51 protein-coding genes (1 of these 51 running past the window's edge) are annotated in these 57,671 nt (G+C 64.2%); 15 read left to right on the top strand and 36 right to left on the bottom strand.

Translation table 11 applies throughout. The features are described 5' to 3' along the window. Nucleotides 1-305, top strand: partial view of an alpha/beta hydrolase family protein gene (locus G4223_RS03225; protein WP_163674928.1) — the final stretch only. The gene continues 586 nt to the left of window position 1, outside the view; only the last 305 of its 891 coding nucleotides appear in the window; its start codon lies off the left edge, out of view; it ends in the stop codon at nt 303-305. Here the strand turns inward: G4223_RS03225 and G4223_RS03220 are convergent. The 5 genes from G4223_RS03220 to G4223_RS03200 all read right to left on the bottom strand — a co-directional run bounded on the left by G4223_RS03220 (nt 302) and on the right by G4223_RS03200 (nt 7,015). Beyond that, nucleotides 302-502, bottom strand: a complete 201-nt coding sequence (locus tag G4223_RS03220; RefSeq protein WP_163674925.1) for a heavy-metal-associated domain-containing protein — start codon at nt 500-502, stop codon at nt 302-304. The genes G4223_RS03225 and G4223_RS03220 overlap by 4 nt on opposite strands. A 58-nt stretch (nt 503-560) precedes the next feature. Then, nucleotides 561-1,739 carry a divergent polysaccharide deacetylase family protein gene (locus tag G4223_RS03215; protein WP_338086804.1) on the bottom strand — a complete coding sequence of 393 codons (1,179 nt, stop codon included), beginning with the start codon at nt 1,737-1,739 and terminating at the stop codon, nt 561-563. An 84-nt stretch (nt 1,740-1,823) separates the two neighbouring features. After that, complete coding sequence (cueR, locus tag G4223_RS03210) at nt 1,824-2,222, bottom strand: Cu(I)-responsive transcriptional regulator (protein ID WP_163674922.1); 399 nt, start codon at nt 2,220-2,222, stop codon at nt 1,824-1,826. Further along, nucleotides 2,219-4,576, bottom strand: coding sequence for a heavy metal translocating P-type ATPase (locus G4223_RS03205; protein ID WP_163674919.1), 2,358 nt, complete (start codon nt 4,574-4,576; stop codon nt 2,219-2,221). Before G4223_RS03205 ends, cueR begins: the two co-directional genes overlap by 4 nt. An 81-nt stretch (nt 4,577-4,657) precedes the next feature. Beyond that, the gene (locus tag G4223_RS03200) at nt 4,658-7,015 is read right to left on the bottom strand and encodes a serine hydrolase (protein ID WP_163674916.1); all 2,358 of its coding nucleotides are present in this window, start codon (nt 7,013-7,015) and stop codon (nt 4,658-4,660) included. Nucleotides 7,016-7,235: 220 nt separating this feature from the next. On the opposite strand from G4223_RS03200, the gene G4223_RS03195 reads away from it, so the two are divergent. From G4223_RS03195 to G4223_RS03165, 7 genes are all read left to right on the top strand, one after another. Further along, a complete protein-coding gene (locus tag G4223_RS03195) occupies nt 7,236-7,826 on the top strand; it encodes an anthranilate synthase component II (RefSeq protein ID WP_163674913.1) in 591 nt (196 codons plus the stop codon). Beyond that, nucleotides 7,826-8,893, top strand: a complete 1,068-nt coding sequence (gene trpD, locus G4223_RS03190; RefSeq protein ID WP_163674910.1) for an anthranilate phosphoribosyltransferase — start codon at nt 7,826-7,828, stop codon at nt 8,891-8,893. The genes G4223_RS03195 and trpD overlap by 1 nt, the downstream gene beginning before the upstream one ends. A 1-nt stretch (nt 8,894) precedes the next feature. Next, a complete protein-coding gene (trpC, locus tag G4223_RS03185; protein WP_163674907.1) occupies nt 8,895-9,716 on the top strand; it encodes an indole-3-glycerol phosphate synthase TrpC in 822 nt (273 codons plus the stop codon). Continuing rightward, nucleotides 9,716-10,195, top strand: coding sequence for a cyclic pyranopterin monophosphate synthase MoaC (gene moaC, locus G4223_RS03180; protein WP_163674905.1), 480 nt, complete (start codon nt 9,716-9,718; stop codon nt 10,193-10,195). The genes trpC and moaC overlap by 1 nt, the downstream gene beginning before the upstream one ends. A gap of 1 nt (nt 10,196) precedes the next feature. After that, nucleotides 10,197-11,399: a molybdopterin molybdotransferase MoeA gene (locus G4223_RS03175; protein WP_163674903.1), complete on the top strand. Its 1,203-nt coding sequence runs from the start codon at nt 10,197-10,199 to the stop codon at nt 11,397-11,399. A gap of 107 nt (nt 11,400-11,506) precedes the next feature. After that, on the top strand, nt 11,507-12,202 hold the full coding sequence (gene lexA, locus G4223_RS03170) for a transcriptional repressor LexA (RefSeq protein ID WP_163674900.1): 696 nt from the start codon (nt 11,507-11,509) through the stop codon (nt 12,200-12,202). 29 nt (nt 12,203-12,231) lie between these two features. Further along, the gene (locus G4223_RS03165) at nt 12,232-12,429 is read left to right on the top strand and encodes a hypothetical protein (protein ID WP_241003921.1); all 198 of its coding nucleotides are present in this window, start codon (nt 12,232-12,234) and stop codon (nt 12,427-12,429) included. Nucleotides 12,430-12,476: 47 nt separating this feature from the next. Here G4223_RS03165 and G4223_RS03160 read toward each other — a convergent pair whose 3' ends face one another. The 9 genes from G4223_RS03160 to G4223_RS03120 form a co-directional block, all read right to left on the bottom strand. Further along, nucleotides 12,477-14,078 carry a hybrid sensor histidine kinase/response regulator gene (locus tag G4223_RS03160; RefSeq protein WP_163674895.1) on the bottom strand — a complete coding sequence of 534 codons (1,602 nt, stop codon included), beginning with the start codon at nt 14,076-14,078 and terminating at the stop codon, nt 12,477-12,479. 19 nt (nt 14,079-14,097) lie between these two features. Beyond that, nucleotides 14,098-15,801, bottom strand: coding sequence for a response regulator (locus tag G4223_RS03155; RefSeq protein WP_163674892.1), 1,704 nt, complete (start codon nt 15,799-15,801; stop codon nt 14,098-14,100). Further along, the gene (cheB, locus tag G4223_RS03150; RefSeq protein WP_163674889.1) at nt 15,801-16,850 is read right to left on the bottom strand and encodes a chemotaxis-specific protein-glutamate methyltransferase CheB; all 1,050 of its coding nucleotides are present in this window, start codon (nt 16,848-16,850) and stop codon (nt 15,801-15,803) included. The genes G4223_RS03155 and cheB overlap by 1 nt, the downstream gene beginning before the upstream one ends. Next, nucleotides 16,847-19,168, bottom strand: coding sequence for a hybrid sensor histidine kinase/response regulator (locus G4223_RS03145; RefSeq protein WP_163674886.1), 2,322 nt, complete (start codon nt 19,166-19,168; stop codon nt 16,847-16,849). Before G4223_RS03145 ends, cheB begins: the two co-directional genes overlap by 4 nt. Then, the gene (locus tag G4223_RS03140) at nt 19,165-20,784 is read right to left on the bottom strand and encodes a methyl-accepting chemotaxis protein (protein WP_163674883.1); all 1,620 of its coding nucleotides are present in this window, start codon (nt 20,782-20,784) and stop codon (nt 19,165-19,167) included. Before G4223_RS03140 ends, G4223_RS03145 begins: the two co-directional genes overlap by 4 nt. A gap of 13 nt (nt 20,785-20,797) precedes the next feature. Then, nucleotides 20,798-21,406: a chemotaxis protein CheW gene (locus tag G4223_RS03135; protein WP_163674881.1), complete on the bottom strand. Its 609-nt coding sequence runs from the start codon at nt 21,404-21,406 to the stop codon at nt 20,798-20,800. Further along, the gene (locus tag G4223_RS03130) at nt 21,403-22,800 is read right to left on the bottom strand and encodes a CheR family methyltransferase (RefSeq protein ID WP_338086803.1); all 1,398 of its coding nucleotides are present in this window, start codon (nt 22,798-22,800) and stop codon (nt 21,403-21,405) included. Before G4223_RS03130 ends, G4223_RS03135 begins: the two co-directional genes overlap by 4 nt. Further along, on the bottom strand, nt 22,797-23,303 hold the full coding sequence (locus tag G4223_RS03125; RefSeq protein ID WP_241003920.1) for a chemotaxis protein CheW: 507 nt from the start codon (nt 23,301-23,303) through the stop codon (nt 22,797-22,799). The genes G4223_RS03130 and G4223_RS03125 overlap by 4 nt, the downstream gene beginning before the upstream one ends. Before the next feature lie 83 nt (nt 23,304-23,386). Then, nucleotides 23,387-24,478 carry a ParA family protein gene (locus G4223_RS03120; protein ID WP_163674878.1) on the bottom strand — a complete coding sequence of 364 codons (1,092 nt, stop codon included), beginning with the start codon at nt 24,476-24,478 and terminating at the stop codon, nt 23,387-23,389. On the opposite strand from G4223_RS03120, the gene G4223_RS03115 reads away from it, so the two are divergent. Beyond that, the gene (locus G4223_RS03115) at nt 24,366-24,632 is read left to right on the top strand and encodes a hypothetical protein (protein WP_163674793.1); all 267 of its coding nucleotides are present in this window, start codon (nt 24,366-24,368) and stop codon (nt 24,630-24,632) included. The two genes, G4223_RS03120 and G4223_RS03115, sit on opposite strands and share 113 nt — an antisense overlap. 278 nt (nt 24,633-24,910) lie before the next feature. On the opposite strand, the gene G4223_RS03110 is transcribed toward G4223_RS03115, so the two are convergent. From G4223_RS03110 to G4223_RS03090, 5 genes are all read right to left on the bottom strand, one after another. Then, the gene (locus G4223_RS03110; protein ID WP_163674875.1) at nt 24,911-25,372 is read right to left on the bottom strand and encodes a cache domain-containing protein; all 462 of its coding nucleotides are present in this window, start codon (nt 25,370-25,372) and stop codon (nt 24,911-24,913) included. 50 nt (nt 25,373-25,422) lie between these two features. After that, nucleotides 25,423-27,123 (bottom strand): methyl-accepting chemotaxis protein, encoded by a 1,701-nt coding sequence (locus G4223_RS03105; protein ID WP_241003919.1) that lies wholly within the window; start codon nt 27,121-27,123, stop codon nt 25,423-25,425. Between the two features lie 212 nt (nt 27,124-27,335). Continuing rightward, nucleotides 27,336-28,502 (bottom strand): patatin-like phospholipase family protein, encoded by a 1,167-nt coding sequence (locus G4223_RS03100; RefSeq protein WP_163674868.1) that lies wholly within the window; start codon nt 28,500-28,502, stop codon nt 27,336-27,338. 112 nt (nt 28,503-28,614) lie between these two features. Then, entirely contained in the window at nt 28,615-28,908 is a 294-nt protein-coding gene (locus G4223_RS03095; protein WP_163674864.1) for a cytochrome C oxidase subunit IV family protein, read from the bottom strand. A gap of 9 nt (nt 28,909-28,917) precedes the next feature. Next, on the bottom strand, nt 28,918-29,496 hold the full coding sequence (locus tag G4223_RS03090; protein ID WP_163674860.1) for a cytochrome c oxidase subunit 3 family protein: 579 nt from the start codon (nt 29,494-29,496) through the stop codon (nt 28,918-28,920). A 150-nt stretch (nt 29,497-29,646) separates the two neighbouring features. Between G4223_RS03090 and G4223_RS03085 the strand changes: the two genes are divergently transcribed. After that, nucleotides 29,647-30,375, top strand: a complete 729-nt coding sequence (locus G4223_RS03085; protein WP_163674857.1) for an Hpt domain-containing protein — start codon at nt 29,647-29,649, stop codon at nt 30,373-30,375. Nucleotides 30,376-30,380: 5 nt separating this feature from the next. On the opposite strand, the gene G4223_RS03080 is transcribed toward G4223_RS03085, so the two are convergent. The 4 genes from G4223_RS03080 to G4223_RS03065 all read right to left on the bottom strand — a co-directional run bounded on the left by G4223_RS03080 (nt 30,381) and on the right by G4223_RS03065 (nt 33,875). Further along, on the bottom strand, nt 30,381-30,653 hold the full coding sequence (locus G4223_RS03080; protein WP_163674854.1) for a hypothetical protein: 273 nt from the start codon (nt 30,651-30,653) through the stop codon (nt 30,381-30,383). An 88-nt stretch (nt 30,654-30,741) separates the two neighbouring features. Continuing rightward, nucleotides 30,742-31,119 (bottom strand): cyclophilin-like fold protein, encoded by a 378-nt coding sequence (locus tag G4223_RS03075; RefSeq protein WP_163674851.1) that lies wholly within the window; start codon nt 31,117-31,119, stop codon nt 30,742-30,744. Nucleotides 31,120-31,255: 136 nt separating this feature from the next. After that, nucleotides 31,256-32,458 carry an acetate/propionate family kinase gene (locus G4223_RS03070; protein ID WP_163674848.1) on the bottom strand — a complete coding sequence of 401 codons (1,203 nt, stop codon included), beginning with the start codon at nt 32,456-32,458 and terminating at the stop codon, nt 31,256-31,258. Between the two features lie 13 nt (nt 32,459-32,471). After that, the gene (locus G4223_RS03065) at nt 32,472-33,875 is read right to left on the bottom strand and encodes a bifunctional enoyl-CoA hydratase/phosphate acetyltransferase (RefSeq protein ID WP_163674845.1); all 1,404 of its coding nucleotides are present in this window, start codon (nt 33,873-33,875) and stop codon (nt 32,472-32,474) included. Nucleotides 33,876-34,252: 377 nt separating this feature from the next. On the opposite strand from G4223_RS03065, the gene G4223_RS03060 reads away from it, so the two are divergent. After that, nucleotides 34,253-36,979, top strand: a complete 2,727-nt coding sequence (locus tag G4223_RS03060; RefSeq protein WP_163674842.1) for a bifunctional acetate--CoA ligase family protein/GNAT family N-acetyltransferase — start codon at nt 34,253-34,255, stop codon at nt 36,977-36,979. A gap of 35 nt (nt 36,980-37,014) precedes the next feature. Here the strand turns inward: G4223_RS03060 and G4223_RS03055 are convergent, their stop codons facing one another. Together G4223_RS03055 and G4223_RS03050 are read right to left on the bottom strand one after the other, a co-directional pair. Beyond that, the gene (locus G4223_RS03055) at nt 37,015-39,516 is read right to left on the bottom strand and encodes a cation:proton antiporter (RefSeq protein WP_163674837.1); all 2,502 of its coding nucleotides are present in this window, start codon (nt 39,514-39,516) and stop codon (nt 37,015-37,017) included. 169 nt (nt 39,517-39,685) lie between these two features. Continuing rightward, nucleotides 39,686-41,992, bottom strand: a complete 2,307-nt coding sequence (locus tag G4223_RS03050) for a putative bifunctional diguanylate cyclase/phosphodiesterase (RefSeq protein WP_163674834.1) — start codon at nt 41,990-41,992, stop codon at nt 39,686-39,688. A 176-nt stretch (nt 41,993-42,168) separates the two neighbouring features. Between G4223_RS03050 and G4223_RS03045 the strand changes: the two genes are divergently transcribed. Both G4223_RS03045 and G4223_RS03040 read left to right on the top strand, forming a co-directional pair. Beyond that, complete coding sequence (locus G4223_RS03045; RefSeq protein ID WP_163674830.1) at nt 42,169-42,972, top strand: motility protein A; 804 nt, start codon at nt 42,169-42,171, stop codon at nt 42,970-42,972. A gap of 4 nt (nt 42,973-42,976) precedes the next feature. Beyond that, entirely contained in the window at nt 42,977-43,636 is a 660-nt protein-coding gene (locus tag G4223_RS03040) for an OmpA/MotB family protein (protein ID WP_163674827.1), read from the top strand. An 18-nt stretch (nt 43,637-43,654) separates the two neighbouring features. Here G4223_RS03040 and G4223_RS03035 read toward each other — a convergent pair whose 3' ends face one another. Further along, complete coding sequence (locus G4223_RS03035) at nt 43,655-44,482, bottom strand: MBL fold metallo-hydrolase (RefSeq protein ID WP_163674824.1); 828 nt, start codon at nt 44,480-44,482, stop codon at nt 43,655-43,657. Between the two features lie 86 nt (nt 44,483-44,568). Continuing rightward, a complete protein-coding gene (locus G4223_RS03030; protein WP_338086802.1) occupies nt 44,569-45,309 on the bottom strand; it encodes an SAM hydrolase/SAM-dependent halogenase family protein in 741 nt (246 codons plus the stop codon). 315 nt (nt 45,310-45,624) lie between these two features. On the opposite strand from G4223_RS03030, the gene G4223_RS03025 reads away from it, so the two are divergent. Continuing rightward, nucleotides 45,625-47,928 carry a putative bifunctional diguanylate cyclase/phosphodiesterase gene (locus tag G4223_RS03025; protein WP_163674821.1) on the top strand — a complete coding sequence of 768 codons (2,304 nt, stop codon included), beginning with the start codon at nt 45,625-45,627 and terminating at the stop codon, nt 47,926-47,928. Between the two features lie 152 nt (nt 47,929-48,080). On the opposite strand, the gene G4223_RS03020 is transcribed toward G4223_RS03025, so the two are convergent. From G4223_RS03020 to pdhA, 8 genes are all read right to left on the bottom strand, one after another. Then, nucleotides 48,081-48,527: a type II toxin-antitoxin system RatA family toxin gene (locus G4223_RS03020; protein ID WP_163674818.1), complete on the bottom strand. Its 447-nt coding sequence runs from the start codon at nt 48,525-48,527 to the stop codon at nt 48,081-48,083. A gap of 8 nt (nt 48,528-48,535) precedes the next feature. Beyond that, a complete protein-coding gene (lipA, locus tag G4223_RS03015; RefSeq protein ID WP_163674815.1) occupies nt 48,536-49,480 on the bottom strand; it encodes a lipoyl synthase in 945 nt (314 codons plus the stop codon). 215 nt (nt 49,481-49,695) lie between these two features. Further along, on the bottom strand, nt 49,696-51,087 hold the full coding sequence (lpdA, locus tag G4223_RS03010; protein ID WP_163674813.1) for a dihydrolipoyl dehydrogenase: 1,392 nt from the start codon (nt 51,085-51,087) through the stop codon (nt 49,696-49,698). A gap of 42 nt (nt 51,088-51,129) precedes the next feature. After that, nucleotides 51,130-51,597, bottom strand: coding sequence for a hypothetical protein (locus G4223_RS03005; protein WP_163674810.1), 468 nt, complete (start codon nt 51,595-51,597; stop codon nt 51,130-51,132). A 5-nt stretch (nt 51,598-51,602) separates the two neighbouring features. Further along, nucleotides 51,603-52,211, bottom strand: a complete 609-nt coding sequence (locus G4223_RS03000) for a hypothetical protein (RefSeq protein ID WP_163674807.1) — start codon at nt 52,209-52,211, stop codon at nt 51,603-51,605. A gap of 18 nt (nt 52,212-52,229) precedes the next feature. Continuing rightward, nucleotides 52,230-53,507, bottom strand: coding sequence for a pyruvate dehydrogenase complex dihydrolipoamide acetyltransferase (locus G4223_RS02995; protein WP_163674804.1), 1,278 nt, complete (start codon nt 53,505-53,507; stop codon nt 52,230-52,232). 13 nt (nt 53,508-53,520) lie between these two features. After that, nucleotides 53,521-54,888: a pyruvate dehydrogenase complex E1 component subunit beta gene (locus G4223_RS02990; protein WP_163674802.1), complete on the bottom strand. Its 1,368-nt coding sequence runs from the start codon at nt 54,886-54,888 to the stop codon at nt 53,521-53,523. 10 nt (nt 54,889-54,898) lie between these two features. Continuing rightward, on the bottom strand, nt 54,899-55,903 hold the full coding sequence (gene pdhA, locus G4223_RS02985) for a pyruvate dehydrogenase (acetyl-transferring) E1 component subunit alpha (protein WP_163674799.1): 1,005 nt from the start codon (nt 55,901-55,903) through the stop codon (nt 54,899-54,901). 308 nt (nt 55,904-56,211) lie between these two features. On the opposite strand from pdhA, the gene G4223_RS02980 reads away from it, so the two are divergent. Beyond that, the gene (locus tag G4223_RS02980) at nt 56,212-57,195 is read left to right on the top strand and encodes a zinc-dependent alcohol dehydrogenase family protein (RefSeq protein ID WP_163674796.1); all 984 of its coding nucleotides are present in this window, start codon (nt 56,212-56,214) and stop codon (nt 57,193-57,195) included. An 88-nt stretch (nt 57,196-57,283) separates the two neighbouring features. On the opposite strand, the gene G4223_RS02975 is transcribed toward G4223_RS02980, so the two are convergent. Next, on the bottom strand, nt 57,284-57,671 hold a 388-nt coding region (locus G4223_RS02975), incomplete at its 5' end, for a hypothetical protein (protein WP_205762353.1).

The raw sequence follows: 57,671 nt of genomic DNA, 5'->3' as shown, positions 1-57,671 counted from the left end.
AATCCAGCTATCCGGCGGCGGAACGGACGGCGATTCTGCACAACTTCGCCGCCGTGCGGGCCGACATCCTGTCCATCGCCCTGTCGGACGACGAATACGGCACCCGCGACGCCGTGCGGGCGGGGCTTGACTATTACACCGGGGCGCGGCGCATCCAGGCGGAAGTACTGCCGGCCGACCTGGGCTTCGACCGGGTCGGCCATTTCAGCATGTTCCACGACCGCCACGCCGACCGCTTCTGGCCCGACACCGTGCGTTGGCTGCAAGACGGCGTCAATCCGTGGCCGGACCGGGTGGTTGCTTAGACCGCGCCCTCGAAACCGAAGCCGGCATCGTCCACCGCCTGTTTGACCTGGTCGGCGCTGGCGCCGTCCACGGTCACCGCCTTGGCGTCCAGGTCGACGTTGACAATGGCGGCGGGCGCCAGTGCCTTGATGGCGGTTTCCACGGAACGGGCGCAACCACCGCAGCTCATGCCGGTGACGCGATAGGTGCTGGTCATGGGGAACTCTCCCGAGATGTGATCCTGGCCCAATGTGAACCTTCCCACCGGGGGAAGGTCAAGGGATGGCGTTGGCCCGCACGATGGCGCTGACCGGTACCAGCACCAAGCCCTTGGCCTCGAGACCGGGCAGCCATTGCCGCAACGCCTCGATGGTCGAATCGTGGGGATGGCCGATGGCGATGGCGGAACCGTATCTGCGGGCGTGTGCTTCGGCCTTTTGCAACTGTGCCAGCACCTTGGCGACGCTTTGCTCGTTGTCGATGAACACGTTGCGGGCGGCGAACGGCACGCCGTAAGAGCGCGCGGTCTCGCGGCCGACGCTTTTCTCGGTGGTCACCGAATCGAGGAACAGCAGGCCGCGCCGACGCAGTTCCTCCATCACCACGACCATGCCGACCCGGTCGCCGGTGAAACGCGACCCCATGTGGTTGTTGATGCCGACGAAGCCTTCGAAACGGTTCAGCCCCCAGGTCAGGCGGCGACGGTTTTCCTCGGGATGGACGCCGACCTCCAGCACATCGGGACCGGGATCCCAATTGCCGCCTTGCGGCTGCATGGGCACATGCACCAGCAATTCATGGCCATGGGCGCGGGCCTCGTGAGTCAGGCGCGGCAAGTCCTGGGCATAGGTCATCCAGGCCAGGGTCAGCGGCGCGCGTAACGGAATGACCTTTTCCGAACGTCGGCGGTCCACCCCCAGATCGTCGATCACCACCGCGATCATCGGCCGGCCGTGGGTCGGCGGCGCTGGCACAGCGTATTTCACCCAGGCCGGTTGCCCCGGCGCCACCACCGGCGGCGAGGGCAGGATCAGCGACGCGGATTGGGCCGGAGCCTGGAAAGCCGGAGCCTCGGAGACCGGCGGCGGTTGCACGTCGTCGGCGACATCGGCCTGGGGCACGTCCTCGATATATTGCATGCCGTCGTCGTTGGCGCCCCCCGGACGCGGACGCGGCAACGGCACGATAGGCACGAAAGGCGGCATGTCGCCGTCCGGCAGTTCCACCCCGCCTTCGCGCCGGGGCGGGCGGTCCACCGCCATTTCAGCCTGTTCCCAGGCGGTCGTCACGCCACGGGGTTCCGGCGTGTCGGGCAACATGCTGACGCCCACACCGACCCCGATGCCGACGCCGGCCACCAGCACCACGGCCATCAACGCCGGCACCACCCACGGCCGTTCCACCAGCCGATGTTTGGGTTCCATCAGCATGCGCCGGATTTCGCGCCGCGACACCGCCGGCTTCTCCTTTCCTGGGAATACAAGAGAACGGGTTATAGCGGGACGGCCCCGCCGACCGCAACCGCGCCGCTTTCCCGCTCAGGAGCAACAGGGATGGGCCAGCCCCTCCAGGATGGGGCAATCGGGCCGGTCGTCGCCATGGCAACGATGGATCAAGGTTTCCAACGTTCGGCGGATTTCCTCGAGTTCGACGATCTTGCGGCCGATGGCTTCCACATGGCCCTCGGCGATACGCTTGACCTCGGAACTGGCGCGGTCGCGATCTTGCCACAACGCCAGCAGATCGGCCACATCCTTGACCGAGAATCCCAGGGAACGCGCCCTTTGGATGAATTTCAGCGTCTCGACGTCGATGTCGGAATAATCGCGATACCCGCCCGCCGTGCGTCCGACCTTGTTGATCAGGCCGATGCCTTCGTAATAACGGATGGTCTTGGCCGGCACGCCCGAACGTGCCGCCGCCGTTCCGATATTCATCGTCCCCTCCAGCGCCGCAGCAGCAAGGAATTGGATACCACCGACACGCTGGAGAACGCCATGGCCGCCCCGGCGATCACCGGATTGAGCAACCCGAGCGCGGCCGCCGGCAACGCGACCACGTTATAGACGAAAGCCCAGAACAGGTTCTGGCGAATCTTGCCATAGGTGGCGCGCGACACCGACAACGCCGCCGGCAGCAGACCGGGATCACCCTTGACCAGGGTGATCCCGGCGGCCTGCATGGCGACGTCGGTGCCGGTGCCCATGGCGATGCCGATGTCGGCCGCCGCCAAAGCCGGAGCGTCGTTGATGCCGTCGCCGACCATGGCGACCACCTTGTTCTCGGCCTTCAGCTTGGCGACCTCCGCCGCCTTGTCCTCGGGCAACACCTCGGCCAGCACCCGGTCCACCCCCACCTGGGCGGCGACGAAGGCGGCGGCACGGGCGTTGTCGCCGGTCAGCATCACCGTCTCGATCCCCTGGGCGCGAAGGCCGGCGACAGCCTGGGCGGCACTTGGCTTGACCGGATCGGCCACGGCGATGAAACCCAGCACGCGGTTGCCTTCCGCTGCCCACATCACGGTGCGCCCGCGCGCTTCCTCGGCTTCGGCGTCGCTGCGCCATGGGCCGACATCGATGGAATTTTCCGCCATCAGACGGGCCGAGCCCACCATCAGGGAGCGCCCGTCAACCGTCGCCGACAAACCGCGTCCCGGCAGGCTGCGGAACCCGGCCACCGGCGACAAGACCAAGCCTTCGGCCGCCGCCAGGACCGCCCGAGCCAGCGGATGCTCGCTGCCCTGTTGCGCCGAGGCCACCAGCCGCACCAGATCGGAATCGCCCTGGTGGGTCACCACCGCCGGCCGTCCTTCGGTCAAGGTCCCGGTCTTGTCGAACACCACCACGCCGACCGCGTGGGCACGTTCCAGCGCCTCGGCATCCTTGATCAGGATGCCGTGACGGGCGGCGGTGCCGGTTCCGACCATGATGGCGGTGGGAGTGGCAAGCCCCAAGGCACAGGGGCAGGCGATCACCAGCACGGAAATGGCCGCCACCGCCGCCTGTCCCCAATCGCCGGCAACCAATCCCCATCCCAACAGTGACAATGCAGCCACCGCCACCACCGCCGGCACGAACACCGCCGAAATGCGGTCCACCAGCTTTTGCACCGGCGCCTTCGACGCCTGGGCGCCCTGGACCATGCGAATGATGCGGTTGATGGTGCTGTCGGTGCCGACGCGGGTGGCGCGAATCCGCAACAGGCCGTCGCCGTTGACCGCACCCGCCACCACTTCGGCCCCGGCTTCCTTGAGCACCGGCAGGCTTTCCCCGGTTACCAGGGATTCGTCAACCTGACTGACGCCATCGGCGACCATGCCGTCCACCGGCACCCGCTCGCCCGGCCGCACCAGGACCATCGCCCCCACCGGCACCACGTCGGCCGGCAACTCGATCACCGTCCCGTCCTGTTCCACCCGCGCGGTGTCGGGGCGCAGCTTCATCAGGGCACGGATGGCGCCGGCCGCCGAGCGCTTGGCCCGCGTCTCCAGCACCTTGCCCAACAGGACCAGGGTGATGACCACCGCCGCGCCCTCGAAATACATCACGTCGTGATTGAAATGCCCTTGGGCCATGTGCCACGCCGACAACCCATAGGCGGCCGAGGTTCCCATGGCGACCAGCACGTCCATGTTCCCCACCCCGCCCCTGAGCGACGCCCAGGCGCCGGCATAGAAGCGGGCGCCGATCCAGAACTGCACCGGCGTCGCCAACACCAATTGGGCCCAGGCCGGGACCGCCAGCGCCGGAACCACCATCCCCACCACCAAGGGCAGCGTCAGCACCGCCGACACCACCAGACGCACCGTCTGGCGACGCAGATCGGCGGCGTGCTCCTCTTCCTCACGCGCCAGTTGGTCCTGGCCGCCGGTCACCGGCTGGGCACCGAATCCGGCCTTGGTCACCGCCACCACCAGACCGGCAACGGTGACCGCACCGGCCAGGGCGGTGACGTTGGCCCGCTCGGCCGCAAGATTGACCTCGGCCCGGCGCACGCCGGCCAGCTTGCCCAGCACCCGCTCCAGGCGCGTCGAACACGCGGCGCAGGTCATGCCGGAAATGGCCAGTTCGAAACTTTCCTCGGGCACCGAGAAGCCGGCCTTGGTCACCGCCTCGGCCACCTGTTCAGGACCGGTCCGGGCGGGATCTATGCGCAAATCGGCGGTTTCGGAAGCCAACGACACACTGGCCGCCACCACCCCAGGCAACTTGCCCAGCACACGTTCCAGGCGCGTCGAACACGCGGCGCAGGTCATGCCGCGCACCGGCAGGCTGAGGGTGACAGGGGTCATGGCTGCGTCTCCTTGCTCCGACCCTGCCAAGAATTGACCTTTCAGTCGCTGGAAGGTCAAGCATTACCGCAGGCCCGTGTTTCAGGCGCCGTCATGATTGACGCGGGACAAGCCCTCGAACAGTTCGCCAAAGGCCTCCAGCCCGTCATCGACCCCACCATTGAACAGAGCCACCACCACCCACTGGTCAGCCATTTTCATGGTCAAGCTGAACACACCCGGCATGAACCCGGAGTGGGTCAGAACATGTCGCGTCGGCCAAACTCGCCACCCCAAACCGTAAAAGCTGAAGGACGAGGGCACGGACGACGGCGGCACCAGTGCCTCGGGATCCACCGCCTGCGACGCGAAACGAAAATACTCCTCGGCGGAACAAATCCAACCGCCAGCCGCCCCCAGACGACGCCACATCCCCTCTGTCCGGCGATCATGGGGTAACGGCTGCGGGCGTGGTGCGGAACCGAGGTACCCCTGGGCCAAGCCGTCCGCCGCCAGCCCGCTTTCGCCGATCTGGCACCGCAGGCCCAGTGGCGCCAGGACTTGTTGGCGGACATATTCTTCATACGGCATGCCCGCGCGCCGCGCGACGATCCGTCCCAGCCAGCAATAGCCGAGGTTGGAATAAACCTGGGTCGTTCCCGGTCGAGACTGCAACGGACGCTCCAGCATGGCTTCCGCGATGCCGTCGCATACATCCACATCCGCGCCGCCGCGCCCAAGAACCGCCTCGGGCTCCAGCATGGGATCAAAGGTGCCGGTGCGGTCAAAGCCGGCGGTGTGCTGTAGCAGATGGCGGACAGTGATTTCCCCATATCGTGCATCCGCCGCCCTGGCGACTTCGGGGAAAATGTCCGCCAAACGCTCATCCAGGGCAAGCCGTCCCTCGCGCCGCAAGGCGAAGACGGCAGCGGCAGTCAGCGGTTTGGAAAGACTGGCGACGTGGAAGCGAAGATCGGGCCGCATCGGCACATGTGTCAACGGGTCCAACTCACCAAAGGCTTGCACGACCGGCTTGCCGCCGACAGGTCCATATGCCACCACCGCGCCGGCAATATGGTGACGCGCCATGAAGGTCGTGACCACGTCACGGACATCCGTCCCCGCCCCCGACCGGATATTCAACGCGCCCCCCCCAGCCAGGGCCAACGCCGCGCCCACCGGCAGCCAGAACCGCACGCGTCTCCCTCCGGCCACCCGGTTCGGCATCCTGGCGAGCCTGGTCGCCAGACCGGGCAGGAAACGGAACAGGCCCCGCTCCCGGATCGCCGCCGCATAGGCACGATAAGCCGGATCACGGGACAGGTGGCGTTCCTCCATCTTGGCCCGGCCATAGTAGATCAGGTTGACGCCGGCCAGCATCAGCGATCCCTGCACTGCCTCGAACACCCCGGCGGTGGAAAGGAACGGCACGTTCACCAGCCAGAAGAAGATGGATTTCGACAGGTAGTCGGGATGCTTGGTAAAACGGTAGGGACCGTTGGTGACGATGCCGCGATGGGTGAGGTTGGACCAGCGCAGGCCAAAGGCCGTCGTCGCCCACAACCAAAAGATGAAGGAAGCCAACAGCGCCGCGCCCCAGGGAATCGCCATAAGCGGGACGTCGCCGAAGGAATCGAACCAATAATGTCCGTCGTTGTAACGCAGGACGGTCCCGGTCACCACTTTGTTGAAGGGCTCGTAACAGGCCAGGGTGACCAGCCAGCCGAGGAGGAAGGGGTGCGACGAACGGATGTGGGCGTCGAACAGCCGCAAGGTACAGGAATAGCCGACGCACACTACGGTAAGCTCGACGGCCGCCGCGAAGTCCACCAGCCACCGGACCAAGGGAACATAACCGGCGGAAACGAAACCGATATCATGTTGCAGCCGCCCCAGCGTGCCGACCAGATAGACAAACATGATCGGCAGGAACAGCCCCTTGATGGTCCAGGCCAAGGCGTGTTCCCGCAACTCGTCCCGTTCCACCCGGTCGAAGCGGCCCAGGAAGAGGTTGCCGACATGCCAGTAGCCGTCCTCGGGCCGCACCATCACGGTGTCGATCACCAGGACATAGCCGACAGCCAGCCCCACTCCCAGCGGCGACAGCACCAAGCCGACCAACCCCGCCAGTTCCATCTGGCCGGGGTCATAGATGCGGAACAGCCAATGCACCCCGACCACCACCGCGCACGACCCGAACAGCCCGACCAGCTTCACCAGCACCCGTTTCCGGTCGAAGCGGCGTTCCCGCCACAACGACCAGTCCAGTCCGGTGCTGTCCCGGCGATGCACGCGCAGAACCGCCAACTCGTAGGTCGCCACCGACACGAAATAGACGCCCATGGCAGCAAAGGCGGTGAGCAACGGCGGAACCGCCCACACCATCCCCGCAACCAGCACGGCGACAACCATTGCGGCGGCGACCAGACAAGCCCGCTGAGAGGTGACCGAAGGGGGCATCCGAGTTTCCACCATTGATACACACTGCCGTTGTAGGAGAAAGAGTTGCCCCTGTCACGCCCCACGCTTCTTGCCGCCGTCCTTGGCCCATCCCTGTGGCGGCGACAGCGGAAACGGGCCGCGAAGCCTATGGCGTCGCGAATTGATGGCGTGTAACCTGCGCCCCACGCGGCCGGGGCTTGGCCCGCCGCATGAACCTTATACTTTTCTAGGGCGCGCCATGTTCCTGCTGATCGACAATTACGACAGCTTCACCTACAACCTCTGGCACTATCTGGGCGAGTTGGGCGCCGAGGTTCAGGTGCACCGCAACGACGCCCTCACGGTGGACGAAGCGCTGGCGCTGAACCCCGAGGGTATCGTCATCTCGCCCGGCCCTTGCGATCCCGACAAGGCCGGCATCTGCCTGGGCCTGATCAAGGCCGCCGCCGGCAAGGTGCCGATGTTCGGCGTGTGCCTGGGCGAACAATCCATGGGCCAGGCTTTCGGCGGCAAGGTTGTACGTGCGCCACAGCCCATGCACGGCAAGGTGGACGACATCTTCCACGACGGCACCGGTATCTTCGCCGGTCTGCCCTCGCCGTTCCGCGCCACCCGTTACCATTCGCTGGTGGTCGAACGCGACAGCCTTCCCCCGACCCTGACGGTCACCGCCTGGACCAAGGATGGTCTGATCATGGGTTTGGCCGGTCGCGGCCTGCCGGTGTGGGGCGTGCAGTTCCATCCCGAAAGCATCGAGACCGAACACGGTCACACCATGCTCAAGAATTTCCTCGACCTGTGCCGCATGTACAAGGGAACCATCGCCTGATGTCCACGCCCACCCCCACCCCGACCTCCGCTCCCGCCCCCACGTCGCTGGTTCTGATGAAGGAAGTGCTGGGCCGCGTCGCCGTCGGCCACACCATGTCCGAGGACCAGGCCGAAGAGGTGTTCGAAGTCATCATGTCGGGCGACGCCACACCGGCCCAGATCGGCGGCCTGTTGATGGCGTTGCGCGTACGCGGCGAAACCATCGAGGAAATCACCGGCGCTGCCCGCATCATGCGGGCCAAGGCGCTGCCGGTGGAAGCACCCGAGGGGGCCATCGACACCTGCGGCACCGGCGGAGACGGTTCCGGCACCTACAACATCTCGACCGCCGCCGCCTTCGTGGTGGCCGGCGCCGGCGTGCCGGTGGCCAAGCACGGCAACCGGGCGCTGTCGTCCAAATCGGGATCGGCCGACGTGCTGGGGGCGTTGGGCATCAAGATCGATGCCGACATGGCGCTGGTCAAGGAAAGCCTGTGGGACAACAACATCGGCTTCCTGATGGCGCCGCGTCACCACAACGCCATGCGCCATGTGGCCGGCCCGCGCGTCGAACTGGGCACGCGCACCATCTTCAACCTGTTGGGGCCGCTGGCCAACCCGGCGCGGACCACCCGCCAAGTGATGGGCGTGTTCGCCAGCCAGTGGGTCGAGCCCATGGCCAACGTGCTGGGCCGCCTGGGCGCCGAACGCGCCTGGGTGGTGCACGGTTCCGATGGCCTGGACGAACTGACCACCACCGGCCCGACCCTGGTCGGCGAATGGAAGGACGGCAAGGTGACGCTGTTCGAGGCGCGGCCCGAGGATTGCGGCCTCAGACGCGCCACCGCCGCCGAACTGAAGGGCGGCGACGCCGCCACCAACGCCGAGGCGTTGCGGGCCTTGCTGGCCGGCGCGCCCGGCGCCTACCGCGACATCGTGGTCCTGAACGCCGCCGCCGCCCTGGTGGTAGCCGGAAAGGCCGAGGACCTGAAGCAAGGCGCGGTCATGGCCGCCGACAGCATCGACCGGGGCAAGGCCCTGGCCGCGCTGGAGCGCATGGTCGCCATCACCAACCGGGAGATTTGACGTGGCCGGAACCATTCTGGACCGCATCTGCGACGAAAAACGCCGTCAGGTCGCCGAGAACAAAAGCCGCCGCCCCATCCAGGAACTGTTGAAACGCGCCCAGGACCAGGCCCCGCCCCGTGGCTTCGCCGCCGCCTTGACCCACAAGGTGGAAACCACCGGCATCGGCCTGATCGCCGAGATCAAGAAGGCGTCGCCGTCGGCCGGACTGATCCGCGCCGACTTCAAGCCGTCGCAGTTGGCCCGCGCCTACGCCCATGGCGGCGCCGCCTGTCTGTCGGTTCTGACCGACCAGCGTTTCTTCCAGGGCTCCGACGCCGACCTGGGCGAGGCCCGCTCGGCTTGCGACCTGCCGGTGATCCGCAAGGATTTCATGGTCGATCCTTATCAGGTGGTCGAGGCCCGCGCCCTGGGCGCCGACTGCATCTTGCTGATCGTCGGCGCGTTGGACGACGTCGAGTTGGCCAACATGGAAAGCATCGCGCTGGGCTACGGCATGGACGTGCTGATCGAAGTGCACGACGAAGCCGAACTTGAGCGCGCGCTTAAGCTGAAGTCGCCGTTGATCGGCATCAACAACCGCGACCTCAAGATCATGAAGACCGATCTCGCCACCACCGAGCGTCTGGCGCCGCTGGTACCCGGCGACCGGCACATCGTGTGCGAAAGCGGTATCGACAGCCCGGTGGACATCAAACGCATGGTCGCCGCCGGCGCCAAGCGCTTCCTGATCGGCGAGACGCTGATGAAGCGGCCCGACGTCGAAATGGCGACCCGCGTGCTTTTGGTCGGCGGCGGCGCCACCTTGGACGCCAAGGGCTGATGGCCGCCGACCTTACCCATTTCGACACCGATGGCAACGCGGTGATGGTGGACGTCTCGGACAAATCCGAGACGACGCGGGTGGCGGTGGCACGCGGCCGCGTGGTGATGGCGCCCGAAACCATGGCGCTGATCCAACGGCGCGGCCTGAAAAAGGGCGATGTTCTGGCGGTGGCGCAACTGGCCGGCATCATGGGCGCCAAGCGCACGCCCGAGCTGATTCCGCTGTGCCACCCGCTGGCCTTGACTTCGGTGAAGGTGGACCTGTCGCTGGAGCCCGAGAATAACGCCGTCGCCATCGAGGCCACCTGCAAGCTCAAGGGCCAGACCGGGGTCGAGATGGAAGCGTTGACCGCCGTATCGGTGGCGGCGCTGACCGTCTACGACATGGTCAAGGCGGTGGACAAATCCATGTGCATCACCGACATCCATCTGGTGCATAAATCGGGCGGCAAGTCGGGCGTTTACGAGGTCCGCTGACATGATTTCCGTCGAAGTGGCGTTGGAACGGGTCTTGGCCGGGTGCCGGCCGTCGCCGGCGGAACTGGTCGCCCTCCCGTCCGCCCTGGGCCGGGTTGTAGCCGAAGACGTGGTTGCCCGCGTCGCCCATCCGCCGCTCGACGTGTCGGCCATGGACGGCTATGCGGTACGCGCCGCCGACACCGCGTCGATTCCCGCCGAACTGACGGTTGTCGGACAATCCGCCGCCGGCCATCCCTTCACCGGTGAGATCGGCTCCGGTCAGGCCGTCCGCATCTTCACCGGCGCCCCCATCCCCCTGGGCACCGACGCGGTGATCATGCAGGAAGACACCGAGCGCGAAGGCGACAGGGTCCGCCTGTTGGAAAGCGTGAGCGCCGGCCAGTCCGTGCGCCCGCGCGGCATGGACTTCCAACCGGGACAAGTGGGTTTGACAGCCGGAACCATTCTAGGACCTCGTCAGATCGCCCTGGCGGCGGCCATGAACGTCCCCTGGCTGCCGGTCCGCCGACGGCCGCGCGTCGCCATCTTGTCCACCGGCGACGAAATCGCCATGCCGGGCGACCCTTTGGCGGCAGCGCAATTACCGTCATGCAACGGCCCCGCCCTTGCCGCCCTGGTGACCGCCTTGGGCGGCGAAGCGCTGCAACTGGGCATCGCCGGTGACAGCCGGGATTCCCTGTCGGCCATGGTCGCGGCGGCCAACGGCTGCGACCTTCTGGTCACTTCGGGCGGGGCTTCGGTCGGCGATTACGACATGGTCCAGGACGTGCTGGCAGAACACGGCATGAAGCTGGATTTCTGGAAGATCGCCATGCGGCCGGGAAAACCGCTGATGTTCGGCACCCTGAAATCGGTTCCCGTGCTGGGCTTGCCCGGCAACCCGGTTTCGGCCATGGTCGGCGCCTATGTGTTCCTGGTGCCGCTGCTGCGCGCCCTGTCCGGGCTTGTCGGCGGTTTGTCGGAGATTCCGGTTCGCCTGGGCCGCGACGTGCGGGCCAACGATGCCCGCCAGGATTATCTGCGTGCCGACCTGACGCGCGACCAGGACGGTGTCGTGGTGGCGACACCGCACGAACGCCAGGATTCCGCCGTGGTTTCCGGCTTGGCCACGGCAACCGCCTTCGTCGTCCGCACGCCGCACGCCGCCGCCGCCAAGGCCGGCGAAATGGCCAGTGCGCTGGTGTTGCCCGACATTTTCTGAGATGTGTGCAAATCCTCCTTGACGGGGGAACGGGAACAGGCATAGAACATGAACATTGGTTTCACCTTTGTTCCGCGAATCGCGGCCTGTCCGGGGGGATTGCCCACATGCTGACCCGCAAGCAGTACGAATTGCTGATGTTCATCGATCAGCGCCTGCGTGCTTCCGGCATATCGCCTTCGTTCGACGAAATGAAGGACGCCCTCGACCTCAAGTCGAAATCGGGCATCCATCGTCTGATCACCGGGCTTGAGGAACGCGGCTTCATCCGCCGTCTCGCACACCGCGCCCGCGCCCTTGAAGTGGTCAAGTTGCCCGAGAACGTCGACGCGCTTCCCGCCCCTTCGGCCAAGTTCTCGCCCACCGTCATCCGCGGCGGCTTCGCCTTGGCCGGGGCCGCCCCGGTGGCTTCCAACGCCGACGCGGTCAGCCTGCCGCTTTACGGCAAGATCGCCGCCGGCACCCCGATCGAAGCATTGCGCGACCATTCCGCCAGCATCGAGGTACCCGCTTCTCTTTTGGGAGCCGGAGAGCATTACGCGCTGACAATCGAGGGCGATTCCATGGTCGAAGCCGGCATCCTGGATGGCGACACCGTGCTGATCCGTCGCTGCGACACCGCCGAGGCCGGAACCATCGTCGTCGCCTTGGTGGACGAACAGGAAGCGACACTGAAGCGGTTGCGCCGCCGTGGCGCCTCGATCGCGCTCGAGCCGGCCAACAAGAAATACGAAACCAAGATCTTCCCCGCCGACCGGGTCAAGGTTCAGGGCCGTCTGATCGGCCTGGTGCGGCAATACTGATCTCTTGCCAACAGGAGGCCCCCATGCCCATGAGCGCCCCCCTTCGCTTCGCCTTTTCCGCCGATGGCCGTCTTGCCGACGGCCCGGTGGAGATGAGCATCACCTATGTCGGCCGCGTCAACCGCAAGCGCGCCGAGGCCGACGCCCGACGTCGCTTCGAGGAATGGTGCCGCCAGCCCAGCAGCCTGGCTCGGCGCTGGTCGAAAGATCAGGTGGTTGTCAGTTAGGGAACAAAACGTAACCAAATGTGACGCCACATGGCGAATTCCGCCGTTCACGTCTTGACCGTGCGCTCTGGCGGGAAGGTCAGGGTGATGCGCGTTCCCTTGCCCACCTCGGATTTCAGTTCCAGCGTGCCGCCGTGCAGTTCCATAAAACCCTTGGCCAGCGGCAAACCAAGACCGGTGCCTTCGTGCTTTGGGGTCAGGGTATTTTCCGCCTGACCGAAAGGTTGCAGCACCAGCGGAATGTCGTGTGGGGCGATGCCGACGCCGTCGTCCTCGATCGTGATGCGAATGGCTCCGTCCACCTCTTCGGCCGTCACGGTGACATGGCCGCCCTCGGGCGTGAACTTGGCGGCGTTGGACACGATGTTGAGCAATATCTGCTTCAACAGACGCTCGTCGGCGGAAAGCCGGGGAAAGGGGTCGGCCATGCGCAACGCCAGGGTCTGGTGCTTGGCGGCGGCCACGTGCCCTGCCAGCCGCATGGCCGACTGGATCACCAGGGCGACATCCACGTCCTCCTCGCGCAGCGTCACCTTGCCCACCTCGATACGCGACACGTCCAAGATGTCGTTGATCACCCGAAGCAGGTGGTGGGCTGATTCGGTGATGTCGCCCATATAGCCGGCAAGGCGCTGGCTTTCTTGGTCGTTCATCAACGTCGCCGCCAATTCGGCGAAGCCGATGATGGCGTTCAAGGGGGTTCGCAGTTCGTGGCTCATATTGGCCAGGAAGATGGTCTTGGCCCGGCTGGCTGCCTCGGCGGTGTCGCGGGCGGCACGGGTCTGTTCCTCGGCTTGGGCACGGCGGCGGATTTCCTGACGCAGCCAGCGCGTGCGCTCCTCGACCGCCTTTTGCAGTTCCTCGTGGGCACGGCGCAGGTAATCCTCGGCCTGCTTGCGCTTGGTGATGTCACGGGCGATACCGACCAGTCCCACCACCTGATCACGCTCGCGGATCGGCACCTTGGTGATGGAATACCAATGGGCGTTGCCTTCGGAATCGAGCATGGATTCGACCCGGTCGACCATGGGGGCGCCACGTTCGATGACGTCGCGCTCCTGCTCCTCGACCAAGGCGGCTCGTTCCTGCGGCACCAGATCGCCCAGCATGTGCCCCACGACTTCGTTCGATCCCTCGACGCCCAACACCTTGGCCTGGGCCGGGTTGACCCGCGTGAAGTGCAACGAACGGTCCTTGAAGAAGATGGCATCCGGCACGTTGTCCATCAGCGACCGCAGCAAGTTGCGTTCGTGCTGCAACGTGCGGCCCAGACGCCAGCGATCGGCGGCGGTTCGCACCACCACCTTGAGTTCTAGCGGGTTCCATGGCTTTGACAGATAGGCATGGATCTGACCCAGGTTGACCGCCTTGACCAGGGCATCCAGGTCGGAATAACCGGTGACCAGGACACGTGTGGCGTCCGAGATTTCCCGTGCCGCCCCCAGGAACTCGGCCCCTGACATGCCGGGCATGCGCTGATCCGACAAGATCACCGACATTTCCTGCATTTCCAGGATCTTGAGCGCGGTTGGACCGTCACTGGCCGTCCACACCGCGAACTCGTCCTCGATCAGGTCGGTGATGGCGGTCAGAATTTGCGGTTCGTCATCGACGACCAGAACGTTTTCCTTGCCGGGTCTCAATGCCATGGCCCCCTCCTCGTGGCGATCAGGGCACAAGCCCGGTTGGAATGAGGACACGAATTTCCGTGCCCTTGCCCGGTTCGCTGTCCACCTGGACACGGCCCTTGTGGGCCTGGACGATCTTGTAGGTGATGGCCAATCCCAGGCCTGTCCCCTGTCCCACCGGTTTCGTGGTGAAGAAGGGGTCGAAAATGTGTTCCACATGCTCGCGGGCAATGCCGCACCCGCTGTCCTTCACCGCGATCAGGAAATCCCCATCCTCTATCGCCGTGCGCACGATGATGGTACCGTCGTCGGCGATGGCGTCAACGGCGTTGGCGACGATGTTCATCAGCACCTGGTTGAGCTGACCGGCAAAACACGCCAATTCCCCGGTAGGGCCATAATCGCGCACCACCTCGATCCGGTCGGATGTCTTGTGACGCAGGAACAGCAACACCGATTCAATGGCTTCCCGCACGTCGATGGTCTTGAACTCACCCTCGTCCAGCCGTGAGAAGGTGCGCAGCTTGACCACCAGTTCACGCACCCGTTCCAATCCCTGGCCGGTATCGACGATACGGGCGTTGGCTTTTTCCAGGCGCGCCCGCGCTTCGGGCGTCAGGCTGTCGCCGGCCTCCAGCAGCACGTCGCCCAGCCACGACTGGATGGAAAAGACGTTGGACAGGGCAAAGGACAGCGGGTTGTTGATCTCGTGCGCGATGCCGGCCACCAATTGGCCGAGCGACGCCATCTTCTCCGATTGGATCAGATGCACCTGGGTCTCGCGCAGCTTGGCGTTAGCCTCTTCAAGTTCGGCGTTGGCCCGCGCCAGGCCTTCGGCCAGGGCGGCACGGGCCTCGGCCGCTTCCTTCTCGGCCTTGGCGCGCAGGGTTTCCATCTCGCGCAGACGGAATTCCTCGATGATCCGCTGGTTCTGCTCCAACAGGAACTTGCGGCGCAGAAGCGCTCGCAGCCGAGCCCGCAGCACGCTCATCTCGGTGGACTTGCCGATGAAGTCGTCGGCACCGGCCTCAAGCGCGCGGGTGACGTTCTCCTTGTTCTCATAGGCCGACAGCATCAGCACCACCAGCGGGGCCTCGCTGTCGTTGCGTCGGGCTGACAGTTCCTGGCACACGGCGATGCCATCCATGTCGGGCATGACCATGTCGACCATGACGCAGTCATAGTCGCGTTCCCGCAATTGCGCCAAACCCTCGGGGCCGCTGGTCACCTGCACCACCTCGCAGCCGTCTTCGCGCAGTTCCTGGGCCAGGGTCTCGCGATAGGTGTGGCTGTCGTCGATGATCAGCACGCGGGCACGGCGAAACAGCGACCGCGCCACATCAAGCACGGCCGAATCCTGACGCGACTTGCGCAACAGGTTGTGCACCCTGAGCAGCAGGATGCCCACGTCCTCGGACTTGGCGACGAAGTCGTCGGCCCCCGATTCCAACCCGTGCAACTCGGTCGCCTGTGTCTCGTCGGCGGTCAGCATCAGGATGGGAATGGAACGGGTGGTCAGATCCATGTGCACCTGACGGCACAGCTCGTCGCCTTGGATGCCCGGCAAGTGATAGTCGATGATCATCAGGTTGGGCAGCATGCGATTAAGCTGTTCCAACGCCTCTTCACCGGAATAGGCGCATACCGTGCGAAACCCCTCGCTCTCCAGCACATGCTGAAGCTTGAGCGCCTGTGTCGCCGAATCCTCGACAATCAGGATCAGGGAATCTGACGCTTCCGCCATCACTTGCCCTCCGTCAACTGGACCAGACGCGGCGCGATCCCCGGCAGCGGCAGCATTTCCTTGACCGCGCCAAGCTTCGCCGCCGCCGCCGGCATGCCGTAAACCACGCAGGTGCTTTCGTCCTCGGCGATGGTGTAAGCACCGGCCCGGTGCATTTCCGCCATGCCCTCGGCACCGTCGGCGCCCATGCCGGTCAACACCACGCCGATGGCCCGACGCCCCTGGTCGCGGGCCAAAGACGACAACAGCACCGATCCCGACGGCTTTTGGCTGCACAGCGGCGGCGTGTCGAGCAACACCACCCGCCCGTCCTTGAGCGCCATGTGCCGGTCAGCCGGCGGAACCAGGACGGTGCCGGCTTCGGGAGAGTCGCCATCTTGGGCAATTCGCACCTTGAACGGCGTGACCCCGGACAACCAGGACACAAAGCCGTCGAGAAAACTGGCGGTGATGTGCTGAACCAACAGGATCGGCAATGCGAACCCGGCCCCCAGCCCGCCCAGCATCTGCACCAGGGCCTGGGGGCCGCCGGTGGAGGAGACGATACCGACCATGGCATAGCCCTGGCCCGAGCGGCGCGGCACCACCGCCGGCGCCTTGGCACCGAAGTTCAGCCCCCGGTCGATCCCCTGACGAACCACCTTGACCTGGCTCATGATCGCCAATTGGGTACACAGGTGGCGGGCCATGGATTCGAAGGCGGCGTTGGTGACACCGACCGGCTTTTCCACCACCGCCAAGGCCCCGGCGCGTAGCGCGTTCATGGCGATGTTCAATTCGTCGTCGTCGACGTTGGCGGCGACCACCACGATGGGAGTCGGCCGCTTGGCCATGATCTGAAGGGTGGCGTCCAGGCCGTTCATCCCCGGCAACCGGATGTCGAGGGAAATGACGTCGGGCCGCATCACGTTCAGGAGTTCCAGCCCTTCCTCGGCGCTTTCCACCGCGGCCACCACGTCGAAACGGTCGTCGGAACCGATGATGTGGGACAAGAGCTCGCGCACCACCAGCGAGTCTTCTACGATGAGGACCCGTATTTTCTGGCTCATAGAATCTGTCCGATGGTTTCGAGAAGTTCCTTCTGGTCGAACTTGCGTTTGACCACATAGGCGTCGGCGCCCAAGGCAAGACCGCGTTCGCGATCCTCGCGCGCCTCGAGCGAGGTGACCAGGATGACCGGCAGCTTCTTCAGCGCCTGGTCGGCCTTGATGGCCTGCAACAGGCCGAAACCGTCAAGCCGAGGCATCTGGATGTCGGATATGACCAGGTCGACATGGTCGGCACGCAGCTTGGCCAACGCCTCGATGCCGTCCACGGCCAGACGCACGCCATAGCCATGGGCCTCGAGGATGGATTTCTCGAGCGTGCGGGTGGTCAGCGAATCGTCGACCACCAAGATGACCGGCGCCCGCCGTTCCGGTGGTTTCTCCACCGTGGTCAGCACGCGGATCGAGCCCGACTTGCGGAAGGTCTCGACGATCTCGAACGGATTGAGCACCAAGGCGACGCCGCCGTCTTCCAGCAACATGCCGCCGGCGACCATGGTGCCCATGGCGGCCGGCACGCCGATATCCTTGACCAGGGCTTCGCGGATGGACAGGAACTCGTCCACCGCCACCGCCACCCGGCGGTCGCCGTTCTTCAACACCAACAGCGGCACCACGTTGCGGCTGACCTTGACCGCCGTCTCGCCCAGCGCCAGCAGATGGGCCAACGACAACAAGGGCACCTGCTGCTCGCCCAGATAGACGACAGATTTACCCTCGACCGTCCGCACCGCCTCGGCCGGTACCCGGTGCAGCCGGTCGACACCCTCCGTCGGCACGGCATAGGTGTGTCCTTGGCACCCGACCAGGAACAGGCGTTGGGTCGACACAGACAACGGCACCGAGATGCGAAACCGCGTTCCCGCCGGTTCGCGCGCCAGCACCTCGATGGTCCCGTTCATCATGGTCACCGCCTCGCGCACCACGGACAGCCCCATGCCGCGCCCCGACAGATCGTCCACCGCCCGATTGGTGGAAAAACCGGGATCGAAAATCAGGTCCACCAGGGTCTGGCGCGACAGCTCCTCCGCCTCATCGGCGTTGAACAGGCCGACCTCCACCGCTTTGGCCCGGATGGCGGCATAGTCGAGGCCACGCCCGTCGTCCTCGACCATGACCACCAGACGCCCTTCGGTCACGGCGAAGCCCAGACTCACCACGGCTCCGGCGGGTTTTCCGACATCCTGACGTTGCTCGGGCGCTTCCACACCATGGGCCAGGGCGTTGCGCAACAGGTGCATGACCGGGTCCTTGAGCCCCTGAAGCACCATGCGGTCGGCCTCGACCTCAAGGCCGGTCACCTGAACCTCAACCAGCTTGCCCGATTCGCGGGCGATGTCGCGCACCATCTTGCGAAAGCCGGCGAACACGCTTTCCGCCGGCACCATGCGGGCGTCACGCACTTCCTGTTGCAAATCCGCCGCCAGTTGCCGCAGGCTCCATCCGGTGCGCTGTTGCAGCCGCCGCGACAGCCGGGCCCGACGCGACACCGCCCGCAATTGCTGCTCCAGGATTTCGGCCTGGCGTTCGAACTGCCCCTCGCGCGCCTCGTCAGCCATCTCGCGCAACCAGCCCACCGACAGTTTGCGCAGGCGCCGCCAGTGCCGGTCCATGTCCGCCAATCGGCGGTCCATGTCCAACAGGCTGTCGGTGACCGTGCGCTGGTTCATGGTCTCGGTCAGCAATTCGTTGGAACTGCGCAACAGACGGTCCAGATGCAGTGCCCGCACCCGCACGGTTTCCTCGGCCACCACCGGCCCGCGCGGCGGTTCGACAGCCGGCGGCGGTTCGGACTGCGCGGATCGTGCCGGCGGCGATGGCGGCGGTGCCGGCACGGCGGCGACCAGTTCCGGGGGGACCGTCACCATTGGCGGAACCGACGGGAGAGCCGGCGGGGGAGCCGGGGCGCAATGGGCCGGCGGCGGCGGTCTTTCGCCCTCCAGCCATTGCTCGATCAACGCCACCGCCTCGGCGGTTTCGGGCGGTGTCTGCCCGGCGACGAAGGCCGTGACCCAATCCTCGACCAGATCGAGGATATGGACGACCACGGCGGACAATTCCTTGTCCAGCCGCATCTGGCCGCCACGGACGCGGGCGAAAAGGGTTTCCAGGCGATGAGCCAGCTGTTCGACCGGCAACAAATCGACGGCACGGGCCGCGCCCTTCAGAGAATGGGCGCGGCGAAAAGTTTCATCCAACTGGGCGATGCCGCTGCCTTCCGTCCGACGAACCAAATCGTCGAGCAGTTTGCGGATGACCTCCAGGTGTTCGCGATATTCCACCTGGAAGGCCGCAAGCAGCCTTTCGCGGATGCCGTTCAAAGCTTGTACTTCTCCAGCGTCTTGGCCAGTTGCTCGCCCAGGCGGGTCAGTTCCACCGCCGCCTTTTCCAACTGGCCGGTGGTGGCGGCGGTCTGTTGGCTGGCCTGACGGATTTCATGCAACGCCTGGGTCACCTGTTCCAGACCGATCTGTTGCTGGTTGGTGGCGCCGACAATCTGTTGGAAGGCCTGGACGCTCTCTTGGATGTTGTTGGCCATCTGGCGGATGACCTGTTCCGAGACGTTGGTGCGTTCGCGTCCGGTCTCGACGCGCTTCAGGGCTTCCTCGGTCAGCATGACAGAGGTGTTGATGCCCTTCTGCGTCTGTTCCAGGATGCCGCGCACCTGAGCGGTGGCTTCCTTGGCCTGATCGGCGAGGTTCTTGATCTCGCCCGCCACCACCGAGAAACGGCGCCCCGATTCGCGGGCGTCGGCCGCCTCGATGGCAGCATTCAGCGCCACCAGATTGGATTGCTCGGCGATGTCGTTGACGGTGGCGATGATTTCGCCCACGGCCTGGGTCCGCTCGGACAGCGTGATGATGTTCTCGGCGACGTTTTCCGCCTGTTCGCGAATGGCTTCCATTCCGACACTGGCCTCGTGCACCGCCTGAAGGCCGGCATGGCCCGATTGCGACACCGCATCCGCCGTGCCCGCGACCTGACGCGAACGTTCCGCCACCTGTTTCGAGGACAGGTTGATCTGTTCGACCGTGGTGGTGATTTCCTGGACCGCCGCCGCCTGCTGTTTGGTGCCGGCGGCCTGTTCCTGGGTCGAGGTCAGGATTTGGGCGGCGGCCAAAGTCAGGTTCTCGCATACAGAACGCGATTGCAGGGCGATGTCGCGCAAGGACGTCAGCATTTCGTTGAAGGATTGCTGGAGCACCCCCACTTCGTCGGCCGAAGTGACGGTCAGCTGGCTTTGGCGCAGGTTGCCCTGGGCGATCTCGCGGGCGGCGGCGGCGCACGACGCCAGCGGGTCGGCCAACTGGCGGCTGATCACCGTCGAGATGGTGACGCCGGCCAAGGCGACGACGATGCCGCCCACCACCTGCCAGAAGATGGCCTGGTTGAGACGGGTCTCGCGATCATTGACATAAAGCCGCATGATCTGTTCGACCGATTGCTGTAGGTTGGCCGCCGCACCCCGCACCTCACGCAACCTATCGCCCCGCCGGGTATCGTTGGCGGCCAGCGCCAGATAGCGAGCGGCCTCGGCCTCGAGCGCCCGGATCAGGGTTCCTTGTTCCATCAGGCGGGACCGGATCTCGGTGTTCTGGGTCGCCGGCATCATGCCTTGCAGACCAGTCGTCTCGGCACCGGGCAGCATGCCGCCGTCCAGCAAAACCTCTTGCGAATCCTTGAGCAGCTTGAACGTTGCCTCAAGATCGGCCGGCTGTCCGATCCCGACCAGCACCATTTCCTCGACCGCGCGGTGAACCAAGGTGCGTTGGCGCGCAGCCAGCCCACCCACCGTTCCCTGGTCCTTTTGCGCATTCAGGATCGCGGCGTTAAAGACGATCAGCCCGCCCAACACCATGGTAAACAGCGCCGCCACGATGATCAGCTTCCGGCGCAGTGTGATCTTCTTCCACACGGAGAATTCGGCGGTGTGCATCCTCGTTTTTCCTTCAGGTGGCGCGGCGATAGTCGGCCCGGCGGTCCTGGAGCAGGTCGAGCGCCAGAATTTGTCGGGCATCAAGCAAAATCAGGGTTTCCGGTGATATCCCGGCGACGAAACGCTGGGGCAGCCCGTTGGCCGTCTCGTGCGGTACGGTCAACCGTGCGGGATCGATGAACCGAATGCGGCTGAGGCCATCGACGCGAAGCCCCACGGCACGGCCGGGCGTGCGCAGGAACACCACATAGGCGCGTCCGCTCCCCTCGGGTTCGGGCAGGGTCAGCATGGCATGCAGGTTCAGCACCGGATGGATCTCCCCGCGCACGTTGGTGACCCCCAACAGGTGCTGGGCCAAACCCGGTACCGGCGTCCATTGCGCCAACGGCATCACCTCGGCCAACTCGGCCAAGGGCAAGGCGTAGCTTTCGGTGCCGATGGCGAAACACAGGACGGCCAGCCCTTGTGGACGGTCGTCCTCGGGCTGACGCGGAGCGGCCAGTCGGCGCGCACGCACTTTCAGCACCTGTTCGACGAAAACGGGATCGTTCACGTCGAATCCCGCCGCCAGCTGCCGATGCAGCCGTTCCACCAGACCCGCCGTTTCCTTCGCCCCGCTCATGCCGCCCCGATCAGATCAAGATGCATGCCCACCGTTTCCCGCAATTGGCCGGCGGTGATGTCGTCGCCATGCGCCAGCACGAAATCGTCCGGCAACGGTCTCAGCAACGCCACGACGTTGCGCAACGACCGCATGGCTCCTGCCGGGTCGTTGCGCCGCCACAGGAAAAGCCCCAAGTGATAATGGGGCAGGACAAAGTGACGGTCGAGATAAATGGCACGCTTCAGATAGGTTTCGCAGCCCTCAAGGTCACCCAGTTGTTCAGCCACCAGGGCACGGTAGAAATGGGCGACCGCGTCCAAGACGTTGGCCGCGATCAGCCGGTCGCAGGCGGCCATCGCCTCGGACCACTTTCCCTGGTCGGCCAAGGCGCGGACGGCCGCGACCTCGCCGTCCGAGGCCGGCCCCACCGCCACTTGCGGCCGGGGTGCCGGCTTGGGCTTGGTCGACCGCGCGGAACGCGGTTCCGACCGTTTCGGCGGTTCCGGGATCGGCAGCACGACCTTGGGGGCGACCCGCGACGGAAGCGGTCGGTCGACCCGCTGATACAGCACGGCGCCCTCGGTGTTGACGGTGCGGAAATCGCGGAACAATTCGATATTGGGTTCGGCGTGTCCCATCACCAGCCAGCCACCGTCCACCAGACTTTCGCGGAAGCACGGCACCAGTGCTTCCACCGTCTCGCGGCTGAAATAGATCACCACGTTACGGCAGATGATGACGTCGAAGGCCGAAAGGTTGTCCAACAGCGACGGAAAACGATTGCGAATGAGGTTGTGGTACTGAAAGCTGACCCAATCCTTGAATTCCGGCTTGATCTGCCATTGCTTGCCGACGGCGTCGAAGCATTCGCGCCGCACCGCATCCGGGGTGACGCGGAAAGCCCATTCGTCATAGCGGCCGTCACGGGCACGGGCCAGGAACTTCTGATTGATGTCGGTCCCCAGGATGCTGACATTCCAGCCGGCGATGCGGTGACCGAACTCGCGTTTCAGCATGATCGCCAGAGAATAGGGTTCGGGACCGGTGGCGCAACCGGCACTCCAGATGCGCAACGACCTGGTGGCTTCGTTGCGGACCAGGGCTTCGGGCAGAATGATGTCGCGCAGCGCGTCGAATTGTTCGCGATGGCGAAAGAAATAAGTTTCGCCGATGGTCAACTCGGCCACCAGCGCATCCATCTCGACCTTGCCGCGCACGACGTCGGCAATCAGCTCCAGATAGCGCGCACAGACCCCAAGTCCGGTTTCCGTCAAGCGTTCGGCGACGATGCGGGCCAGATCCTCGTCCTTGTCGGCATAAAAGGCCATGCCGGTGGTTTCGATCACCAACGCCTTCAGACGTTGAAAGAACGGATCGCCCAAGACGGCGGCGGTGGCGGCGGACACGCTCACCCCTGGCCTTCCGACAATTGCGCCAGCCTTTGTTCGGCATCGAGGCGGAACTGCTCCAGACGCTGGCGCTCCTCTTCCAGCAACACCTGACGCCACGACACCAGATGGGCGCTTCCCAGCGGCCCATGCATCTGTCCGCTAACGCAGCCCTGGAAGGATTGACCGTCATCGATGGCCGAAAACTGGAAATCGGCGGCGGCGCGCACGCCTTCGACATGGTCGACCAACAGGCCGACACCCCCGTCTGCACCCGTCATGATCAAAATCGAGGATTCGAGTCCGAAAGAAGACTGCGCCAACCCAAGAAGGCGGTCCAGCCGCAACACCGGCACCGCCGTACCGGCCAGATTCAGGACGCCTTGGACAAAGGCCGGCATGCGGGGGGGATGTTCCAGCCAAGCATAGGGAACAACCTCGCGCACGTCAGTGACGGGGATGGCGAAAAGCTGGCCGCCCAGGCGGAACATCACCACCGAATGAAGATCGTCGCCCGCGCCGCCCAACGTGTTTGTCCCCAAAACTTTTGGTTATTTTAACCAAACGCAAGGAAAGCGCGCAATCCACGAAAGAGACACATATTTCGGGATCAGGACAAACCCATGGTGGAGGCGAGCATGCGAACACCCTCGACCCCCATGCCCACCAGCGTGACCATGGCGGCCAGAACCACCAGCAAGAAAGCCACCAGCGAAATCCGGTTCTCGATAAAGAAATGAATCACGCCAAGGTGCAGACGCTCAAGCGGAGTGCGGTTTCCATAAAGCATGCGGTCAAGCTGATGCTTGCGTTGACGCACCCGCTCGCCATTGGGTTGGCTGGCCTCGTGCGCATGTTCGCTCTGCCAGGCGAGAAGACGGTTCAGCGCCTCGTCACGCCGCCCCGGTGGCGGCACCACCACGCCAGCCTTGGCGGCGATCTTTTGGTGACGGTCCAGGAATTCCCCGGTGAAATCCAGATGAGCCTGAGCGGCGGCCGATTTGGGCGCGTAGACGCAGACCGGCAACCGGGCCGTGGCGGCTTCGATGACCATGGTGTCGCGCGGGATTTCGGCACCATAGACCGTGCCACCCAAACGGGCGCGAATCAGTTCGCTGATCTTGCGAGCGGTCTTGTTGCGGTCATGGATGGTGAACAGCACCCCCTGAAGCAACAAGGCCTTGTTCAGCCCCTCTTGGACGTACTTGATGGAAGGAAGCGTGCGCATCAAGCCATCGTTGGCATAGGGCGTGGCGGTGACCGGAATGATCACCGCATGGGCGGCGGCTAGCGCGTTGATGGGAAGGATGCCCAGGGCCGGCGGGCAGTCGATGATGACGTAATCGCAATCCAGCGCCGTGTGACTGATGATGTTGGTCAGCGTGCGCTGCGAATCCTTGAGCTCGGACAGCCGGATTTCGATGCCGGCCAAGCTGTAGGTCGAGGGAATGACCTTGACGCCCGCGAACGCGGTGTCCTGCATGACCTCCTCAACCTCGGCGGAACCGACGAACAGGTCGTAGATGCCGCGCTTCACGTTGGGGTCGATGCCAAGACTCTTGGTGGAATCGCCTTGGGAATCCAGGTCGATGACCACCACAGACTTACCATACGCCGCCAGACAAACCGCAAGGTTCGTGCTGGTGGTCGTCTTCGAAATGCCGCCCTTTTGGTTAAAGATGGCAACGATATACGGTTTCATCGCCGATGATCGTCCATTTTGTTCGCCCGCCGTTATTGTCCCATTCACCGATCATTTACATGCGCACATGTGCGCATGTCTTATTGGTGCCCCCACCTCAAATCATCACTTTGGACTGAATATGGATTCTCCCGTGCTGATATCTCCAGCTTAAGCATAGACGGGAATTGAACGCAACCATCACCTCGAACGACTTCGTCAACACTCCCGTCGCAATCCTCTTCGCGCCCCCTTTGACTGCCCCAACCATCGCCGCATCAGCGGAGCAGCTTGCGACAGATCAACGAAACACCAGCAAGGCGTCAGACGTTTCCCACCATCGCGATACATCGCGCAAAGAAACTCTAAGGGACGGACAATGAACGATTTCATAACGAAATGGCGCCCGAGGCAAAGCCTGCGGGCGCCATCACAGGTGCGGTGGGAAATTGATCAGGGATAACAGCCGGCCATGAACAATTGGTCGTCATACACCTTCACCCAAGTTTGCTTGGGAGCAAGCTTTTTGGTTTCCGGGTGGGTCCAGGTGTATTTGGCCCAGCCGCCATTGGGCGTCGCCTTGCCGGTCCGGATCATTTCCTGAATGATCATCACGCCATTGGTGTCCTTGAGCGTCGGCAATTGCGGATTGTCGATCAACTTGGGATTGATGGCGTGCACCTTGAAGATACCGTCCATGGTGCTGACGATGACGTACAATTCACCGTCCACCCATTCCTTGTTGCCCTTGTCCATGAAATCGGCGAAAGCCTTGGCCTTGCCGACATCCTTGTAATGAGTGATGGCCTTGTCCACCAATCCCTGAGCCGGCGCGCATTCGTCGGCATAGGCGGCCGGAACAAACCCGGCCATGGCGAAAGCGGCGGCAGCCGCCATCTTGAACACACTTCTCACGTCCCGTCCCTCCTCTTGTTTTTCATCGGGTTCATACGGCCGTGGCGCCGTCACGCGGATCGCAGCCGCGACACCAGACCATCCACTTGCGATTGCAGGCGAGAAAATTCCTCCACCAGACCTTCGGTGGTGACGTGCACGTTGGCGGCGGCGGTGCCCACCTCCTCGGCGACACGACGTACCTCGCCGATACCATGGCTGACCGTGCGGGTTCCGTCGGCCGCCAGGGCCACGGATTCACTGATCTCGCCGGTGGCGCGCCCCTGTTCGGCCACCGCGCCGGCGATGACCGCCAAGGATTGGTTGACGCGGGAAATTGTCACCACGATGCCGTCGATGGCTTTGACCGCCTGATCGGTGGCACCTTTCATGGCGCTGATTTCCGCCGAGATTTCCTCGGTCGCCCGAGCGGTCTGGTTGGCCAGACTTTTCACCTCGCCGGCCACCACTGCGAAACCCTTGCCGGCCTCGCCGGCCCGCGCCGCCTCGATGGTCGCGTTCAAGGCCAAAAGATTGGTCTGGGACGCGATGTCGTTGATCAGTCCCACCACCTCGCCGATCTTGGCTGACGCCTGGGTCAGCCCCTTGACCGTCTCGTCGGTGCGGGCGGCCTCGACCACCGCCTGCTTAGCCACCTGCGACGATTCGGATATCTGGCGATTGATCTCGCCGATGGCGGAAACCAGACGTTCGGCGGCTTGCGCCACGGTTTCCACGTTGCCGTTGGCCGCTTCGGACGATTGCGCCGCCTCGGCCGAACGGCCCGACGCGGTCTCCGCGTTGACGGCCAGCACCTCGGCCTCGCCCCGGATGGAATCGGCGGCGGCCGATGCGGCACCGACGGCGCTGCGCACGCTCTGCTCGATCTCGTCGGCCAAGTCGGTCATAGCCCGGCGCTTGGCCTGTTCCGCCTCGCGGGCCATGGCCTGCTGTTCCGCGGTCAGCGCCTGAACCCTGAGCGCGTTGTCCTTGAACACTTGAACCGCGCCAGCCATGGCACCGATCTCGTCACGCCGGCCGATCGCCGGAACCTGGGTGTCGAGCTCGCCGCGTGCCAGCCGTTCCATGGCTGCGGTCATGCCCCCCACCGCCCGCGCGATGCCCCGTCCCAGCAACAGCGAGATCAACGCCAGAGCCACCAGGGCCCCCACCGTGATGGTGACGAACAGCGTCCGCGTCGCCCCCGCCGCCGCCGCCGCGGCATTCTTGGCTTCTTCCACCAGCCGCCCCTCAAGGGCGATCATTTGCCGGGTCTCGCGCATCAGCGCCTGGAAATTGTCCTGGGCTGTCCACATGAACGACACGGCGGCGGTGAAATCCAACTGCTGCATGGACAACACCTGGTCCGTGTTCTCGCGATACAACGCCAGCGCCCGTTCGATCCGCCCAAGAAGCGCCTGTTCCTCTTCGTTCAAGGCAAGGTCCGAACGATAGGCGGCCAGATCGTCCACGGCCTGCTTCAGCTCTGTGTTGAAGCTTTCCTCGGCCTTGCCCATCTGCTTTTCGTCGACCCCGGCCGCATTCCAGGTCAACAACCGGTAAAGGTCGGCGTGGGCGGCCTGCATGACGCTGGCCAGAGCTCCGATCCTGACGGATTTGGCGAACGAGACGTCGGCGATGTCGTTCAGGGAGGCACGCTGTTCCGACAGGCCGCGCATGCCGACAGCCGCGACCACCACCATTCCCAAGGCGGCAACAATGGGAACGATGGCGATCTTGGCGCCGATCTTCATATGATCGAAGAAAAGCATGACACCCTCGCACATTATCCCGCACGAGGTTTTTTGTAACACGCCTTATCGGCGAGCGGTAACGGTAAGCACTTATCCAGAAGAATAGTAAGGTACAGACCCCACTACACAGAAGACGGAATCGTGACACCGAAACAACTTTTTGAATTTTCAAGTAGTCACACCAGACAAGGCAATCCGGCGATTACTTGAAAAATCAAATACGCCAGCCGCTACGCCTGTACAAGCTTCGCCGCCTTGCCCTTCGAGACCTTCTCGCGAGACAGCTTGCGCGCTTCGACAGGGCTGAGCGTCCGTCCTTGCCGATAGGCGGCGACCACCGCATCCGCGGCGTCGTACCCTTCGACGATGGAACGGTCGAGGTTGGAATAGGTCCAGTCGTAGTTGACGTTGAAGTCCACCGGAATCTCGATGACCTTGAGATCGGGATGGGTCTTGGCGGCATGATACTTGAACAGCTTGACGTCGTCCTCGCTGGTGGTGGCCGCGAACAGCATCACCAGATTGTTCAGCGCGTCATACAGGTTGTCGGGTTTGCGCACCTGTTTGATGTCGAGAATACGGCTGACCCACACCTCGTCCAGGTCGGGGTGGTTCTTCAGCAGATCCTCGAAATTGACGGTGTCGACGGTGGCCCCTTCGCAATAGGTCCTGCCGTCCATGACCACCGGCTCCTCCACATAAGGCAGCGCCGAACAGGCGCACAAGGTGTGGCCGCTGATGCGCTGATACTTGGAATTGGCGTTGCTGAACAATTCCAGCCGGTCGTCGGTCAGGTTGTAGGCATTGTGGTAGAGCACCGGCTTACCCGGCTTATAGAGATTTTCGAACTTGATCTCGGCCAGCAACGCGCTGTCCGGGTAATAAATCCGCGACAACCCCTTGGTCTTGCTCTTGTACATCAGGCTGGTCATGAACCGGCTCCACGGATTGACCGCCAGGATCTGGTTCAGGATCAGCGTATTGAAATTCGAATTGCTCCACTGTCTGGGATCGGTGGCAAAGCGCACCAATTCCTCGGTGGCGGCCAAGATAGCGTCCGGCACCACCAGATTGCGATAACTGCGCGGGTCGAGGATGAAATCCATGGTGTTGCGGGCGCATTCGACCCAGTCGGGAGCAAAGGCGGCGGCAATGGGGAAGCGGTCGTAAACATCGTCTGGGCGAAAGATGCCACGGAAAAAGTCGATGGAGGTGTCGACCTCTTGCCCCGGTTCTGCCTGGTTCCAGACGATGCCCAGCCACGCGCCAATGCACGACAGGGTCCAGACATCGAAACGCAGGTCGGGTTCTTCATGGAGGCGCTTGAGGCTGCCAATGCTGAGCCCCACGGCCGGACCACCGCCGGCCAGAGCGATCGCACGCTTCGTGGATGTCATGGCGTTCTTCCTTATGGATGGGTCTGGACCGCATCCTAGGGAAAGCCCCCGCCATCATCAATCTTCGATTGTATTTATAACATATATGCCATCTTGGCTAACACTTGCATTATCATGCAAATGCATAGGTAGCAAGCAGACATCCCAGCAGAAAGATCAACGTCCCGGAAAAGAAATGCCGCCAACCCGGCCCGGCCCGCCGTAGATCGAGGAAATGATCAAGAACGGCACGTGCCTTGAAATAGGAGGCCGTCAACGCCACCGCCGCCGCCGCCAGCCCGGTCTCGCCATGGCCGAATCCCAGAACGGCGACCAGCGACACCAACGTCAGCCCAACCAGAAGCCCCCAGGCGAACAACAGACGGCGGCTGGTGTCGGTCGTGGTTTCAAGCTTGGTTTCGCTCACGTTCATGCTTCACCGCACCAGGTAGACGATGGGAAACAAGATCAGCCAGATCAGGTCGACCATGTGCCAGAACGCCGCCCCGGTCTCCAGGTTCTCGACACTGTTCTTCCAGCCGACGATGGCCAGCACGATGACCCCCATGACCACATGCAGGGCATGAAAACCGGTCATCAGGTAGAACAAGGTGAAAAAGGTGTTGGTCTCGATGTCGATGCCGTGCGCCGCCTTGTCGGCGTACTCGATCCCCTTGACCACCAGGAAAGCCAGGCCCAACGCCATGGCCGCCGCCAGCCAGCGCCGGGACAGCGCGACACGCCCCAGTCCCCCGGCCTGGACCGCCTTGGCGGCGGCCCAGCCGCTGGTCACCAGGATCAAGGTGTTCAACCCGCCCAGACGGATGTCCAGCATGGCTTGGCCGGCCCTGAACAACTCGGGCTGAAGCATGCGGGAAACGCCGAAGCCAAGGAAGAAGGCGCCGAACACCAGCAATTCGCTGATGATCAGCACCCACATGATGGGATTTCCCGGCAGCTCGGACAATGCGCCCCAGCCGCCGTTCCCTGTCGGAGAGGTGGCGGTGTCGGTCATGGAGCAAGCTTATGGCCCCGGCTTGACCACCGCCATTGACGCCGATCAAGTGCTCCTTTATCCAACTCATCAGCATTAAGCTAAAGTATATGCCGGAAGAAGCAGCCGGCGGCACCACCGCCGCCGCCACAGCTCGACAGGGAGACGAACGTGGCCGCATCATCGCTTTGCGTCCTGCTTGCCGAGAGCAACCCGGTCAATCAGGCCATGTTGCGTCACATGCTGGAAAAGCTTGGGCATTCGGTGGTCATCGCCGAGCACGGCGCACATGTGCTGGAACTGGCGGCAACACGTGACGTCCATCTTGTGCTGATGAACATGCACCTGTCGGTGATGGACACAGCCACCGCCGTCCGTCTGATTCGCATGCTGCCCGGCGACAAGGCCCGCCTGCCGCTGGTGGCGTTGATCCCCGAGAACGACGACGAGGCCGAGAAAAATTGCCTTGCCGATGGGTTGGACGCCATTTTGCCCCAGCCGGTCACCGTGTCCCGCCTTGCCGCGACCCTGGAATGGGCTGTTGGCGGCGCCGACGACAACTCGCCCGCCCTCGACCCGGATTATATCGAGGACATGCGGCAATGGGTCGGCGACAGCACCGTCCTGGCGCTGCTGGCCGCCGCCCCGCAATCCTTTCGCGAGGAACTGTCACGCATCACCGCTGCATGGGAAGCCGGGGACAGCCGAACCGTGCGTGAAAACGCCCACCGTCTGAAAGGTGCCGCCGGCAGCGTCGGATGCCGTCGCCTGTCGGAAACCGCCCAGGCCATCCAAAAAGGCGATCCATCGGATTTGAGCGACCGTCACCTGCTCGACCGCCTGACCGCCGAAGTGGACCGCGCCATCGCCGCCGCCGCCACATGGCGGCCACAGGACTGATACCCTCAGCGCAGGGGTTCGGAGGTTACTGTTTCCCGTTGCGGCGCCGGTTCCGGCACGAAGCCGGAATCGCTGGCGGCATCCGAACGCGCCGAGGGAGCGGCGGCCGGAGCCGATTGTGCGGCGGGCGGCTGTCGTGACGACGGCGCGGTGTTGCCGCCGCCAGCCTGCTGGCTGCGTTCGTAGGATTTGACGCCATGGGCGACGATGTCCGGCACGCCACAGCCGGTCAGTGCCAGCAACAGCGCGACGACGAGGGCGAAACGAAGGGGGGGCATCTCGATCCCTGCAAAGCGGCACGGTTCAAAGCGCGGGACGCTACACCCTGCGTCCCGGCCGCCGCAAGCCTCGGTTTGCCCTGATGACTCAGGATTCCAGAACATCCACCCGGATCAGGTCTCCGGCCTCGACCTTGCGCAATTGGCGGACGTCGGTTTTCGTCACTCCCCACACGTTCGCCGGCATGGCCAAACGGATTTCCGTATCTTCCGAGTTGGGCGTCGGTCCATAGCCGATCACCACCGCCTCACCCTCGACACGGAAAGCCAGTTCTCCGGGCTGCACCACGTCGCGGGCACCGGCCTCTCTTTCGACCCCAAGCGGCACGGTAAAATAGACCTCTTCGCCCCAATGGGCGGCACGGGCCTCAAACGGCGCGGCGGCGTAAAGCGCGTCCGCCGTCGGCGTTTCGAGCAGTTCCGCCTCGATCTCAAGCTTGCCAATCACCAGCCTCAGTTTGCGCATCGCGCGTCCCCTCTTCCGATCCCGTTTTTCGACTGTGCCCGTTTTCCCGACGGCCCACCACTGTCTACGAAATCCAGACCCCAAAAAGCCCCCGGCCGAACGACCGGGGGCTGGCAAACCACGGTCAAACCTTCGGCTATTGCGCCGCCTCGGCCAATTGCCGCACCACGGCGCGGGTATGCTTGGCGATCATCATCTCTTCGTTGGTGGGGATGACGTAGACCGGAATACGGCTGTCGTCCGCGGAAATAAGCTCGGCATGCCGGTCGTTGGCGGCCGCATCCACCGAAATCCCCAACCAGGCCGACGCCGCGCACACCCGTTCGCGCACCGGAGCCGAATGCTCGCCGATGCCGGCGGTGAACACCAGGGCGTCCAACCCGCCCATGGCGGCGGCCAGAGATCCCAATTCGCGGTTGACGCGATAACAGAACAGCTCGACCGCCTCGGCCGCGTGGGGATCGTCGCTTTCCAACAAAACGCGCATGTCGTTGGATACCCCGGACACCCCCAGCAGACCCGAACGCTTGTAAAGCAGCGTTTCGATCTCCTTGGCGCTCATGCCCTTTTGCTGCAACAGGTAAAGGATGACGCCGGGGTCAAGATTGCCGGTGCGGGTCCCCATGGGCAAACCATCGACGGCGGTGAAGCCCAAGGTCGAGGCGACCGACTTGCCACCATCGATGGCGCACATGGACGCCCCCGAACCAAGGTGGCACACCACCACCTTGCCCGCCGCCACCTCGGGCGCGATCTCACGTATGCGCCGGGCGATGAATTCATAGGACAGGCCGTGGAAGCCGTAGCGGCGCACGCCCTCCTCGGTCAACTGGCGCGGCAAGGCGAAGGTGGTCGCCACCTTGGGATTGGTGGTGTGGAAGGCGGTGTCGAAACACGCCACCTGCATCAGGCCGGGATGCACCTTGGCCAGCGCCCGAATCGGCGCCAGATTATGCGGCTGATGCAACGGCGCCAATTGGACGAAACCGTCCAGTTCGTCCAGCACCGAATCGTTCACCAACACCGGGCTGGCGTATTTCGGGCCGCCATGCACCACGCGATGGCCGGCGGCCACCAGGGAAGCGCCGTCCAGATGGTCCTCGACCCAGTCGATCAGATGCTTCAGCAAATCCTCGTGGTTGAGGTCGCTGTCGGCCGGCCAGTGCTGTTCCGACAACACGGTGCCGTCGGGGCCTTGGGCGATGAAGTGGGGGGCGACGTTGATGCCCTCCACCTGGCCCTTCGACGACAACAGCGGCTTGCCGTCGCCGTTGGACAGGAACAGCGAGAACTTGATGGAGGAGGAACCGGCGTTGATGACGAGAATACCGTCGCGCATGTCTGTCGTCTCCTTACTCTGCCGCGACCTTGGCCCGGCGGGCATGGGCGAACAGCACCGCCACCGCGCACGACGCCAGACGGGCCTTGGCGGAATCGGCGCGGCTGGTCAGCACGATCGGCACCCGCGCCCCCAAGACGATGCCGGCGGCGTCGGCGTCGGCCAGATAGGAAAGCTGCTTGGCCAGCATGTTGCCGGCCTCGAGATCGGGTACCAGCAAGATATCGGCATGGCCGGCCACCGTTGAGTTGATCTTCTTGATCCTGGCCGCCTCGACCGAGATGGCGTTGTCGAAGGCCAGCGGACCGTCCAGTTCGCCGCCGGTGATCTGGCCGCGATCGGCCATCTTGCACAACGCCGCCGCCTCGATGGTCGAGTTGATCTTGGGATAGACCGTCTCGACCGCCGACAGGATCGCCACCTTGGGTTTGGCCACATCCAGGCAATGGGCCAGGTCGATGGCGTTCTGGACGATGTCCACCTTGTCTTCCAGTGACGGATAGATGTTGATGGCGGCGTCGGTGATCAACAGCGTCTTGGGATAGGTCGGCACGTCCATGACGAAAACATGGCTGATCCGCCGCCCGGTGCGCAGGCCGATGTCGCGGCGCGCCACCTCGTGCATCATTTCGTCGGTATGAAGCGAGCCCTTCATCAGCGCCTCGGTCTCGCCCGAACGGCACATCGCCACCGCTTTCTCAGCCGATTCGTGGCTGTGGCTGGTGTCGACGATGCGGATACCGGCAAGATCGAAGCCGTTCTCCTCGGCCACCTGACGGATCTTGGCCTCGGGGCCGATCAGGATGGGGTTGATCAGGCCGCGCTTGAACGCCTCGACCGGACCTTCCAGGGACACCTGGTCGCAGGGATGGCACACCGCCACCGAAATGGGGGTCAGCGAACCACAGCGTTCGATGATGTCCTCGAACACATGGTGACGGCGGCGCAGGCTGACCTCGTGCAGTTCGGCCTTGGGCTGCACCACCTTCATCAACGGCGCGTACACGTCGGCGCGGCCGTCGAAGACCGTTTCGTCACGCTGGTTCACCGCCACCGTCGACAGACCGATGACGTTCGGCGCGATTTTCTCCAGCACAACCACGGTGACGGTCAAGGTGTCACCCACCTCGACGGCGCGATGGAATTGCAGGTTCTGGCTTTTGTAGATGGTGCCGGGACCGGGCAACTCGCTGCCCAGAAGACCGGACAAAAGCGCGCCGCCCCACATGGAATGGGCCAAAATCCGACGATAGCCGGCCAGCTTTTCCGCCTGTTCGGCGTTGAAGTGCGTTGGATTCATGTCGCCGGTGGCGACACCGAACAGTTCGACGTCTTCCATGCGACAAGTGCGGATGAGAGAGGCGCTGTCACCGACCTTGATTTCGTCCCAGGTCCGGTTCTCCATCATCTCGACCATTTGCTTCTCCTGGCCGGAACCGGCTGTGCCCCTTGGCATGCCGGCGCGCTGCCTTTTGTGTTGCGACGCAAAAATATAAGGACAATTGCCGCCACTGTACAACGTCCCTCGGCAATCCTTCATCAATCGGTCACTCTGATCTCAAAACGAAAACGACGCAAACTGCCGGCTTGATGGAATGGCAAATCCGCCAAACGATTTGATTGATTTTGCAAATAATTGATCCACCATCGTTTCTTCATACCCTTTCCCTACCCGTGCGGGTAAGGACAAGAGGAGAAACACATGGCGGACATGCCCTTTGGCCGCGTTGCCGTGCACAGGGGGCGGCGGTAATCTGCCCGGCGACAAAACCAAGGTAATAGACTGGGGACCCCATGAGCGTTCGCAATCTGAAGGCCCTGTTCCGACCGCAATCGGTCGCGGTGATCGGCGCCACCACCAAGCCCAAGGCGCCGGGTTCCGTGGTCATGAAGAATCTGCTTCAGGCCAATTTCGCCGGCCCCATCATTCCCGTAACCGCCGAACACCCGTCGGTGGCCGGCGTGCTCGCCTATCCCGACATCGCCAGCATGCCCATGGTTCCCGACCTCGCGGTGATCTGCACGCCGGCGTCCACCGTCCCCGGCCTGATCCGTGCGCTTGGCGAGAAAGGGACCCGCGCCGCCTGCGTCATGAGCAGCGGCCTTGAAATGGAAAAGGATTCAGAGGGCCGCTCCTTGCTCGAAGCCGCGCTGGCCGAGGCCAAACCATTCGGGCTGCGCGTTCTGGGCCCCAATTCCATGGGCATCCTGGTGCCGGGCATCGGACTGAACGCCAGCATCGCCCCCGAGGACGCGCTGAAGGGCAAGATCGCCTTCGTGTCGCAATCGGGCGCGCTGTGTACCGCCGTGCTGGATTGGGCATGCACCAAGGGCATCGGCTTCTCGCACTTCATCCACACCGGAGAGGGCGCCGACATCTCGATCGGCGACATCCTGGATTACCTGGGCTCGGACCCTTATACCCGCGCGATCCTGTTGTACCTGGAGACCTTGCGCGGCCGTCGCAACTTCATGTCGGCGGCCCGCGCCGCCGCCCGCAACAAGCCGATCCTGGTGATCAAGGCCGGCCGTTCCACCGAAGGCATGGCGGCGGCAAGCTCGCATACCGGGTCGCTGGCGGTGTCCGACATGGTGTTCGACGCCGCCATCCGCCGCGCCGGCATGCTGCGGGTGCAAGACATCGACGAATTGTTCGGCGCGGTGGAGACCCTGGCCCGCTCGCGCCCGGTCAAGGGCAAGCGTCTGGCCATCGTCACCAATGGCGGCGGCATCGGCGTCATCGCCGCCGACGATCTGGCGGATGGCGGCGGCGAACTGGCGCGGCTGCCCGACGAGGTGGTGGAGAAACTGAGCGCGGTGTTGCCGGCGGGCTGGTCGCACCGCAACCCCATCAATATCTTCAGCGAGGCCGATGGCGAGCGTTACGCCAAGGTCCTGGGCATCCTGCTGGAAACCAAGGCGGTGGACGGCGTCTTGGTGATGTACGCGCCGACCGCCATGTCCGATCCCGAACAGGTGGCCGAGGCGGTCATCAAGGTATTCAAGGAAAAGACCCGCGCCAACATCATGACCTGTTGGGTCGGCAGCGAGAAAGTGGCCAACGCCCGGCGCATGCTGGCCGAGGCGGCGGTGCCCACCTTCGAAACCCCCTATGCCGCCGTCCAGGGCTTCCTGCACCTGCTGGAATACAAGCGCAACCAGGAAATGCTGATGGAGGTCCCGGCCTCGGCGGCGTCGGACTTCATTCCCGACAGCGGTTTCGTTCGCGACATCATCAACGAGGTCATCGCGCGCGGCGATTCCCTGATGACCGAGGCCGAGGCCAAGGCGGTGCTTGACGCCTATGGCGTTCCCACCATCGAAACCCGCATGGCCCGCCACCCGGCCGAGGCCAGCCGCATCGCCAAAAGCCTGAACGCTCCGGTGGCGCTTAAAATTCTGTCGCCCGACATCGTGCACAAATCCGACGTCGGCGGCGTGGTGTTGAACCTGGAAACGCCGTTCGAGGTGGAAAAAGCCGCCAATTCCATGTTGGCACGGGTGCAAAAGACCTATCCCGACGCCCGCATCGAAGGCTTCACCGTCCAGAAGATGGCGAGCCGCAAGCCCGGCGCCCAGGAACTGATCGTCGGCATCGCCACCGACCCGCTGTTCGGCCCGGTCATCCTGTTCGGCCAGGGCGGCGTCGCGGTCGAAGTGATCGGCGACCGCGCGGTGGCGTTGCCGCCGCTCAACCTGAACCTGGCCGCCGACCTGGTGCAACGCACCCGCGTCGCCTCGCTGCTACAGGAATATCGCGGCCGTCCGCCGGCCAACCTGGACGCGCTGCATTCCGTGCTGATCCAGGTGTCGCAATTGATCGTCGACTTCCCCCAGATCAAGGAATTGGACATCAACCCGCTACGTTGCGATTCCGAAGGGGTGATCGCGCTTGACGCGGTGATCAAGGTCGGACCCGGCACCAAGGGGCCGCACCGCATGGCCATCCGCCCCTATCCGGCGGAGCTTGAGGAAATCTTCACCATGCAGGACGGGTCGGGACGCAAGACGCTGTTGCGTCCTATCCGCCCCGAGGACGAACCCAACCACCACGTCCTGGTGTCGAAGATGACACCCGAGGACATCCGCTTCCGCTTCTTCGGTCTGGTGCACGAATTGCCCCATTCCGAGATGGCGCGCCTGACCCAGATCGACTATGACCGCGAGATGGCGTTCATCGCCGAATACACCCACGAGAACGGCACCAAGGAAACCCTGGGCGTGGTGCGCACGGTCACCGACCCGGACAACGAAAAGGCCGAATTCGCCGTCCTGGTGCGTTCGGACCTCAAGGGAACGGGCCTGGGCAAGCGCCTTCTGGTCAAGATGATCGAATACTGCCATTCACGCGGAACGGGAGTGATCGTCGGGCAGGTGTTGAAGGACAACACCCGCATGCTCAAATTCGTCGAGCATCTGGGCTTCGTCCAGACCAAGACCATCGACGGCGACATCGTCGAGGTGGAATACGACTTGTCCAAGCCGCCGCCGACCGAACCGGAACCACCCGAGGCGCAATAGCGAAGATCGGGGGCGCCGTCAAACGGCGCCCCTTTTTATGATTGCGATTCCGACGCCGCTTCGCCGCTCCGCCGCCGCGCGGTGTCGTGGATGTGTTCGCGCAAGACCGGGCTGGCCGATACCAGGGATTGGAAGTCGTCGGCCCGCAACACCAGCAACGAACAAAATCCCAAGGATGAGATGTCGGCGCTTCGTGGCGCGCCGGAAATCAACGCCATCTCGCCAAAGAAGTCGCCGCTGCCCAACCGCACCGGCCGGGGTGTCACCATGACCTCGACCGCACCCGAGGCGACGAAATACATGGCGTCGCCACCCTCGCCCTTGCGGACCACCATTTCGCCGGGCACCGCCAGAACGGGGCGCAGCAGGCGAGAAATCTGCCGTACCGCATCGGGGGGCAAGGCGGCGAACAGCGGCACGCGCGCCACCATGGTCTCGGGGTCCAAATCCAGGTTGATGGCCGGCCGGCGGGCCAGATGGGCAACCCGCTGTTTCAAGTCGGCCATCAGGTCGTTGAACACCTCGGCCCCCACCATGGCTTCGGCCCGCAGGCGGCGATATTCGTTCTCCTCGATCCGCAAGGCGGCGCGTTGCAGATAGCGCATCTGCAATTCGCGCGAAAAATCGGCGTATTGCAGCCTGAGCGCGGCCAAAGCCTTCTCGACCCCGTCCAGACGAACGGCCAGAACCGCCGCCACCTCGGTCGCCCCATCGGCGCCCACATGGCGGGGCAACTCGCGCGCGACCATGTCGGTCAAGGCGTTCAAGGCCGCCTGAAGCATCAACAGGCGCTCGAACCGGTCGGCGATATAACGGGCCAAGGGACCATCGGCGCCCAGCCGCCGCTGGAGCAGCAACGCCAGCCGGAACCGGCGAGGAAAGGCCAGCGCTCGTTCGTGCCCGGCCATGTAGCCGTCGATGCCACCGGTCTTGAGACCATCCTGGATGCGGGCGACCGCGCTCAGAAGACCGCGGGTGACCTGACCGGGAACCACGCCTTCACGGTAATGGCGGCGATAGATGACCTCTTCCCGCGCGGCCAGCATGGCAAGGCCGGTGCGGACCATATCGGCGTTGCAAACGTTGCCGGCCTGGGCCAGATGGGTTTCCGCCTGTTCCAGACGCTCGGTGTAGCATTGCGCCAGTTCGGCGGCGACCGAACGTTCGATGCCGTAACCATCGGCGGCGTCGGACACCCGTTGGCGCACAGTCTCGACAGTCGAGGCGATGGCCCGGCAGCGCACCGCCATGTCCGACGGCGACAGCCGGTCCAGCTTGAGCAAGCGGATCAACGGCCGCAGCAACGGCGCGTTGACGAACAAGGTGAACAGCACGAAGCCCGTGCACAGCACCGACACGAACGACTTCACCTCGGCCGGCACCCTGGGGTTCTCGACCACCGCCAAGGCCAAGGCCAGCGAGATGGCGCCGCGCAGGCCGCCCCACAGAACCACCAGCCGCAACGGCCGCCCTACCGGCTCGGCCCAACCGACGACGCCAAGCAGCGGGAACAGGCCGAACAACACCACCGCGCGGGCCGCCAGGGCCGAAACGATCAGCACCGCCAAAAGCCCCAGCGCCGCCGCATCCATGCCGACCAGCATCTTGGGCACACGCATGGTGGCCAAAAGAAAGATCAGCGAACTGGCCCAGAACCCCACCTGTTGCCACACCTCGAGCAGACTGGTCCAGGTAGCGGCGGAAACGCGGGTGCGGCCTTGAAAGCTGATGACCAGGGCAGTGGTCACCACCGCCACCACGCCCGAGACATGCAGGTAATGCTCGGCGACGATGAACACCACATAGGCCGTGGCGACGGTCAACGTGATCTCGGCGAAACGCTGGCCGCGCAGCAAAGAGAACCCCCAGCACACCAGACGGCCGAAGACGTAGCCAACCAGCAGGCCACCGGCGAAACCACGCAGGAAGCTCGCCGTGCCGGCCAGCACGTCGGGCTGACGCTCGCCGGTGGCCATGCCCAGGAACAAGGTGAACAGGGCGATGGCGGCGGCGTCGTTGAACAGGCTTTCGCCTTCCACCAACAGGCTGAGGCGGTGGGGCACCCCCAATTCGCGGAAAATGGCGACCACGGCGATGGGATCGGTGGTGGACACCACCGCCGCCAGCAACAGACAGGCCACCAGACCGACATCGCTGACCGCGCCCAAGGCCAGACCGATGGCGAAAGTGGAGACCAACACCGCCACCACCGCCAGCAGCAGGATTGGGGCAAGGTCGTCGAGCAGGCGACGGACATCGACCACCACCGCCGTCTCGAACAGCAAGGCCGGCAGGAAGACCACGATGAAGGCTTCGGAAGACAGTTCGAAACGGCCGACGGTATGCAGGAAGTCACCGACCGCGCCGCCCATGCCCCCCAGCAAGCCGACCGTGTCGGCGACCACGCCCAACACGATGCCGGCCATGGCGAGAACCAGGGAAAAAGCCAGGTTGGCGCGGGCGGCGACAGGAACCAACAGGGTCGCGAGCGCCAAAAGCCCGCCAATCCCGAAAACCGCCATCGCGATGTCGTGCATTCCCGCCCTGCCCCGGTTCACTCTCCCGGCCACAGGTTTAGCGCAAACACGCCCCAGCGCCTAGTGGTCCGATCTTGGCGGAAGGTTCATGAGCATGAACCTTCCGCCAGGTGAATCGGCCCACAAAATCAACGAATTGCGCGCTGGGAAAGTGAATGCCCCCTGGAATTCAGAACCCGCCCTTGCGCAACATGTCCGCCGCCTGTGGGGCCGGAACCGCCGGGCTGAACAGGAACCCCTGGACGCAATCGCATTGCTCGGCGGCCAGGGTCTGGAACTGCGCCTCGGTCTCGACCCCTTCCGCCACCACCTTGAGCTCAAGGGCATGGGCCAGCGAAATAATGGCGCGGGCAATGGCGCGGTCGCTGTCGTTCTCGGCGACGTCGGCGACGAACGAGCGGTCGATCTTCAGCTTGCATACCGGGAAACGCTTGAGCCGCCCCAGCGAGGAATAGCCGGTACCGAAATCGTCCACCGCCAGTTCCATGCCCATGGCCTTGATGTCGGCCAGCACACGGCTGGCGGCGACCGCGTCCTCCATCATGGCGGTTTCCGTCAACTCCAGCTCCAGCCGGCCCGGCGGCAGACGAGCCTCGGTCATCAGCCGGCGAACCAACAGCGCCAGATCATGACGCCGCATCTGCACCGCCGACAGGTTGACGGCGATGGGCACCACCGGCAACCCGTCGTCGATCCAGGAGCGGGCCTGACGGCAGGCTTCGGCCAGAACCCATTCGCCGATGGGGCCGATCATACCGTTTTCCTCGGCCAGCGGAATGAACTGGCCGGGGGGAATCATGCCGTCCGTGGGATGGTTCCAGCGCACCAGCGCCTCGAAACCGACGATGCGCCGGTCCTTCACCGCCACGATCGGCTGATAATGCAGCACCAGTTCGCCACGACCGGCGGCCCGACGCAAATCACCCTCAAGCCGACGCCGCGCGGTCAGTTCGCTGTCCATGGTGGCGGTGAAGAAACGATAGCCGTTCGGCACCTCGTGGATGGCGCGGTACATGGCGACGTCGGCGTTCTTCATCAAGGTTTCGGCGTCGCCGCCGTCCATGGGGAACATGGCGATGCCGACGCTGGCCCCCACCTGGACGTCGTTGCCGTCGATGTCGAACGGCCGGGTCACCGCCTCCAGCAAGGCCTGGGCCAGATCCGCCGCCGCTTCGCCGCCCGAATGATCCTCGACCACCAGGGCGAATTCGTCGCCGCCGACACGGGCGATGGTGTCGATGCCCCGCCCCGCCGACATCAGCCGTTCCACCACCAGCAACAACAGCCGGTCGCCGCCGTCATGCCCCAGAACGTCGTTGTAATGGCTGAAATCGTCAAGATCGAGGAACAGCACGCCCAGTCCCGCACGCTCGGACCGGGCCCGCGAGACGGCGCGTTGCAGATGTTCGCGAAACAGCAGCCGGTTGGGCAAGGCGGTCAGGGCATCGTGGTTGGACAAGAAGCGGATGCGTTCTTCCGCCTGGCGCCGCTCGGTCACGTCCTCCTGGACCACCACGTAATGGGCGACGCGGCCCTTGTCGCCCAGAATCGGCGTCACCGTCTGATCGACGATATAAAGGGTGCCGTCCTTGCGCCGCAGGCTCAGCTCGCCGCGCCACATGCGCCCTTGCTCCACCGCTTCGAGCAGACGGCGGTCGCGGTCCTGACCGGCCAACAGACGCCGGGCGGGACGACGGCGCGCCTCGGCGGCGGTCCAGCCCGACAGGCGGGTGAAGGCGGCGTTGCACCATTCGATACGGCCGGCCCGGTCGGTGATGAAGATGGCGTTGGCGGCGGCTTCGATGGCTTCGCCCTGAAGGCGCAGCAACGCCTCTGCCCGGCGCCGCGAGGCCAGTTCCGCCATGCGGCGTTCGCGGTCCGAGGCCAGAAGCAGCGCCACGCCAAGGCAGATGACCACCACCTCGGACACCAGAACGCCGCCAGGCCGCAACCACTCGTTCAAGGACAAAAGCGGCCATACCAGCTTGAGCACACCCCACAGCGCGAACAACACCGCCACCAGATGATAGCCCGCCCCCGGTGCCCGCTTGGCCCGGCGCAAGAACGCCGAAGCCGCCGCCAACAGCACGGCGCCGACGAACATGGTGACGGCGGCCACCGCCGTTTCCCCACCCAGAACCGGAACCAGGGCGGCCAACGCCACCGTCATACCGACCCACAAGGCCCACAGCACGCGACGCGGCGGTGCACGGCGCATTTCCACCACGGTCGCCGCCAGCATCAGCACGCCGGCGCCGGCATGGGCCGATTCGGCCACGATGGCGGTCAGGACCGGCCCCACCTGATCCTGAAGAAGAACCAGGGCATAGCGCAGCACATGCAAGGCGAAGGCGCCAGCGAACAACGCCAGGCCCCTGGGCGCTCCCGAAGCGCGGCCGACCGCCATCATGGCCACCACCAGAACGGCGGTGCCAACCAAGGCTCCGTGAACCGCGCCGGGCGCGGACAACACCATCACACTTCCTTTCACACACCGGCCGAGGCATCGGCCGGGCCCGGCAGTCTAAGGCAAACACCGTAGTACGCAAGCAATCGCTCTATGCAAATCCCGCGAAGATATTGCTCCATATCGCGCTTTGGCACAAAATGCATGTGCGCGATACGCGTTGGGGCAAAAAGAGGCAGGACAGAATGTCGATCACCACAATCATCGGCTTTGTGGCCGGTATCGCGCTGTTCCTCGGGTCGATCTATCTTGCCACGGACAACTATCTGGTGTTCCTGGACCTGGCGTCCTTCGTCATGGTGATCGGCGGCACCTTCGCCTCGACCTTCATTTCCTATGAACCGCGCTACGTCTATCAGGCCATGCGCCTGATGGCGTCGATCTTCTTCGCGCCGCGCATCCAGCGCGGCGTGCTGCAAGGAGAGGTGGCGCGCTGCATCCGCTGGGGCTACGTCATCCAGAAGAACGGCTTGCCGGGGCTCGAGGCCGATTGCGGCAAGATCAAGCGCCAAGACCCGTTCCTGGGATTCGGCGTCGATCTGGTGATCGCCGGCTATGCGGGCAACGAGGTGCGCCAGGTCATGACCAATCTGGTGGAAACCACCTTCCACCGCAATTGCGTGCCCGCCGACATCCTGCGCAACATGGCCGGCACCGCCCCGGCCTTCGGCATGATCGGCACCCTGGTCGGCCTGATCATCATGTTGGGCAAGATGGGGTCCGACCCGGCGTCGTTGGGGCCCGGCATGGCGGTGGCGCTGATCACCACCCTTTACGGCGTACTGTTGCCGCGTCTGATGCTGATGCCGGCGGCGGCCAAGATCCAGCAGCGGCAGGAAATCATCCGTTTCCGCAACATGCTGGTGGCCGAGGGTCTGGCATTGTTGGCGGAACGCCGCAACCCCCGCTACATCCAGGACGCCATGAACTCGTATCTGGACCCGGCCATCCATTTCGACATCGACCGCCAGATGAAACACAAGGGGTAGCGCCATGGCCAACCCACCGAGGAAGCCGGCCGAGGTCGACAGCAGTTGGATGGAAACCTATGGCGACATGGTGACCTTGCTGCTGTGTTTCTTCATTCTTTTGGCCTCGATCTCCAAGATCGACACCGTCTTGTACGAAAAGGTGCAGTCGGGCATGACCAAGGAAATCGGCAAGATGCCGCCCCAGCGCCCCATCGAGGACATGAAGAAGGAGTTGACCGAGGTGGTGTCCGCCATGTCGGGCGGCGACGCCATGGCCGACGTCGCCACCGACGACCGCGGCGTGGTGATGAACCTGGACGCGGGCGCCATGTTCAAGCCGGGATCGGCCGAGGTGCGATCCGAGGCCATGCCGTTGCTCAAGGAAATGGCTACCACCTTGGGCCATCCGCGCTTCGCCACATATCTATTGGAAATCCAAGGGCACACCGACGACACACCGGTCGCCACCGCCCAATATCCGACCAATTTCGATCTGGCGGCGGCTCGCGCCTTGTCGACCATGCGCGTCATGAAAAGCCTGGGGATCGAGGAAAGCCGGATGATCGTCGCGGCGTTCGGGCAATATAAGCCGCGCGTCCCCAACCGCACCCCCGAAGGCACACCGCTGCCAGTCAACCAAGCGCTCAACCGCCGGGTCTCGGTCCACGTGGTCCCGCATTGATTTTGTAGGGTTGGCCCCTCAGGCCATAACCAGTTCCATGCCGTCACGGGCGGCGATGGTGCCGGGCAACAAGATGGTGGCCTCGCGCTCGACCTCGGCCATGAAGGTGTCGTCGTGGTCGGGATCGTGATGGAACAAAACCAGCTTCTTCACCCCAGCCGTCTTGGCCAGACGGACACCTTCCTGCCAGGTGGAGTGCCCCCAACCGACCTTGGCCGGAAATTCGGCGTCGGTGTAGGTGCTGTCGTAGATCACCACGTCAGCTCCCTCGATCAACGTCAGGACGTTGCGGTCGGGCTCTCCCGGCTGGTGTTCCGTGTCGGTAACGTAGCACACCGACACCCCCGCAGCCTCGATCCGGTAGCCGGTGGCACCGTTGGGATGACGCAGCGCGGCCGTTTTCACCACCACCCCGTTGGGAAAGGTCAGGGTGTCGCCGGCCACGAAATCATCGAAGGACAAGGCCCCGCGCATGGCCGACAACGGCACCGGAAAGGTCGGGTTCTCCATCTGGTTGGCCAAGACGGCGCGGATCCCCCCCGGCTTTCCCGACAAATGCCCGGCCATGATCCGCAAGGCGAAATCGGGAACAAACGCCGGAGCGAAAAAAGGAAAGCCGTTGATGTGGTCCCAATGGGTATGGGTCAGCATCAAGGTCGCCGAACTGGCGCCACTTTTCAGCAGCTCGCGCCCCAGGGTACGGATGCCGGTACCCGCATCCAGAATGAAGGAATGGCCATCGACGGCTATTTCCACACACGAAGTGTTGCCGCCATAGATCATGTGGTCGGTCGAGGGACAGGCGATACTTCCACGCACACCCCAGAACTTAACCATGTACCCCATTCATCCATGCTCCCCAGCATTGACTGCGGGATTCTAGACCTTTTGGATAGGTCGCGCATCGGTAATCCGCCGGATATACGGACGGTTCACACATTTTCCAAGGCGATTTTCTTGCCGACGTCCAGTTTCAACACCGTGCTGGCCGATCCTTGGTTGACCGCCACCTCCAACAAACCGATAGAGTTCTCGTACCAGAACGGCATCCCGACGGGGTGGTCCGAAAAAGTTCCAGCCCGGCCCAGGCGCGACGCCCCCACCCGCACCAACGTCGTGTCCGCCACTTGCGAGGCGCGGACGCCGGTCATGACGTTGCCGTAGCAATCCACATAGACCACTTCCGCCAAGTCGTCGGGCCAATCGCCGGGGCGGAACGGTTCCACCCGCCGCGCGCCGATCCGTTCGGGCGGTTCCCCTTGCGCCAAACGTGCCGCCACCGGAGCAAAAAGGTCGCGTCCGTGGAACGACGCCGACAAACGCGATGGCCGCCAGGTGACGGCCCAGCATCGCCAATGGTCGGCCCGCCGCAACAGCATTTCGAACAAGCCGTTGTCCGGCCCGACAAACCATCTTCCATCGACTTCGACGATCAACGGCAACCTGTCGCCGCCGACACCGGGATCGACCACCGCGACGACGACCATGGATTTCGGCCATTCCGGCACCAGCGCCGCCAACAGATAGGCCGCCGCCTGGGGATGAAAGGCGGGCGCATCGGCCATCAGGTCAAGCACGGGAGCGCCCGGCGCCTGTTCCAGCAACACGCCACGCACTTGGCCCAGATAGGGCCCCGCCACACCGAAATCGGTAAAGAGACCGATTGGATGCACGATAAGATCCCCCGTAATATGCAACAGCAATGCACATTATTCGCCGTGCACATCATCTCCGCAAGAAATCCATATGCGGCAACGCAACAAATAAAAACCTTGTTCCCCAACCCGCCCTCAGGTCGAACATCCACCCTATCCTTTCCCCATATGCACTTTTCATGTTCCTAGACCATCGGAACCCTTGTTCCCGTACAAGTATAGGGGGTATGGTGGGACCAACTTCGAACGAGCCCGGTCGAAGAACGCTCGGGTATTGACTGCGAGGTCAGAGTGAATCGGGGACAAAAAGCCAGCGAAGATCAAGGGTTGGCGATGCCGATTCCGGTGCCGACACGGGTGCCGCTCTGGACCGTTTCCTTTTATTTCCTGGCGGGGCTTGCCGCCATCGTCCTGGCCAACAGCCACGATGTGTTGGGAACGACCCTGCCCGGCCCGTTCGCGTTAAGCGGGTGGCTGGCCAGTTCGGCATTGGGGCTTTATCTGGTGCTGTCCAGCCGGGTGCGGACGACCGAGGCCGAGGCGTCGGCCCGCGCCCGCGAATTGGCCCGCGCTTCCGAAGCCGCCCTCGACACCATGATGTCGTCGCTTCCCGACGCGCTGATCATCGCCGACGAACGCGGCCGGGTGCGCAAGTTCAATCCGCGGGCCGCTTCGTTGTTCGGCTATTCCCCGGACGAAGCCAAGGACGAACCGGTCGACGGCCTTCTGGCCGAACCCTATGCCCGGCAATTGCGCGAACGCTGGAAGATTTTCGTGGCCGACGGCAGCGGCGACCTTGTGTCGTCGCGGCGCGAGGTTCTGGGCCGGCGCAAGGATGGCGCCGTCATCCCCATGGAATTGTCGGTGGCACAGCTTGAACGCGACGGCGAACGTCATTTCGTCGTCGTCCTGCACGACATTTCCGCCCGCAAGCGGGCCTTGGCCCGCCTCGACGTGGCGGAAAAAGTTCTGGAATGCACCATGGAAGGCGTGATGGTCACCGACCGACGCGGCACCATGTTGTGGGTCAACCAGGGTTTCTGCCGCATCTCCGGCTACGCGCGCGACGAGGTGCTGGGACAAAAGGCCGCCATGTTGAAATCCGGCCTGCAAGGCCCCGATTTCTATACGGCCATGTGGACCCGCATCCGCGAGCAAGGCGAGTGGCAGGGCGAAATATGGAACCGCCGCAAGGACGGCGAGGCGTTCCCCGAATGGCTGACCATCAAGGCCATCACCGACCCTTCGGGTCAGGTCACCCGCTATGTGGGCGTGTTCTCGGACATCTCGAAACACAAGCGGGCGGAAGAAACCATCCGCACCCTGACCTATTATGACGCGGTCACCCGTCTGCCCAACCGTTACCTGTTGATGGACCGCTTGGATCAAGCCTTGGAACGCGCGCCGCGTTCGGGCCGCAGGCTGGCCCTGGTCATGGTCGGGCTCAACCGTTTCAAACAGATCAACGAAACCTTGGGCCACCAGACCGGCGACCAGGTGCTGCGTTCCGTCGCCGACCGGCTGGGCGCCAGCCTGCGCGGACACGACACGGTGGCCCGCCTGCGCGGCGACACCTTCTGTTGTCTGCTGACCGACCTGGCCCAGGACCACGACGCCCATCTGGTCATCTCGCGCCTGTTGGAAAGCTTTGCCGCCTCGTTTGAGATCGGCGACCACGAATTGTTCGTCACCGCCAAGGTCGGCATCAGCGTCTATCCGGTGGACGGCACCGACCCCGAAAGTCTAGTGCAAAAGGCGGAAACCGCCATGAACCGGTCCAAGGAACTGGCCGACAACTCGTTCCAGTTCTACACCCCGGAAATGCACGCCAACTCGGTGGAACGGCTGCGCCTGGAAACCGAATTGCGCAAGGCGCTGTCACGCGACGAATTCGTCGTCTACTACCAGCCCAAGATCGAGACCAGTTCCGGCCGGGTGGTCGGCGCCGAAGCGTTGGTGCGCTGGCGCCATGCCGAACTGGGCATGATCTCGCCCGCCGACTTCATCCCCATCGCCGAGGAAACCGGGCTGATCGTCCCCATCGGCAATTGGGTCCTGAACCATGTGTGCGAGCAGATCAGGGCGTGGCGCGACGCCGGCCAACCGGTGGTGCAAGTGGCTGTCAACCTGTCGGCCCACCAGTTCCGCCAGCCCGATCTGGTCGAGCGGGTCGAGGAAGCATTGCAAATCCACGGCATCGACCCCGATTTCCTGGAACTGGAGCTGACCGAGAGCGCGGTCATGCATAACGCCGAAAGCGCCATCACCACCTTGATGGAACTGCACGGCCACGGCGTGCGGCTGGCGGTGGACGATTTCGGCACCGGCTATTCGTCGCTCAGCTATCTTAAGAAGTTCCCGCTGGACAAGCTCAAGATCGACCGCTCGTTCGTGATGGACATCGACACCAACCCGGCCTCGGCCGAGATCGTCGGCGCCATCATCGCCATGGGGCATTCGCTGAACCTGGAAATCGTCGCCGAAGGTGTCGAGAACGACGCCCAGCTTGAGGTGCTCAAGGGACTGAAATGCGACGAGATCCAGGGCTTCTATTATTCGCGGCCAATTCCCGCCGACACCTTCTCGGGCATCCTGCGCCTGGGCCGCATGGACGGCCACGCCACGGCGGCGGAATAATGCCAAGTCTCGATGAGCGCGACTCATCGAGACTTGGTCGGGCGCAAGGCGCCCGCGCCGCCAATGCGGCGGGAGCCAAGGGTTTTGGAAAAACCCGCCCGGCGCTTGAGGGCGGCGTTGATCGGTTCAGATCAACGCGATTTGAATAAGGCTTAGCGGCCGTCCGGCCCATAAAGCTGTCTGGCGCGTTTTTCGAACGACGCCACCATCAGCTTGACCGCCTCGTTGAACAAGGCGCCGATGACCTTTTGCAGCAGCTTGGAACGGAACTCGAAATCGACGAAGAAGTCGATGGTGGTGCCGCCGTCTGCCGTCGGAACGAAAATCCAGTGGTTGTCCAGGTGGTGGAACGGACCCTCGGTGTACTTGACGTCGACGCGCAGTCCCTCGGGATCAAGGACGACCTTCGAGGTGTAACGTTCGCGGATCATCTTGAAGCCGATGACCAGATCGGCAAAGAACACCAACCCCTCGCGCCGGCGGATGCGCGCGGCAACGCACCACGGCAGGAACTCCGGGTAACGCTCCACATCCGCCACCAGATCGAACAATTGCCGGGGCGTATAGGGCAAGGTGCGCTTTTCGGCGTGGGTCGGCATGGAACCCCCTACTCCGCCGCGCCGGTCAGCTTTTGCCTCGCGGCACGCAACTCAGCGAAGTCGCGATCGGCATGGTGCGACGACCGGGTCAGCGGCGTCGCCGCCACCATCAGGAAGCCCTTGGCCTTGGCCAGGGCGCGATAATCGTCGAATTCGTCAGGGGTGACGAAGCGATCGACCCCCACATGCTTGGGCGTCGGCTGAAGATATTGACCGATGGTGATGAAGTCGATGCCGGCCGAACGCATGTCGTCCATGACCTGCATGACCTCGTTGCGGGTTTCGCCCAGGCCGACCATGATGCCCGATTTGGTGAAGATGGACGAGTCCACCTCCTTGACCTTCTGCAACAGGCGCAGGCTTTCGAAATAGCGGGCACCGGGGCGGATGGTGGGATAAAGCCGCGGCACGGTTTCCAGATTGTGATTGAACACGTCGGGACGTGCCCGCGCCACGGTTTCGATGGCGCCAGCCTTGTCGCGGAAATCGGGGGTCAGGATCTCGATGGTGGTGTCGCCGCCCAGGGCGCGGATGCGCTCGATGCAGGCGACGAACTGAAAGGCGCCGCCATCGGCCAGGTCGTCACGGTCGACCGAGGTGATGACCACATGCTTGAGGCCCATCTTGGCCACGCTCTCGGCCAGATTCTCGGGTTCCATCATGTCGACGGCCCCCGGCTTGCCGGTCTTGACGTTGCAGAACGCGCAAGCCCGCGTGCAGGTATCCCCCAGGATCATGAAGGTGGCGTGCTTGTGCTTCCAGCATTCGCCGATATTGGGGCAAGCCGCTTCCTCGCACACAGTGTGCAGGTTCTTGTCACGCATCAGGCGGCGCACTTCCGCCGCCTCTTCCGAGGTGGGGGCTTTCACGCGAATCCATTCCGGCTTGCGCGGAGACGGATTGTCGGGCTTGCGGGCCTTTTCAGGATGGCGAAGTACGGGCTTGTCGGTCATGGCTTGGATATGTCCCCGGCACAGGCGGCAGGTCAAGACAAGAGTGCGTCCGGTTCAGGCGGAAACGTCTCTCTTTGACCGTCACCCTCGGGCTTGACCCGAGGGTCCATGGATTGCCGGGTCAAGCCCGGCAATGACGATAAGGCGGCGGCGCCTCCGGCAAACCCTCCCCTCCTCCCGCCCGAAGGCAGAGGCCGGGGCAGAAGGGACACGTCTTAGAAGTGAATGGCCCGGCCAAAGGCCGACAACACCGATTCGTGCATCATCTCCGACAGGGTCGGATGCGGGAACACGGTATGGATCAACTCGGCCTCGGTGGTTTCCAGGGTCTTGGCGATGGTATAGCCCTGGATCATCTCGGTGACTTCGGCGCCGACCATATGAGCCCCCAGAAGCTCGCCGGTCTTGGCGTCGAACACCGTCTTGACCAGACCTTCCGGTTCGCCCAACGCGATGGCCTTGCCGTTGCCGATGAACGGGAAACGGCCGACCCGGACCTGATAGCCCTTCTCGATCGCCTTCTTCTCGCTCAGCCCGACACTGGCCACCTGGGGATGGCAATAGGTGCAGCCGGGAATGTTGCGGATGTTCATGGTATGCGGATGCAGACCGGCGATGGCTTCGACGCAGATGATGCCTTCGTGGCTGGCCTTGTGCGCCAACCATGGCGGCGCCGTCAGGTCGCCGATGGCGTAGACGCCCGGTTCGTCGGTGCGGCACAGCACGTCGGTGACCACGTGCCCCTTCTCCACCTTGACCTTGGTGTTTTCCAGACCGATGTTCTCGATGTTGGCAACCACGCCCACCGCCGAGATGACGCGGTCAACCACGATCTCTTCGATCTTGCCACCTGTCTCGACCTGCACGGCGACGCCGTCGGCCAGCTTGCGCAGGCCCTTGACCCCGGCCGAGGTCATGATCTTCATGCCCTGCTTCTCGAACGACTTGCGGGCGAAGGCGCTGATTTCCTCGTCTTCCACCGGCATGACGCGGTCCATCATCTCGACGACCGTGACCTGGGATCCCAGGGCGTTGAAGAAGCTGGCGAACTCGATGCCGATGGCCCCCGAACCGATGACCAGCAAGCGCTTGGGCAAGGTGTCGGGAACCAGCGCCTCCTTGTAGGTCCACACATATTTGCCGTCGGGTTCGAAGCCGGGAATGACGCGGGCGCGGCCACCGGTGGCCAGGATGACGTGCGGCGACGACAAGGTGACGTTGTCCTTGCCCGCCACCTCGACCTTGCCTTTGCCCAACAGCTTGCCGTGGCCGTCGAACACGGTGACCTTGTTCTTCTTCAACAGACCCTTGACCCCGGCCGACAACTGGGCGGACACGCCGCGCGAACGCTTGACCACCGCCGCCAGGTCGAAGCCGATTCCCTGCGCCGACAGGCCATAGGACGCGGCGTGCTGCATGTTGCGGTAGACCTCGGCCGAGCGCAAAAGCGCCTTGGTCGGGATGCAGCCCCAGTTCAGGCAGATGCCGCCCAGATGCTCGCGCTCGACCAGCGCGGTCTTCTTGCCAAGCTGGGCGGCGCGGATGGCGGCCACATAGCCGCCGGGACCGCCGCCGATGACCACCACGTCGAAGCTGTTGTCGGCCATGTCAGTACTCCACCAGGATCATTGCGTGTCTCGGACGCCGCGTCATTCGCGGCCACCGGGGAAAAAAGGAACCAGCCGGGCATCGACCTCGAGGTCGTAGCGTTCGCACAGCCGCCACACATGCAGCCCCATCACCTCGCGCAGGGCGCCCAACAACTGGAAAAAGGCGAAGGTCGGCAACGAAAAGCGACGCCCGGACTTTTTGTCCCAGGCCTCGGCCTCGTCCAAATACTTGCGGCACGCCGCACGCATGGCCGCCAAGGTGTCGCTGGCCGCCGAATCGTCGGGCAGCAGCAGCCGTGTGTCGGCAACCAGCCGGCGCAATTCGCCGATGGTGCGGTAACAGCGTTCCTGTTCCTCGGCCATCACCAGATGACCGTTGAACAATGGGCTGCCTTCCAGCATGGCCATCAGACCGGCCAGGGCCTGGGCCTCGGCGGCGTTGGGCGTCTCCACGACCGGAGCGCCGGCCGCCACCGGGCGGGGCAGTTCTCGCACCTTGAGGCGCATGGTTCTCACCCTTTCGTCAGTGGGTTCCAGGCCTGTTCCATCTCGAACATCAGGTCGTGGTCGGCCACGTAAGCCCACAGGAAATCGTCGAAATCGCCGCCATGCCGGGTGGCGACATACATGTCCAAAGCCTGGGCCTTGGCGCGATAGACCGGCATCAGGTCGAAGCTCCAGCCCAGATCGGCCTTGCGCACCGGCATCAGCGCGCCGTCGCCTTCATCCTCGCCGGCCAGCACCCGCCGCACGGTGAAACCGCCGTCGGCAGCGGCGGCCTCGAACTCGCCCAGGCTCAGTTCGTCGACCAGCGCGTCCAGATAGGGAAACGCGGTAAAGGCCATCAGGAACACCGCATGGCCTGGAGCGGCGGCGATGTCGGCGGGAACCGGCATGCCGCGAAAACGGGTGACGAAGAAACGGGTCAACGGGTCGCGCCCGGCCAGGGCGTCACGCCCTTCGCCGACATAGATGGCCCGCAAGGAATCGCCCCAATCCAGGCATTCGCCGAACAGGGCGTTTCCCGCCTGGGCCATGCGCCCCTCGCGCAGGTTTTCCTTCCATGCCTCGAACGCCGAGCGTACCGAGGGCATGGAGCGGGTTATGGTTTCCCGTTCCATGTCACCCCCCGTCACATATCACAGCAGCATGGCAAGCGGATCTTCGACCAGCTTCTTGAACGCCGCCAGGAACTCGGCGCCGACCGCGCCGTCCACCACACGATGATCCACCGACAAGGTACAGGTCATCACCGTGGCGATGGCCAGCGCGCCGTTCTTGACCACCGGACGCTGTTCGCCGGCCCCCACCGCCAGGATGCAGCCCTGGGGTGGGTTGATGATGGCGGCGAATTCCTTGATGCCATACATGCCCAGGTTGGAAATGGTGAACCCGCCACCCTGGAATTCCTCGGGCTTGAGCTTGCCGTCCTTGGCCTTGGTCGCCAGTTCCTTCATCTCGTTCGAGATGGCCGCCAGCCCCTTGTGGTCGGCATGGCGGACGATGGGGGTGATCAGACCATTGGGGGTCGCCACCGCCACCGAGACGTCCACATCCCTATAAAGCTTGATCGCATCCTCGCCCCACGAGGCGTTGGCGGCGGGAACCTTTTTGAGCGCCAGGGCCACGGCCCGGATGACGAAGTCGTTGACCGACAGCTTGTAGGAATCGGAACGGCCGTTCAGTTCGGCACGAACCTTGAGCAGCGCGTCCACCTCGCAATCGATGGTGAGATAGAAATGCGGCACGGTCTGCTTGGCTTCGGTCAGGCGGCGGGCGATGACCTTGCGTATCGAGGAATTGGGAACTTCCTCGTAAGCGGGCTCGAAGGGATTGGCGGCGGCCGGGGCCATCGCGGTCTTCGGCGCGGCGGCCGCGACCGGAGCAGCGGCAGGGGCCGGCGCGACGGCCACACCGCCCTTTAGCGCGGCCTCGACGTCGGCCTTGACCACGCGGCCATGGGGGCCGGAGCCCTTGACCGCCTTGAGATCGAGACCGGCCCCGGCGGCCAGACGCCTGGCCAGCGGACTGGCGAACACACGGTCGCCAGCTTGGACCGCAACGGGAGCAACCGCCGGGGCGGCGGCGACCGGAGCCGGAGAGGCGACCGGAGCAGCGGCGGCGACGGAGGCAGCGGCAGCCTTGGGCGCGGCGGAAAGGACCGAAGCGTCCTCGCCCTCTTCCAACAGGATTGCGATCAGGGTGTTGACCTTGACCCCGCTGGTTCCGGCGGGAACCAGGATCTTGCCGATGGTTCCCTCGTCCACCGCCTCGAACTCCATGGTCGCCTTGTCGGTCTCGATCTCGGCGATGACGTCGCCGGACTTGACCGCGTCGCCTTCGTTCTTCAGCCAGCGGGCCAGGGTGCCCTCGCTCATGGTCGGCGAGAGCGCGGGCATCAAAATCTCGATGGGCATGACGCTCTCCCCCTTACTTCTTGTAGCAGACCTTGCGGGCGGCGTCGGCGACGTCGTCCGCACCCGGCAGCGCCAGGCGTTCCAGGTTGGCGGCATAGGGCATGGGTACGTCCAGCCCGGCCACGCGGACCACCGGAGCATCCAGCCAGTCGAAGGCATTTTCCATGATCTGGGCGGCGATCTCGGCACCGATGCCGGCATAGGCCCAGCCTTCCTCGACGGTGACCAGACGGTTGGTCTTTCGCACCGAGGCGACGATGGTGTCGATGTCGAGCGGGCGCAAGGATCGCAAATTGACCACCTCGGCCGAGATACCGTCGGCCTCCAGCTTGGCGGCGGCGTCAAGGGCGACGCCGACCATGCGGGAATAGGCGACGATGGTCACATGTTCACCCAGGCGTTCGACCTTGGCCTTGCCCAGCGGCACGATGAAATCCGGGTCCTCGGGCACGTCGAAGCTTTGGCCGTAAAGAATCTCGTTTTCCAGCACCACCACCGGGTTGGGATCGCGGATGGCGGCCTTCAACAGGCCCTTGGCGTCGGCGGCCGACCACGGCGCCACCACCTTGAGGCCGGGGCAATGGGCGTACCACGACGCGAAATCCTGGCTGTGCTGGGCGGCGACACGGGCGGCGGCACCGTTGGGACCACGGAACACGATGGGACACGGCTGTTGCCCGCCCGACATGTAAAGGGTCTTGGCCGCGGAATTGATGATGTGGTCGATGGCCTGCATCGAGAAGTTCATGGTCATGAACTCGACGATCGGCTTGAGCCCGGCAAAGGCCGCGCCCACCGCCATGCCGGCGAAGCCCATTTCGGTGATCGGGGTGTCGATCACGCGGCTGGGGCCGAACTCGTCGAGCAGACCTTGCGACACCTTATAGGCGCCCTGGTACTGCCCCACTTCCTCGCCCAACAGGAACACGCCGGGATCGCGGCGCATTTCCTCGGCCATGGCGTCGCGCAACGATTCGCGCACCGTCTGGCGGGCATAGGAGGCATAGACCTTTTCCTCGGGCGCCGGCCGGCTGGGAGCCGGGGCGCAGATGGCGGCGACGGTGCCGGGCGCGTCGTGGCGCACCGGCTGGGTGCAGACGGGCTGCTCCATCACCTTGGTCAACGCGGTCTCATCCTCGCCTTCCTCCAACAGGATGGCGATGGGGGTGTTGACCGCCACACCTTCGGTTCCGGCCTGGATCAGGATCTTGCCGACATGGCCTTCCTCGACCGCTTCCAGTTCCATGGTGGCCTTGTCGGTCTCGATCTCGGCCAGCACCTCGCCGGACTTGACCGCGTCACCCTCGTTCTTCAACCAACGGGCCAGCTTGCCCTCGGTCATGGTCGGCGACAGCGCCGGCATCAATACTTCGATCGCCATCGTCAGCTCCTTAGGCCTCGATCAACACGTCGGTCCACAGCTCGGCCGCATCCGGCTCGGGGCTGGTCTGGGCAAAGTCGGCGGCCTCGCTGACCACCGCCTTGACCTCGCGGTCGATTTCCTTGAGCGCCGCTTCGTCCACCGCGCCCATCTCCAGCAACGTGGCCTTCAACGTGTCTATGGGATCGTGCTGTTCCCGCATGCGGCTGACTTCCTCCTTGGTCCGGTACTTGGCCGGGTCGGACATGGAATGGCCGCGATAGCGATAGGTCTTCATTTCCAGGATATAGGGGCCCTGGCCCGAGCGGGCGTGCTCCAGCGCGCGGGTGGCTGCCTCGTTGACCTCGATCACGTTCATGCCGTTGACCGGTTCGCCGGGGATGCCATAGGCGGCACCGCGCTTGAACAATTCCGTGCCGCCGGCCGAGGCGCGCTCGATCGAGGTGCCCATGGCGTATTTGTTGTTCTCGATCACGTACACCACCGGCAACTTCCACAGCGCCGCCATGTTGAAGCTTTCGTAGACCTGGCCCTGGTTCAACGCGCCGTCACCCAGATAGACATGACAGACGCCGCCATCCTTGGTGTACTGATGCGCCAGCCCCAGGCCGGTGCCGATCGGCACCTGGGCGCCGACGATGCCGTGACCGCCGTAAAAGCGCTTTTCACGGCTGAACATGTGCATCGAGCCGCCCTTGCCCTTGGAATAGCCGCCGATGCGGCCGGTCAGCTCGGCCATGACGCCCTTGGGATCCATGCCGCAGGCCAGCATCTGACCGTGGTCGCGATAGGAGGTGATGACCGAATCGGTCGGACCGGCCGCCGATTGCATGCCGATCACCACGGCCTCCTGGCCGATATAAAGGTGGCAGAAGCCACCGATCAGGCCCATGCCGTAAAGCTGACCCGCCTTTTCCTCGAATCGACGGATGCGCAGCATGTCGCGATACCATTGGATCAACTGAGCCGTGTCCGGCTCCGCCACCTTGGTCCGACGCTTGGGACTAGTCGCCATGGTTCCTCCCAGGGCTTGAATGTTGCTTTCGAGAGATAGGTAAACGAGCCTACCCTATTTTGCAAGCACCAACGACGGCGGAAACATTTGTTTTGCAACGCAATATAAGCAATTAACCGTTTTATGGTTAACCACCCCACACCCCATCCTTTGAGGTGGTGTCGCTGTTTTATGCCTTTCGCCGTGCCGATACCGCCCCTCACATATCGGAAGCCTGCCGCTCCAGGAAAAGCCCCTTTCTTTCGTCGAAGCGCGCATAATGATGCCAAGCCGTTTTCACCAGGGCTACTCCACGAAAGGAGGTTGCCATGCGCGCCATGCTGCTGGACGCCCCAGGGCGGCCATTACGGCAGGCCGAACTTGCCATGCCCATTCCCGGCCCAGGGCAAGTCCGAGTGAAGGTTCTGGCCTGCGGCGTATGCCGTACCGATCTGCATGTGGTTGACGGCGAGCTTGCACACCCAAAGCTGCCCTTGGTGCCCGGCCACGAAATCGTCGGCCGCGTCGATGCCGTCGGCCCCGGTGTGTGGGACCTCGCCTTGGGCGAGCGCGTGGGCATTCCCTGGCTGGGCCACACTTGCGGTGCCTGCCCCACCTGCCGCAGCGGTCACGAGAATTTATGCGAGCAGGCGGGGTTCACCGGCTACACCCTGGACGGCGGCTATGCCGAATACGCGGTGGCCGAAGCCGGCTATTGCTTCCGCCTGCCGCCCAACCTCGACGACGTCGCCGCCGCGCCGTTGCTGTGCGCCGGCCTGATCGGCCACCGGGCGCTTGCCATGACCGGCAATGCCGACCCTCTGGGGTTTTGGGGGTTCGGAGCCGCCGCCCACATCCTGGCCCAGGTGGCCAGGGCGCAAGGCCGCACCGTCTACGCCTTCACCCGACCGGGCGACGTCGCCGCCCAAACTCTGGCCCTCAAGCTGGGCTGTGCCGGCGCCTATGATGCCGGAACGCCGCCGCCCGAGCCCCTGGGCGCCGCCATCGTCTTCGCCCCGGTGGGGGCGCTGATCCCCGAAGCCCTGGCGCGGGTAAAGCCGGCCGGCGTGGTGGTGTGCGCCGGCATCCACATGAGCGACGTTCCGGCCTTCCCCTACGCCTTGCTGTGGGGCGAACGGGTGCTGCGTTCGGTCGCCAACCTGACCCGCCGCGACGGCGACGAATTCATGGCCCTGGCGGCCAAGATTCCGCTTCATATGGAAACCACGGCCTATGCCCTGTCGGATGCCAACCAGGCCTTGTCCGACCTGCGCGACGGCCGGTTGACCGGAGCGGCGGTGCTGGTGCCGTGAGAACCACCCGGTTTCTCTTGCCGCCGCACGTCCTTGACTGAACGAAAAGGGGGCGGAAAGTCTCCTCTCCGCGCCCTTTCTTTCCCCCTCACGCGGCCTTCGGCCAGCCGTCGTACACCGCCAGACTGTCAGCCTCGGTCTCAGCGGCGATCACCGCCGCCACCGTCCGCAACAAATCCGGCCGGGGATGCCCCAACGCCTCGCCCCGCGCCACCACACCCCGCAAATCCCATCCCGGCGACCGCACCCCATCGGCGATCAACCCCGCCATCTCGACCAACGCCCGCTCCCGCCATTTTGGGAACACCGCGTAACGATAGAACCAGCATTCGAGGATAAGGTCACGCTGACTGCCTGGATTCGCGGCGTCCAACGCCCGTTCCACCAACTCCGCCGCCTCGCCCTCACGGCCATCGGCGATCAAAATCCAAGCCAGATTGCCGAGCGAATTCGCATGTTTCGGATCTGCCGTGATT

Source organism: Magnetospirillum aberrantis SpK (assembly GCF_011022235.1).
In the GTDB taxonomy this organism is placed as follows: domain Bacteria; phylum Pseudomonadota; class Alphaproteobacteria; order Rhodospirillales; family Magnetospirillaceae; genus Magnetospirillum; species Magnetospirillum aberrantis.
Note: the sequence above shows the minus strand (reverse complement) of the source record. Positions and strands in the feature narration are given on the sequence as shown.

What these genes read in the sequence shown, in the direction of transcription:
- pdhA (WP_163674799.1), bottom strand. Translation starts at nt 55,903, where the DNA reads ATGGCGACTAGTCCCAAGCGTCGGACCAAGGTGGCGGAGCCGGACACG.
- G4223_RS02995 (WP_163674804.1), bottom strand. Translation starts at nt 53,507, where the DNA reads ATGCCCATCGAGATTTTGATGCCCGCGCTCTCGCCGACCATGAGCGAG.
- G4223_RS03065 (WP_163674845.1), bottom strand. Translation starts at nt 33,875, where the DNA reads ATGGTCGAGATGATGGAGAACCGGACCTGGGACGAAATCAAGGTCGGT.
- lipA (WP_163674815.1), bottom strand. Translation starts at nt 49,480, where the DNA reads ATGACCGACAAGCCCGTACTTCGCCATCCTGAAAAGGCCCGCAAGCCC.
- G4223_RS03175 (WP_163674903.1), top strand. Translation starts at nt 10,197, where the DNA reads ATGATTTCCGTCGAAGTGGCGTTGGAACGGGTCTTGGCCGGGTGCCGG.
- G4223_RS03035 (WP_163674824.1), bottom strand. Translation starts at nt 44,482, where the DNA reads ATGGGGTACATGGTTAAGTTCTGGGGTGTGCGTGGAAGTATCGCCTGT.
- G4223_RS03025 (WP_163674821.1), top strand. Translation starts at nt 45,625, where the DNA reads ATGCCGATTCCGGTGCCGACACGGGTGCCGCTCTGGACCGTTTCCTTT.
- cheB (WP_163674889.1), bottom strand. Translation starts at nt 16,850, where the DNA reads ATGAGCCAGAAAATACGGGTCCTCATCGTAGAAGACTCGCTGGTGGTG.
- G4223_RS03045 (WP_163674830.1), top strand. Translation starts at nt 42,169, where the DNA reads ATGTCGATCACCACAATCATCGGCTTTGTGGCCGGTATCGCGCTGTTC.
- G4223_RS03200 (WP_163674916.1), bottom strand. Translation starts at nt 7,015, where the DNA reads ATGCCCCCTTCGGTCACCTCTCAGCGGGCTTGTCTGGTCGCCGCCGCA.
- G4223_RS03020 (WP_163674818.1), bottom strand. Translation starts at nt 48,527, where the DNA reads ATGCCGACCCACGCCGAAAAGCGCACCTTGCCCTATACGCCCCGGCAA.
- G4223_RS03075 (WP_163674851.1), bottom strand. Translation starts at nt 31,119, where the DNA reads ATGCGCAAACTGAGGCTGGTGATTGGCAAGCTTGAGATCGAGGCGGAA.
- G4223_RS03205 (WP_163674919.1), bottom strand. Translation starts at nt 4,576, where the DNA reads ATGACCCCTGTCACCCTCAGCCTGCCGGTGCGCGGCATGACCTGCGCC.
- G4223_RS03080 (WP_163674854.1), bottom strand. Translation starts at nt 30,653, where the DNA reads ATGCCCCCCCTTCGTTTCGCCCTCGTCGTCGCGCTGTTGCTGGCACTG.
- G4223_RS03120 (WP_163674878.1), bottom strand. Translation starts at nt 24,478, where the DNA reads ATGAAACCGTATATCGTTGCCATCTTTAACCAAAAGGGCGGCATTTCG.
- trpD (WP_163674910.1), top strand. Translation starts at nt 7,826, where the DNA reads ATGTCCACGCCCACCCCCACCCCGACCTCCGCTCCCGCCCCCACGTCG.
- G4223_RS03115 (WP_163674793.1), top strand. Translation starts at nt 24,366, where the DNA reads ATGACCACCACAGACTTACCATACGCCGCCAGACAAACCGCAAGGTTC.
- G4223_RS03100 (WP_163674868.1), bottom strand. Translation starts at nt 28,502, where the DNA reads ATGACATCCACGAAGCGTGCGATCGCTCTGGCCGGCGGTGGTCCGGCC.
- G4223_RS03055 (WP_163674837.1), bottom strand. Translation starts at nt 39,516, where the DNA reads ATGCACGACATCGCGATGGCGGTTTTCGGGATTGGCGGGCTTTTGGCG.
- G4223_RS03105 (WP_241003919.1), bottom strand. Translation starts at nt 27,123, where the DNA reads ATGCTTTTCTTCGATCATATGAAGATCGGCGCCAAGATCGCCATCGTT.
- G4223_RS03195 (WP_163674913.1), top strand. Translation starts at nt 7,236, where the DNA reads ATGTTCCTGCTGATCGACAATTACGACAGCTTCACCTACAACCTCTGG.
- G4223_RS03135 (WP_163674881.1), bottom strand. Translation starts at nt 21,406, where the DNA reads ATGAGCGGGGCGAAGGAAACGGCGGGTCTGGTGGAACGGCTGCATCGG.
- G4223_RS03160 (WP_163674895.1), bottom strand. Translation starts at nt 14,078, where the DNA reads ATGGCATTGAGACCCGGCAAGGAAAACGTTCTGGTCGTCGATGACGAA.
- lexA (WP_163674900.1), top strand. Translation starts at nt 11,507, where the DNA reads ATGCTGACCCGCAAGCAGTACGAATTGCTGATGTTCATCGATCAGCGC.
- G4223_RS03060 (WP_163674842.1), top strand. Translation starts at nt 34,253, where the DNA reads ATGAGCGTTCGCAATCTGAAGGCCCTGTTCCGACCGCAATCGGTCGCG.
- G4223_RS03220 (WP_163674925.1), bottom strand. Translation starts at nt 502, where the DNA reads ATGACCAGCACCTATCGCGTCACCGGCATGAGCTGCGGTGGTTGCGCC.
- cueR (WP_163674922.1), bottom strand. Translation starts at nt 2,222, where the DNA reads ATGAATATCGGAACGGCGGCGGCACGTTCGGGCGTGCCGGCCAAGACC.
- G4223_RS03005 (WP_163674810.1), bottom strand. Translation starts at nt 51,597, where the DNA reads ATGCGCCTCAAGGTGCGAGAACTGCCCCGCCCGGTGGCGGCCGGCGCT.
- moaC (WP_163674905.1), top strand. Translation starts at nt 9,716, where the DNA reads ATGGCCGCCGACCTTACCCATTTCGACACCGATGGCAACGCGGTGATG.
- G4223_RS03140 (WP_163674883.1), bottom strand. Translation starts at nt 20,784, where the DNA reads ATGCACACCGCCGAATTCTCCGTGTGGAAGAAGATCACACTGCGCCGG.
- G4223_RS02980 (WP_163674796.1), top strand. Translation starts at nt 56,212, where the DNA reads ATGCGCGCCATGCTGCTGGACGCCCCAGGGCGGCCATTACGGCAGGCC.
- G4223_RS02990 (WP_163674802.1), bottom strand. Translation starts at nt 54,888, where the DNA reads ATGGCGATCGAAGTATTGATGCCGGCGCTGTCGCCGACCATGACCGAG.
- G4223_RS03165 (WP_241003921.1), top strand. Translation starts at nt 12,232, where the DNA reads ATGAGCGCCCCCCTTCGCTTCGCCTTTTCCGCCGATGGCCGTCTTGCC.
- G4223_RS03090 (WP_163674860.1), bottom strand. Translation starts at nt 29,496, where the DNA reads ATGACCGACACCGCCACCTCTCCGACAGGGAACGGCGGCTGGGGCGCA.
- G4223_RS03050 (WP_163674834.1), bottom strand. Translation starts at nt 41,992, where the DNA reads ATGGTGTTGTCCGCGCCCGGCGCGGTTCACGGAGCCTTGGTTGGCACC.
- G4223_RS03000 (WP_163674807.1), bottom strand. Translation starts at nt 52,211, where the DNA reads ATGGAACGGGAAACCATAACCCGCTCCATGCCCTCGGTACGCTCGGCG.
- G4223_RS03040 (WP_163674827.1), top strand. Translation starts at nt 42,977, where the DNA reads ATGGCCAACCCACCGAGGAAGCCGGCCGAGGTCGACAGCAGTTGGATG.
- G4223_RS03070 (WP_163674848.1), bottom strand. Translation starts at nt 32,458, where the DNA reads ATGCGCGACGGTATTCTCGTCATCAACGCCGGTTCCTCCTCCATCAAG.
- G4223_RS03155 (WP_163674892.1), bottom strand. Translation starts at nt 15,801, where the DNA reads ATGGCGGAAGCGTCAGATTCCCTGATCCTGATTGTCGAGGATTCGGCG.
- lpdA (WP_163674813.1), bottom strand. Translation starts at nt 51,087, where the DNA reads ATGGCCGACAACAGCTTCGACGTGGTGGTCATCGGCGGCGGTCCCGGC.